The organism is Myxococcus qinghaiensis, assembly GCF_024198215.1.
GTDB lineage: Bacteria > Myxococcota > Myxococcia > Myxococcales > Myxococcaceae > Myxococcus > Myxococcus qinghaiensis.
This window is the reverse complement of sequence record NZ_JAKCFA010000020.1, coordinates 1-57,671: the sequence shown is the minus strand read 5'-3', so window position 1 is coordinate 57,671 and position 57,671 is coordinate 1. Positions and strand designations below refer to the sequence as shown.

45 protein-coding genes, 6 tRNA genes, 1 other RNA gene and 1 pseudogene (1 of these 53 running past the window's edge) are annotated in these 57,671 nt (G+C 69.9%); 35 read left to right on the top strand and 18 right to left on the bottom strand.

From position 1 onward, the window contains the following. On the top strand, window positions 1-1,563 hold the 3' portion of the coding sequence (locus LZ199_RS32145; RefSeq protein ID WP_253997573.1) for a RecQ family ATP-dependent DNA helicase. Its footprint begins 525 nt before the window's first position; 1,563 of the gene's 2,088 nt are visible here — the last part of the coding sequence; its start codon lies off the left edge, out of view; it ends in the stop codon at window positions 1,561-1,563. Window positions 1,564-1,602: 39 nt separating this feature from the next. Here LZ199_RS32145 and LZ199_RS32140 read toward each other — a convergent pair whose 3' ends face one another. After that, the gene (locus LZ199_RS32140; RefSeq protein ID WP_253997706.1) at window positions 1,603-1,932 is read right to left on the bottom strand and encodes a hypothetical protein; all 330 of its coding nucleotides are present in this window, start codon (window positions 1,930-1,932) and stop codon (window positions 1,603-1,605) included. 52 nt (window positions 1,933-1,984) lie between these two features. Then, entirely contained in the window at window positions 1,985-5,830 is a 3,846-nt protein-coding gene (locus LZ199_RS32135) for a tetratricopeptide repeat protein (protein WP_253997572.1), read from the bottom strand. Window positions 5,831-5,921: 91 nt separating this feature from the next. On the opposite strand from LZ199_RS32135, the gene LZ199_RS32130 reads away from it, so the two are divergent. Next, complete coding sequence (locus tag LZ199_RS32130; protein WP_253997571.1) at window positions 5,922-6,350, top strand: hypothetical protein; 429 nt, start codon at window positions 5,922-5,924, stop codon at window positions 6,348-6,350. Between the two features lie 473 nt (window positions 6,351-6,823). Here LZ199_RS32130 and LZ199_RS32125 read toward each other — a convergent pair whose 3' ends face one another. Together LZ199_RS32125 and LZ199_RS32120 are read right to left on the bottom strand one after the other, a co-directional pair. Next, window positions 6,824-7,747, bottom strand: a complete 924-nt coding sequence (locus tag LZ199_RS32125) for an SDR family oxidoreductase (protein ID WP_253997570.1) — start codon at window positions 7,745-7,747, stop codon at window positions 6,824-6,826. A gap of 43 nt (window positions 7,748-7,790) precedes the next feature. After that, window positions 7,791-8,645: a lysophospholipid acyltransferase family protein gene (locus LZ199_RS32120; protein WP_253997569.1), complete on the bottom strand. Its 855-nt coding sequence runs from the start codon at window positions 8,643-8,645 to the stop codon at window positions 7,791-7,793. Window positions 8,646-8,955: 310 nt separating this feature from the next. On the opposite strand from LZ199_RS32120, the gene LZ199_RS32115 reads away from it, so the two are divergent. Continuing rightward, entirely contained in the window at window positions 8,956-9,663 is a 708-nt protein-coding gene (locus LZ199_RS32115; protein ID WP_253997568.1) for an esterase/lipase family protein, read from the top strand. A 3-nt stretch (window positions 9,664-9,666) separates the two neighbouring features. Here LZ199_RS32115 and LZ199_RS32110 read toward each other — a convergent pair whose 3' ends face one another. From LZ199_RS32110 to LZ199_RS32100, 3 genes are all read right to left on the bottom strand, one after another. Continuing rightward, window positions 9,667-10,605, bottom strand: coding sequence for a polysaccharide deacetylase family protein (locus tag LZ199_RS32110; protein ID WP_253997567.1), 939 nt, complete (start codon window positions 10,603-10,605; stop codon window positions 9,667-9,669). 19 nt (window positions 10,606-10,624) lie between these two features. Beyond that, window positions 10,625-11,335 carry a glycosyltransferase family 2 protein gene (locus LZ199_RS32105; protein ID WP_253997566.1) on the bottom strand — a complete coding sequence of 237 codons (711 nt, stop codon included), beginning with the start codon at window positions 11,333-11,335 and terminating at the stop codon, window positions 10,625-10,627. Window positions 11,336-11,426: 91 nt separating this feature from the next. Further along, window positions 11,427-12,743, bottom strand: coding sequence for a protoporphyrinogen/coproporphyrinogen oxidase (locus LZ199_RS32100; protein ID WP_253997565.1), 1,317 nt, complete (start codon window positions 12,741-12,743; stop codon window positions 11,427-11,429). Window positions 12,744-12,940: 197 nt separating this feature from the next. Here LZ199_RS32100 and LZ199_RS32095 point away from each other — a divergent pair, with 197 nt between their 5' ends. The 9 genes from LZ199_RS32095 to ffs all read left to right on the top strand — a co-directional run bounded on the left by LZ199_RS32095 (window position 12,941) and on the right by ffs (window position 20,228). Beyond that, window positions 12,941-17,578 (top strand): tetratricopeptide repeat protein, encoded by a 4,638-nt coding sequence (locus tag LZ199_RS32095; RefSeq protein ID WP_253997564.1) that lies wholly within the window; start codon window positions 12,941-12,943, stop codon window positions 17,576-17,578. A gap of 136 nt (window positions 17,579-17,714) precedes the next feature. Further along, entirely contained in the window at window positions 17,715-18,995 is a 1,281-nt protein-coding gene (gene serS / locus LZ199_RS32090; RefSeq protein ID WP_253997705.1) for a serine--tRNA ligase, read from the top strand. A gap of 100 nt (window positions 18,996-19,095) precedes the next feature. Next, window positions 19,096-19,182 (top strand) — tRNA-Ser (locus LZ199_RS32085). A gap of 42 nt (window positions 19,183-19,224) precedes the next feature. After that, window positions 19,225-19,314 (top strand) — tRNA-Ser (locus LZ199_RS32080). 31 nt (window positions 19,315-19,345) lie between these two features. Continuing rightward, window positions 19,346-19,419 (top strand) — tRNA-Arg (locus LZ199_RS32075). Window positions 19,420-19,444: 25 nt separating this feature from the next. Beyond that, window positions 19,445-19,909: a tRNA adenosine(34) deaminase TadA gene (gene tadA, locus LZ199_RS32070; protein ID WP_163866763.1), complete on the top strand. Its 465-nt coding sequence runs from the start codon at window positions 19,445-19,447 to the stop codon at window positions 19,907-19,909. 6 nt (window positions 19,910-19,915) lie between these two features. After that, window positions 19,916-20,002, top strand: a tRNA-Ser gene (locus LZ199_RS32065). Between the two features lie 13 nt (window positions 20,003-20,015). Then, window positions 20,016-20,102: transfer RNA gene (locus tag LZ199_RS32060), tRNA-Ser, on the top strand. A gap of 33 nt (window positions 20,103-20,135) precedes the next feature. Then, window positions 20,136-20,228: signal recognition particle sRNA small type (ffs, locus tag LZ199_RS32055), an RNA gene on the top strand. 106 nt (window positions 20,229-20,334) lie between these two features. Here ffs and LZ199_RS32050 read toward each other — a convergent pair. Beyond that, window positions 20,335-21,789 (bottom strand): glycosyltransferase family 39 protein, encoded by a 1,455-nt coding sequence (locus tag LZ199_RS32050; RefSeq protein WP_253997562.1) that lies wholly within the window; start codon window positions 21,787-21,789, stop codon window positions 20,335-20,337. Window positions 21,790-21,897: 108 nt separating this feature from the next. On the opposite strand from LZ199_RS32050, the gene LZ199_RS32045 reads away from it, so the two are divergent. The 5 genes from LZ199_RS32045 to recR all read left to right on the top strand — a co-directional run bounded on the left by LZ199_RS32045 (window position 21,898) and on the right by recR (window position 27,283). Next, window positions 21,898-23,436: a phytoene desaturase family protein gene (locus LZ199_RS32045; protein WP_253997561.1), complete on the top strand. Its 1,539-nt coding sequence runs from the start codon at window positions 21,898-21,900 to the stop codon at window positions 23,434-23,436. Window positions 23,437-23,491: 55 nt separating this feature from the next. After that, entirely contained in the window at window positions 23,492-24,706 is a 1,215-nt protein-coding gene (gene dnaX, locus LZ199_RS32040; RefSeq protein WP_253997560.1) for a DNA polymerase III subunit gamma/tau, read from the top strand. Window positions 24,707-24,869: 163 nt separating this feature from the next. Next, window positions 24,870-26,273 carry a DNA polymerase III subunit gamma/tau gene (locus tag LZ199_RS32035; protein ID WP_253997559.1) on the top strand — a complete coding sequence of 468 codons (1,404 nt, stop codon included), beginning with the start codon at window positions 24,870-24,872 and terminating at the stop codon, window positions 26,271-26,273. Window positions 26,274-26,365: 92 nt separating this feature from the next. Then, window positions 26,366-26,683: a YbaB/EbfC family nucleoid-associated protein gene (locus tag LZ199_RS32030; RefSeq protein WP_163866760.1), complete on the top strand. Its 318-nt coding sequence runs from the start codon at window positions 26,366-26,368 to the stop codon at window positions 26,681-26,683. Between the two features lie 6 nt (window positions 26,684-26,689). Continuing rightward, on the top strand, window positions 26,690-27,283 hold the full coding sequence (recR, locus tag LZ199_RS32025) for a recombination mediator RecR (RefSeq protein ID WP_253997558.1): 594 nt from the start codon (window positions 26,690-26,692) through the stop codon (window positions 27,281-27,283). A 45-nt stretch (window positions 27,284-27,328) separates the two neighbouring features. On the opposite strand, the gene LZ199_RS32020 is transcribed toward recR, so the two are convergent. The 3 genes from LZ199_RS32020 to LZ199_RS32010 all read right to left on the bottom strand — a co-directional run bounded on the left by LZ199_RS32020 (window position 27,329) and on the right by LZ199_RS32010 (window position 32,876). Then, window positions 27,329-29,209 carry a protein kinase domain-containing protein gene (locus LZ199_RS32020; RefSeq protein WP_253997557.1) on the bottom strand — a complete coding sequence of 627 codons (1,881 nt, stop codon included), beginning with the start codon at window positions 29,207-29,209 and terminating at the stop codon, window positions 27,329-27,331. Between the two features lie 2 nt (window positions 29,210-29,211). Beyond that, window positions 29,212-31,191 carry a FecR family protein gene (locus LZ199_RS32015; protein ID WP_253997556.1) on the bottom strand — a complete coding sequence of 660 codons (1,980 nt, stop codon included), beginning with the start codon at window positions 31,189-31,191 and terminating at the stop codon, window positions 29,212-29,214. A gap of 173 nt (window positions 31,192-31,364) precedes the next feature. Next, window positions 31,365-32,876 carry an MSCRAMM family protein gene (locus LZ199_RS32010; RefSeq protein ID WP_253997704.1) on the bottom strand — a complete coding sequence of 504 codons (1,512 nt, stop codon included), beginning with the start codon at window positions 32,874-32,876 and terminating at the stop codon, window positions 31,365-31,367. Between the two features lie 341 nt (window positions 32,877-33,217). On the opposite strand from LZ199_RS32010, the gene mglB reads away from it, so the two are divergent. From mglB to LZ199_RS31935, 15 genes are all read left to right on the top strand, one after another. Next, complete coding sequence (gene mglB / locus LZ199_RS32005) at window positions 33,218-33,697, top strand: gliding-motility regulator GTPase-activating protein MglB (RefSeq protein WP_163866756.1); 480 nt, start codon at window positions 33,218-33,220, stop codon at window positions 33,695-33,697. Between the two features lie 11 nt (window positions 33,698-33,708). Next, window positions 33,709-34,296 (top strand): gliding-motility regulator Ras-like GTPase MglA, encoded by a 588-nt coding sequence (mglA, locus tag LZ199_RS32000; RefSeq protein WP_253997555.1) that lies wholly within the window; start codon window positions 33,709-33,711, stop codon window positions 34,294-34,296. 115 nt (window positions 34,297-34,411) lie between these two features. Beyond that, the gene (locus LZ199_RS31995; RefSeq protein WP_253997554.1) at window positions 34,412-35,146 is read left to right on the top strand and encodes a dihydrolipoamide acetyltransferase; all 735 of its coding nucleotides are present in this window, start codon (window positions 34,412-34,414) and stop codon (window positions 35,144-35,146) included. A 16-nt stretch (window positions 35,147-35,162) separates the two neighbouring features. Beyond that, a complete protein-coding gene (locus LZ199_RS31990) occupies window positions 35,163-37,571 on the top strand; it encodes a tetratricopeptide repeat protein (RefSeq protein ID WP_253997553.1) in 2,409 nt (802 codons plus the stop codon). Beyond that, window positions 37,571-40,948, top strand: coding sequence for a tetratricopeptide repeat protein (locus tag LZ199_RS31985; RefSeq protein WP_253997552.1), 3,378 nt, complete (start codon window positions 37,571-37,573; stop codon window positions 40,946-40,948). The genes LZ199_RS31990 and LZ199_RS31985 overlap by 1 nt, the downstream gene beginning before the upstream one ends. Further along, on the top strand, window positions 40,945-42,387 hold the full coding sequence (locus tag LZ199_RS31980; protein WP_253997551.1) for a tetratricopeptide repeat protein: 1,443 nt from the start codon (window positions 40,945-40,947) through the stop codon (window positions 42,385-42,387). Before LZ199_RS31985 ends, LZ199_RS31980 begins: the two co-directional genes overlap by 4 nt. Window positions 42,388-42,393: 6 nt before the next feature. Continuing rightward, window positions 42,394-42,690, top strand: coding sequence for a hypothetical protein (locus tag LZ199_RS31975; protein WP_253997550.1), 297 nt, complete (start codon window positions 42,394-42,396; stop codon window positions 42,688-42,690). Window positions 42,691-42,693: 3 nt separating this feature from the next. Next, a complete protein-coding gene (locus LZ199_RS31970) occupies window positions 42,694-44,040 on the top strand; it encodes an AgmX/PglI C-terminal domain-containing protein (protein ID WP_253997549.1) in 1,347 nt (448 codons plus the stop codon). Window positions 44,041-44,081: 41 nt separating this feature from the next. Next, window positions 44,082-44,528, top strand: coding sequence for a cyclic nucleotide-binding domain-containing protein (locus tag LZ199_RS31965; RefSeq protein WP_253997548.1), 447 nt, complete (start codon window positions 44,082-44,084; stop codon window positions 44,526-44,528). 87 nt (window positions 44,529-44,615) lie between these two features. Further along, entirely contained in the window at window positions 44,616-45,176 is a 561-nt protein-coding gene (locus tag LZ199_RS31960) for a hypothetical protein (protein ID WP_253997547.1), read from the top strand. A gap of 151 nt (window positions 45,177-45,327) precedes the next feature. Next, a complete protein-coding gene (locus LZ199_RS31955) occupies window positions 45,328-46,590 on the top strand; it encodes a hypothetical protein (protein ID WP_253997546.1) in 1,263 nt (420 codons plus the stop codon). Window positions 46,591-46,639: 49 nt separating this feature from the next. Continuing rightward, window positions 46,640-47,254, top strand: a complete 615-nt coding sequence (locus LZ199_RS31950; RefSeq protein ID WP_253997545.1) for a polysaccharide biosynthesis/export family protein — start codon at window positions 46,640-46,642, stop codon at window positions 47,252-47,254. A 36-nt stretch (window positions 47,255-47,290) separates the two neighbouring features. Further along, complete coding sequence (locus LZ199_RS31945) at window positions 47,291-48,157, top strand: hypothetical protein (protein ID WP_253997544.1); 867 nt, start codon at window positions 47,291-47,293, stop codon at window positions 48,155-48,157. After that, window positions 48,154-49,101: an ATP-grasp domain-containing protein gene (locus LZ199_RS31940; protein WP_253997543.1), complete on the top strand. Its 948-nt coding sequence runs from the start codon at window positions 48,154-48,156 to the stop codon at window positions 49,099-49,101. Before LZ199_RS31945 ends, LZ199_RS31940 begins: the two co-directional genes overlap by 4 nt. Window positions 49,102-49,157: 56 nt before the next feature. Continuing rightward, complete coding sequence (locus tag LZ199_RS31935; protein WP_253997542.1) at window positions 49,158-49,547, top strand: hypothetical protein; 390 nt, start codon at window positions 49,158-49,160, stop codon at window positions 49,545-49,547. Between the two features lie 6 nt (window positions 49,548-49,553). Here LZ199_RS31935 and LZ199_RS31930 read toward each other — a convergent pair whose 3' ends face one another. From LZ199_RS31930 to LZ199_RS31905, 6 genes are all read right to left on the bottom strand, one after another. Further along, window positions 49,554-50,381, bottom strand: coding sequence for an inositol monophosphatase family protein (locus LZ199_RS31930; protein WP_253997541.1), 828 nt, complete (start codon window positions 50,379-50,381; stop codon window positions 49,554-49,556). Between the two features lie 17 nt (window positions 50,382-50,398). Then, on the bottom strand, window positions 50,399-50,959 hold the full coding sequence (locus LZ199_RS31925) for a TlpA family protein disulfide reductase (RefSeq protein WP_253997540.1): 561 nt from the start codon (window positions 50,957-50,959) through the stop codon (window positions 50,399-50,401). A 1-nt stretch (window position 50,960) separates the two neighbouring features. Beyond that, entirely contained in the window at window positions 50,961-52,433 is a 1,473-nt protein-coding gene (gene mpl, locus LZ199_RS31920; RefSeq protein WP_253997539.1) for a UDP-N-acetylmuramate:L-alanyl-gamma-D-glutamyl-meso-diaminopimelate ligase, read from the bottom strand. Then, the gene (locus LZ199_RS31915; RefSeq protein WP_253997538.1) at window positions 52,426-53,616 is read right to left on the bottom strand and encodes a serine hydrolase domain-containing protein; all 1,191 of its coding nucleotides are present in this window, start codon (window positions 53,614-53,616) and stop codon (window positions 52,426-52,428) included. The genes mpl and LZ199_RS31915 overlap by 8 nt, the downstream gene beginning before the upstream one ends. After that, on the bottom strand, window positions 53,613-54,512 hold the full coding sequence (locus tag LZ199_RS31910; protein ID WP_253997537.1) for a S66 peptidase family protein: 900 nt from the start codon (window positions 54,510-54,512) through the stop codon (window positions 53,613-53,615). The genes LZ199_RS31915 and LZ199_RS31910 overlap by 4 nt, the downstream gene beginning before the upstream one ends. A gap of 110 nt (window positions 54,513-54,622) precedes the next feature. After that, window positions 54,623-55,765: an RsmB/NOP family class I SAM-dependent RNA methyltransferase gene (locus LZ199_RS31905; protein WP_253997536.1), complete on the bottom strand. Its 1,143-nt coding sequence runs from the start codon at window positions 55,763-55,765 to the stop codon at window positions 54,623-54,625. A 193-nt stretch (window positions 55,766-55,958) separates the two neighbouring features. Here LZ199_RS31905 and LZ199_RS31900 point away from each other — a divergent pair. The 3 genes and pseudogenes from LZ199_RS31900 to LZ199_RS31890 form a co-directional block, all read left to right on the top strand. Further along, window positions 55,959-56,031 (top strand) — tRNA-Asn (locus LZ199_RS31900). A gap of 531 nt (window positions 56,032-56,562) precedes the next feature. Beyond that, a complete protein-coding gene (locus LZ199_RS31895; RefSeq protein WP_253997716.1) occupies window positions 56,563-56,703 on the top strand; it encodes a hypothetical protein in 141 nt (46 codons plus the stop codon). After that, window positions 56,688-57,014 (top strand): annotated as a pseudogene (locus tag LZ199_RS31890) (transposase domain-containing protein); the annotation flags it as partial. The gene LZ199_RS31895 and the pseudogene LZ199_RS31890, both read left to right, overlap by 16 nt. Before the next feature lie 5 nt (window positions 57,015-57,019). On the opposite strand, the gene LZ199_RS31885 reads toward LZ199_RS31890, so the two are convergent. After that, window positions 57,020-57,475: an AlbA family DNA-binding domain-containing protein gene (locus LZ199_RS31885; protein ID WP_253997535.1), complete on the bottom strand. Its 456-nt coding sequence runs from the start codon at window positions 57,473-57,475 to the stop codon at window positions 57,020-57,022. Window positions 57,476-57,671 lie beyond the last annotated feature (196 nt).

Genomic DNA, 57,671 nt, shown 5'->3' with positions numbered 1-57,671 from the left:
CTGCGTCCCCCGCGCACGGTGGCGCTCACCGCGACGGCCACGCCGGAGGTGCGCGCGGACATCGTCCGGGTGCTGCTGATGAAGGAGCCCCGCGAGTTCGCCATGGGGTTCGACCGGCCCAACCTCTTCCTGGGCAAGCAGGAAGTGGGCGGAGACACGGACCGTCACGAGGCCTGCGCGCGGCTGGCGGCGCTGGGCGGCAGCGGCATCATCTACTGCTCCACGCGCCGCGCGGCGGACGGCATCTTCGCGGAGTTGCACGGCCGGGGCCTGAAGGCGGTGCTGTACCACGCGGGCATGGACGACGACGCGCGGAGGCGGGCGCAGGACACCTTCATGTCCACGAAGGACGCGGTGGCGGTGGCCACCAATGCGTTCGGCATGGGCATCGACAAGTCGGACATCCGCTTCGTCGCGCACGCCAACATCCCCCGGGCGGTGGAAGCGTACTACCAGGAGATTGGCCGAGCGGGCCGGGATGGCGGCGACGCGCGCGCGGTGCTGCTGTTCAACCACTCGGACGTGTACACGCAGGAGCGGCTCATCCAGGGCAACCACCCTTCGGAGACGGTGCTCGCGGACACGTGGGGCGTGCTCCAGTCCGTGGAGGAGTTCGAGCGGGGCGTGCACGTGCTGGCGGGCATGGTGAACGCCAGCGAGTTCGAGGTCTCCGCGGCGCTGCGCATCTTCGAGCGGGCCGGGAAGCTGGAGCGCGGCGGACGGGGCGAGGGCGAGCACGGGCTGACGCTGACGGAGAAGGCGCCAGCCGCGCACCCGCATGCGGCGGACGCGCAGCGGCTCCTGAAGTCGCTGCTGGAGACGTTTCCCCTGGGCCGGCAGGTCACCACGGAGCTGACCATCCTCGCGCGGCGCGTGGGCCTGTCGGTGGACGACGCGAGACACGCGCTGGGCCTCCTGGAGAAGTCAGGCGTGGTGAATGTGCGCCGGCCCTTCTCCGGACGCTCCATCCGGGCGCTGGCGCGGCTGCCCTTCCGCGAGCTGGGCATGGACCTGAGCCACGTCCGGGAGCAGGAGCGGCAGAACCTCCAGCTCCTGCGGCGAATGACGGACTACGCCTACGCGGACCGGGAGCAGCGCTGCCGGCGTGGCGTCGTGCTCCACTACTTCGGCCAGCAGGACGTGGAGACCTCCTGCGGCAACTGCGACGTGTGCGCGCCCGCGAAGATGCCGGTGCTCCTCTCGTCGGGAGGACCGTCCGCGTCCCGAGCCCGCACGGCGGCCTCGGCACAGCCGGTGATGAACTACAGCGAGCTGGCCTCCACGGAGCTGCGGCGCTGGCGCAAGGAACTGTCGAAGGACCTGGGCGTCGCGCCGTTCATCATCTTCAACGACGCCACGCTGCTCGGGCTGGCGGCGGCGCTCCCCATCGACCGGGAGACCTTCCTCACGGTGAAGGGCACGGGCGAGAGCCGCTGGGAGCGCTTCGGCCCCAAGGTGGTGGAAATCTGTTTGATGGCGCGCGCCGCAGGCCATGAGCCCCAGGCGGCCCCCATGGCGGCTGCGCGCAAGCCCCGCGTCCGGCGCTCCCTGGGCATCAACTGACGCGGGCCCCGCGGCGTCCGAGGCTCCAGGCCGACGAGGCTACGCGCCTCCGCCTCGGCGCATCCCCCGGGCGATGAGGTAGCGCAGGCCGCCCATGACGGTGCCCACCACGAGGGCGAGCAGGAAGATGACCACCACCGTGGTGAAGCCGAAGATGAGGCGCACCCCGTACTCGGGGATGCGGCCGTTGAAGAAGGCCGTGCGCAGCGGCTCCATGGCGCCGACCAGCTCCAGCGCGCGCGCCGGCAGCGAGTCCAGCGACAGCGACAGGCGCTGGAGGAACTTCGAGGGGAACAGGCGCAGGGCGCCCTCCACCACGATGCCCACCAGGAGGTAGAGCGCCGACAGCAGGAAGGCGTTGCCCCACATGATTCGCAGCAGCGGGGACTCGGGCCCAGGGCCAGAGGGAGGTTGGCGCACGCTAACGAGCCGCTTTCTTCTTGAGGGACGGCAGCGCCTTCTTTACGCGCCCCGCCTCCTCGCTGCCACCCGCCAGCCGGAGAAAAGCTTCGTAGGACTCCACCGCCCGGGACAGCTCCGCCGACTCGCGCACCAGCACGTCCGCCAGCGCCAGGTGCGCGGGGCCGTCCGTGGGCTCCAGCTCCACCGCCTTCAAGAGCGACGCCTTCGCCACGGACTCCTGCCGCTGCTTCAGCGCCACCAGCCCCAGCGCCAGGTGAGAGCGGCCCTGATACGGCGCCAGCCGCACCGCCTCCTCCGCCGCCGCCCGGGCGTCCTTCAGCACGCCAGTGCCCAGCAGCACGCGGGCCATGGCGGCCTGGGCGAAGGCCTTGTCCCAGACCGTCGGCGCACGCGAGGCCAGGTCCTCCAGCGTCCGGGCCGCCCCTCGGCCGCCACTGGGGAGCTGCACGTAGAGCTCGCCCACCCGTCCACAGGTGGCATCGGAGCCCTCACGCCGGGCCGCCGCGAAGGCCGCGTCCGCGTTGTCCACGTTGCCCTGGCGCAGGAAGGCGTGGGCAATCTCGCAGAAGGTGTCCGGGTCCTTCGGGTCCAGCTTGTTGGCGCGCTCCAGCGCGGAGAAGCCGCCCTTGGCATCGCCCGAGGCGAACAGGATGGCGGCGCGCAGCCGGTGCGCCTCCGCGTCGTCGGGAGCGAGCTTCGCCGAGCGACCCGCCGCCCCTTCCGCCTCCTTGCGACGTCCGGCATGGAAGAGCGCCAGCGCGAAGCCCTTGTGCGCGGCGGCGCTGCCCGGGTTGTCGAGCTGCCAGGTCTCGAACTGCTTGAGGGCCTCGGGCGTGCGCCCCATGGCCAGCAGCGTGCGGCCCAACGCGTCGCGCGACTCGCCGTGCGAGCCGTTGCGCTCCACCGCCTGCGTCAGCGGCTTGAGGGCCATGTCCGGCAGGCCACGCGACAGGAGCAGCCGTCCCAGGGAGCACGAAGCCTCGTAGTCGCGAGGGTCCTTCTGCGCCTCCTCGAACTGGGCCTGCGCCTTGTCGAAGGCGCGCTCGCGCCAGTACACCTGCCCCAGCGCCAGTCGCATGTCATTGCGCGGGCGCTTGGACGCGGCCAGCGCCTTCTCGAGCAGCTCGCGGGCCTGCGCCGCGTTGCCCTCGGCGGCATCCGCCAGGGCCAGCAGTGACACGGCCTCCGGAGGGTAGCGCTCGTTCACCCGCGTGCGGGCCAGCTCCGCGCGGGCGCGCTTCCAGTCTCCGAGCCGCGCATAGGCCGCGCCGCGCACCAGCGACACCTTGCGGCCACTGTCGGCCTCCAGGCGCGTCAGCACGTCGCGCTCGCGGTCCCTGTCCAACAGCGTGCGGCCCAGTCCTTCACGGGCCTCGTCGCTCTTGGGTTGCACCTTCAGGGCCGCCTCGTAAGCCGACTGCGCCGCGTCCAGCTTCCCCGCGGCGCGACTGGCGGCACCCAGCGCGAGTTGAAAGTCGAAGGCCAGCGCCCCCTGCGTGCCCTTGCCCAGCAGCGCGCGCGCCTCGTCGTGCTTGCCCACGGCGGACAGCAGTCGCCCGTGCACCAGCTGCTGGCGCGACTTGAGGGCCGCCGGAAGCTCCTTGTCGTCCGCCAGCGGCGCCACGTCCGCGAGCGACACGTCCAGCTCCTGCTCCAACGCGAGCCGGGCCTCCGCCTGGCCGATGCGGGCCACCGGGTGCTTGGGGGACTTGGTGCGCGCCTTCTCGAACATCTCGATGGCGTGCGGGAAGTCCTCCGACGCCAGGTAGTAGCCCCCCAACGCAACGAGGGCGCGCACGTTGGCGGGTGACGTCCGCAGCGCGCGGTCGAACCGCTCCAGCGCCTTCTTCTCGTCCTTCGCCGCCAGCAGCAGGCTCGCGGCGAGCGCCTGCGCCTCGGTGCTCTCGTCCGTCGAAGCCAGCAGTGCGCGGCGCGCGGGCTCCCGTCCCCGGTCATCGGCCACGAGGACGTTGGTGGTGAGCACCAGTCCCGGCGCGGCCTCCTTCACGCCCGGCTTCTCCAGCGCCTCCAGCGCCTTGGTGCGGTCCTCCGGCGACATGCCGTGGTCCGCGAAGAGGAGCGCGTGCGTCCAGGCCGTGAGGGCCCAGGCGCGGCTGCTCGCCTCGTCCATCTCCAGCGCGCGATTGAGCTGCTGCAGCGCCCCATCCAGAGAGGTGCGCGTGTCCTGGGTGATGAGGTCCTCGGCCCGGGCCAGCGCCTCGTTCAGCGTCTGGCCACCGGTGGCCGCGCGAATCCGGAGGAAGCCCACGACGATGGTGATGAGCACCATCGCCAGCGCCGTCACGCCCGCGACCTTCACCCCGTTGCGCTTGAGGAACGACGTCTTCGCGGCCTCGCGCGCCAGCTTCTGCCGGAGCTCCTTCTCGTAGGCGGCGGTGAGCGCTTCCGTGTCCTGCTTGGGCTGTCCCGCCTTCGGCTTCGCGCCGCTCCCAGCGGACTCGGAGGCCTCCGGAAGGTCGTCGAGCAACGAGCGCTTTGAGCCCGAGCCCCGCGTCGCGGGCTGCTGCGCGCGGGCCACCACGGGATTCTGCGCGGTCGGCTCCGGCGGAGGCAGGTCGCCCAGGAGTCCCGGCGAAGCAGCGGGAATCACCGGCTTCGCGGTAGTGAACTCGCTGGAGCGCAGCAGCACCTCCTCGTCGGATTCGGACGAAGCGGCGGGAATCACCGGCTTCGCGGTGGTGAACTCGCTGGAGCGCAGCAGCACCTCTTCATCGGACTCGGACGAAGCGGTCCCCGACTCCCTGTCCTCGGAGGATGGCCCAGAGGCCTCAGCCCCCTCCGACGCCTCGAGAGCGGGCTCACGTCCCGCCCCTGCTTCGGACCCGGGGCCCGAGGGCCCCACACCGTCGTCATCATCCGACAACGACAGGTCCAGGCTCGGAAGCTCGGCCCCCAACGTGGGCTGCAGCACCGGCAAGGGACGATCAATCAACCCCAGCGAATCCGACTTCGTGGACGCGGCCGGATGCTCACCAGAGCGGGTGCGAGCACTCGCGGCCGCCGTCGCGGACGAGGCCGGATGCTCACCGGAGCGGGTTCGAGCACTCGCGGGCTCCGTGCCCGCCACGCCCCCTGACGCCGAGGCGTCCGACTCCGAACCGGTTGCACCGACGCCCTCCGTGGAAGACCCATCCCCCTCGGCGCTCGCTCGACCACCCGCCGCGGCGGCACTCGCCAGGTCCGCGGCGGCCCGAGCCCCCGCGTTGCGCGCGGCACCAGGGCCAGCAGCCGTCGCTGCCTTCGCGGTATCGCCGAGCGCGGCGGCACGGAGCCTCGCGGCGGCCATGGGAGACGCGGCCACGGGCGCGGGATCCGCTTCGTCGCCCTCGGCCTTCGCCTCACCTTCGGCCTCACCGTCCGATGACGGCGCGGTCTTCTCCAGCCCCATCAGGTCCGCGAAGACGGGAGCCGGTCCACCGGCCAGGGCCTGCTGGGCCTGCTCCAGCCACAGCTTCACGCGGCCGTCATTGGGCTGCAGCGCCACCGCCTTGCGCAGAAGCGGCAGCGCCGAGCGGTACAGCCCGCGCTGCAACAACACCTCGCCAATCAGGTTGTAGGCGTAGGGGTTGTCCTTCTCGATGGCGATGGCGCGGTCGAACTGCTCCATCGCCTCGGCGGGACGGCCCAGGTGGATGAGCGCCTTGCCCCAGAGCACGCGTCCCACCGTCGAGGACGGATGGTGGGAGATGCCCTGTTCACACACTTCGATGGCGCGTGCCGCATCCCCCTTTTCCAGCAGGGCCTTGGCCAGTTCGACGAAGACGGAAGATGTGGGGTCCTGCCGGAGGAGCTGCTCGTAACGCTCCACCATCGACTTGGCCATGTGGGCTTGCGACTCCGGTGCTCGGGCGGGGAGCCGGACCATACCACCGCGCCCTCGTCCGGGGCGGCCACCGGATGCTACCGTCCCCCTCGTGAATCGCCTGCCTGCCCTGTTTCTCGCGCTCGCCCTGTCGGGATGCGCAACCGTATCCAAGAAATCCGACCTGGAAGAACTCAAGCCCACCGTGGACAAGTTCCACCAGCTCATCCGGTGGAAGGACTTCCGGAGCGCCTCCCGGCTCCTCGTCCCGGAGCGCCGCGCGGCCTTCTCACGCGCCCGCGTGGAGCTCCACGACGAGCGGGACCTCTCCATCACCGACTACGAAATCGAGGAGGTGCGGCTGTCCGAGGACGGGGCGCACGCCACGGTGCAGAGCCGCATCCAGTGGATGCGCCTGCCGTCCGCCTCGGAGAACACCGCCGTCGTCCTCTCGGAGTTCGTCTTCCGGGACGGCGTGTGGCTCCTGGAGCGGCAGGACGCGGGGCCCTTCGTGGACGAGCTGAAGGACCCACTGCCCTGAAAAGAAACCGCCCACCGACTCGGGGCCGGCCGAGGCGGTGGGCGCCGGGAGCTCCCCAATGGAGCGCCCTACAAGAATCCGCCCATCGGCTCGGGGCCGGCCGAGTCGATGGGCGTCGGGAACTCCCCAATGGAGTGCCCTACAAGAATCCGCCCATCGGCTCGGGGCCGGCCGAGTCGATGGGCGTCGGGAGCTCCCCAATGGAGCGCCCTAAAATGTGAGCGGGGCGACGGTGTTGTTCAGGCCCGCGTCGCCGCGCGGTGACGCCGGAACCTAGAGCAATGGCGATGCCACTCCGCGCACCGGGGCTGGCGCGCGGGGCCCGTCATGGAGATTCAAGGGCTTGCACTGGAGGCCACCGCCCCACGAGGGGGGCAGGCCGTCGGGGTGCTGACACTCCTGTCAGAGGGTCCAGCCTCCGGCGTCGTGCCAGGCACGACAGCCGTGTCAGGGACCCCTCGGACTTTCCTTCCCTACTCGCCCTGCACGGCGCGGATGGTTTCGCGCATGGAGTAGTGGGGCTTCCAGGCCATGTCCTGCACCCAGCGGCTGCCGTCCACGGCGCACAGGAACTGGATGTGGTCCAGCTCCGGGGGCGGGAAGTTGGCGATGCGGTACTTGAAGAGCATGCCCAACAGGGGCCGGGCCACGAGGTGTGGGACGGGGATGGGGGAGTTGCCCAATTCGCGCATGACCGCGGACAGGGGCACCTCGCCGGGGCCGACGATGTTGTAGACGCCCTTGGGCTCGGGCCGGAGGGCCGCCACCATGGCGCGCGCGACGTCCTCCACGTGGATGAGCTGAATCATCGGGTCGAAGCCCGCCATCATCCACGGGTGGCGCAGGCGCAGGTAGTTGGAGGGCGCGTTCTTGATGGTGGGCCCGACGATGTGCACGGGCCGCAGAATCACCGTCTCGATGTGCGGGTGCTTCCAGAAGAAGCCATGCGCGAGCATGTCCACTTCAATCAGGTCCCGCACGCCGGAGAAGCGGCTGGCCGCCATCAGCGGCGCGTCCTCGGTGAGGAAGTTGGAGTTGTCCGGGCTGGGTCCGTAGACGTTGGCCGAGGACAGCACGACGACCTTCTTCACGCCGTACTTCGCGCAGTACTCCAACAGGCGCGTGGTGCCCACGACGTTGAAGGAGTGGTGCTCCTCCTCGCTCATGCGCGGGTCATGCATGATGCCCATGTGGATGACGGCGCGGACCTCGTTCTTGCGGAAGACGTCCTCCGCCTTCTTCTTGCGCAGGTCCAGCTCGTACATCTCCACGTCTTTCGGCCGGCCCACGAAGGGACGCCGGTCGATGCCGATGATGCGCTCGTGCTTGTGGAGGAGCTTGGCGAGGGTGCGGCCGAGGTTGCCGCTGATGCCCGTGACGACGACGGCCGGTCTCATGGTGCGAGCCTCATGACAGCGTCAGCTTGTTGGACGCGGGCGCTCACCAGAACACCCCACGACGCTCCTTGAGCCCCTGGTGGAGCATGGACTGAATCGAGGCCTTGACGGTGCGGACCTTCTTGTCCAGCTCGCTGTCCTCGTCATCCGGGCGCCCCGTGAAGTGCATCGGGTCGCCGTAATAGATGCGGTACTTGGTGGGCAGCGGGAAGGGCAGGCCCGTGGGAGTGACGGGGAAGGACGGGAAGCCGAGCAGCTTCGCCACCGGTTTGAGGTCCATCAGCGCGGGGGCCTGCTCCTCGGCGCCGACGACGGCCACGGGGACAATGGGGGTGCGCGTCTCCAGCGCCAGGCGCATGAAGCCCAGGCCGAACTCCTGGAGCTGGTAGCGCTGGGGCCACAGCTTGTTGATGCCGCGCAGTCCTTCCGGAAACACGAGGATGGCCTCGTCGGACTCCAAGAGCCGCCGGCAGTTCTCCGGCGTGCCGACAATCTGGCCCATGCGCGCCATGAAGGTGGAGACGTACGGCAGCGACGGCACCCACTTCTCCACCATGCTGCGCATGGCGCGGGGCGGGCTGGCCTCCAGCATCAGCGAGACGCCAATCATGGCGCCATCGAGAGGGAGCTGGCCGGAGTGGTTGGACACCAGCAGCACGCGGCCGGCGGGGACCTTCTCGATGCCGAAGGTCTCCACGCGGAAGTAGTTGCGGTAGAGCCACAGGAAGGGCGCCACGGCCGACAGGCTGAAGTCGAGGTTGTAGCCGAACGGGTCCACCCCGTACTCGTTCCCCGGCCGAGCCAGCGCCTGCATCCGCTCCTTCTGCTCGTCATTGGCCAGGCGGTCGGTCCAGTCGCGCAGGCCCTTCTTCACTCGGTCGCCGAGTCGCTCCAGCATATCCCTGGCTCTTTACACCACCGCCCCCCGTACCGGGAGTGGAGAAACCGGGCGATGGCCATCCGGGGTAACGTCAGTGGCCCGGTCCCATGCGAATCCCTCCTGCCCCACGCCTTCCCGTGCACCGCCCTCCAAGGTCGTCGCCCGGGCCCGCGCGGAAGCCCACTTCTCGACACTCAGCGCGCTCACTCGGGACGCGGGAGCAGGAGTGCACTGCGTGACGGCGTTGAAGGCTCGGGCCTCCACCAGTGGACGAATGGCCTCGTGGCCCCGTGCAGGGCGGGGGTGACGTCGCCATGTCTCGCCCCGCATGCGTGAGCTGCTCGTCCTGCTGGGCCTGGCATGGCTCTTCTCGGGGTGCGCCGTGACGGCCGCCTCGGTCGCCGTGTCCGCGCCCCGCCTGGCGCCGGTGGAGCAGCGCGCGCCGGTGCTGCTCGTCCATGGCATTGGCGACGACGCCAGCGCCTTCGACCTGCTGCGCGCCCGGTTGGAGCAGGCGGGCTGGCCCCACGTCCACGCCATCTCCCTGGTCCCCAACAACGGCAGCGAGGGGATTCCCACGCTGGCCCGGCAGGTGGCCCGCGAGGCCGAGGCCCTGCGCGCACGCACCGGCGCCCGCCGCGTGGACGTGGTGGGCTTCAGCATGGGGGCGCTCGTCACGCGCTACTGGGTGCAGTTGCTCGGCGGGCGACTGGTGGTGCGGCGCTTCATCTCCATCTCCGGCCCCCACGCGGGCACGGGGCTGGCGTTCCTGGGACGGGGCAAGGGCGTGTCGCAGATGAGGCCGGGCAGCAGGCTGTTGCGAGCGCTCCAGAAAGACGCTCGGCCCTGGGGCAGCACGGAGGTGCACAGCTTCTGGACGCCGTGGGATTTGACCATCCTCCCCGCCTCCAGCTCACGACTCCCGGGCGCCAGCGAGCGCAGGTTTCCCGTGCTGCTCCACCCGTGGATGCTCACCGACTCACGCGTGCTGGACTCGGTGGTGGAAGTGCTCGGCTCACCGTCGGTGGCCCGGTAGCGCTCACAGCGTGGCGGACAGCCGCCCGGCCGCGTCGCGCAGCGTGACGACGTCGCACTCGGACTTCAGCCAGCCGAAGATTTCGCGCAGTCGCTCCAGCTTCTGACTCGCACTGACGCGCAAGTCCCGCTGCTGGCGGACGAGCACGTCGGGAATCCCGTCCGTCGCGTCGAGCACGTCGACGCCATGCAGCTCGAAGTTGAAGAACGCGTCGCGACGGAAGGCGCGCCACGCCCCGCGCAGGGTGCGCAGCGGCAGCGTGGTGGCGAAGGTGCCGATGAACGGAAAGCGCAGGGCGGGCGTCACCGCCATGGGCAGCTCCAGCACCGGCCCCGAGCCCCGTCGATAGGGCCGCGCCGGGTCCGGGCGGTACGGCGTCCGGGGCGCGAGCAGCACGCCGGGCGTGTCGAGCACCGAGCGGGACGGACGCCCCAGGAGCGACAGCGCGCCCATCACCGCCGCCTTGGCCGCGTAGTAGGGCGCTGCGGGAAAAGCGGACGAGCCATACCGGTAGCCCAGCTCCACCGTGGCCGCGTACAGGTCCGCGTTCAGCGTGTAGCCCGGCGCGCGGAAGCCCTCGGGGCGAGCCCCCGTGGCCGCGAGGATGGCGGCGTCCGCGCGACGCAGGTCCTCCAGGATGGCGGCGGGGCCCCGGCGCGTGAGCGCGTAGTCATGCGCGTGGCTGTGGCTCGCCACCTCGATGCCCGCTTCATGGGCCGCGCGCATGCCCGCGGAGGCGACGGCGTCTGCATCCAGGTCCTCGCCGATGGCGAAGAAGGTGCCCGGCGCACCGAGCGTGTCGAGCAGCTCGCGGAAGCGAGGCACCGCCACCGCATGGACGAGGGAGCGGGCGCGCGCATCCAGCAGCGACTCCGGCAGGCCGTGAATGCGGCAGTAATGTGGCAGCGAGTCGAGGTCGACGGAGATGGACGCCAGCCTCACGGTGCGCGCCCTCCCCTGCTCACGTTCCGCGAACGCGGATGACGTAGAACAGCTTGCCCACGTTCTTGAGCACGTTGGGCACGCGCTTGAAGAGGTGGATGGACGGCTGGCGCTTCTCGTGGAGCTGGATGGGAATCTCCATCACGTTGAGCCCCTCGCGCCAGGCGCGGATGACGAACTCACTGGCGAACACGTCCATGTCCACCACGCACTTGTGGATGACGGGCAGGAGCGCCTCGCGGCGGAACGCCTTGAGTCCGTGCGTGTCCGTGCCCTTGAAGCCCAGCGTCACCTTCAAGAGCTTGTTGTGCACCCGGGTGGCCGCGCGGCGGATGAGGGGCCGCTGGTCGCTGGCGCCCTTGGCCGCCTTGGAGCCGATGACCATGTCCGCATCGCCCCGCTCCAGACGCGGCAGCGCGGCGTCGTAGAAGGTGAGATCGCAGAGGTCGATTTCGTCGCAGACGACGTAGGTGCCCCGGGCCATGAGGATGCCGGCCTTGAGGGCGACGCCGTAGTTCGGGCGCTCCGAGTGGAACCAGCGCAGGCGCGGGTGCTTCGCGCACAGCTCGTCGAGAATCTGCGGCGTGGCGTCCCGCGAGCCGTTCTCCGCGAAGATGATTTCGTAGTCGAGGCCGCGCGCATCCAACCCCTGGCGGAGCTCGTCCGCCGCCGAGGTGATGATGGACTCCTCGTTGTAGACTGGGATGACGACGGACAGGTGCGGTGCCATGGAATCAGGTCCGGACAAGCGACAGTCCGGTCCGCCTAGCACGCCCCGCGCCACCCGTCGACAAGATGCGACGCGGCGCGGCTCGACTTCGTCAGCCGTTGTTCAGCGCCCGGGCACACGCCCGCCCGCCGAGGATGGCGTCCTCCATGGACGAGTACTCCCACTGGCCATACCGCCCCGCCGTGAGGATGCCCGCGTGCTCCAGGAAACGGAGGATTTCCGCCTTCGCGGGCCCGTAGGCGTCGTCATAGAGGACGTAGGCGTGGGGAATCTCCCGGGCCTGGGCGAAGAGGACGTCGTCCGCGGAGTGGATCATCTGCGAGCGCAGCAGGTCCTCCACGGCGTACTTCTCCGCGGCGGCCGGGGACAGCTCGCCGTGGTGGCTGTACTCCACGTAGAACGTCGCGGTGTCCTTGGGCGCCAGCGCGTCGTACACCGCCGAGGGCGAGCCGATGCGGTACGTGTGGAACTCCGGCTCCGGCAGGTAGATCCAATGCCAGGGCTGCCGGTTGGCGCCCTTCGCCGCCACGGCGACGTAGGTGACGGTGGTGGCGCGCAGACGCTTCGCGGCGGCAATGACTTCGTCGGGAACCCCCGAGGCGCCCTGGGCCAAAAGCCGAACCAGCCCCGGTAGCGACACGGTGGACACCAGCCCCGAATAGGACAGCGACCTGCCATCGGACAGCACGACCTTGCGCGCCTTCCAGTCGATGGAGGTGGGCTCGGTGCGGACGCTCAGCTCGCCGCCCTTCAGGTCGCGCAGCATGGCGCGCGCCAGGCTCTCGATGCCACCCTCGCGCGGGTAGACGAAGGACGCGTTGTAGCCCACGGCATCGCTGCCGGCGCCGAGCGCTCCGTCCACCACTTCCTTGAGCGAAGGACGCGGCACGAAACGCCCCACCCAGGCGGCGGACAGCTCTCGCGGGTGCACCGTCCAGAGCTTCTGGTTGTAGGGCACCATGAAGTTCTTGGCGAAGCCCTCGCCCATGTAGCGGAGGATGAACTCCTCGAAGTCGCGAGGCTCCCGCTCACGCAGGGCGCGGCCCTTCTCGCCGTAGATGGCCTCCACGTAGCCGACCAGGTTCTCCGCGACGACGTCCGGCGGCAGCCCGTGGGTGTTCACCTGGTACGGGAAGCGCGTGAAGACTCCGCGCGTGAAGATGCCCGCCTTGCGCTGGATGCGGACCATCTGCCCCGGCAGCCAGCGCGTGTTCACCAGCTCCTGGATTTCGGCGTCTCTCAGGTGGAGCCAGTGGCCGGTGGGGTCGAAATAACACCCATCGATGACCTCGGTCTTGATGAGGCCGCCGACCCGGTCCGACTTTTCGATGAGGCGCCAGGGCTTCTGGAGGAAATGGGCGGTGGACAGACCCGCGAGCCCCGCTCCCAGGATGACGATGGGTTCCATACCGGGTCGGTCCTACCACCTCCGCGCAGTGAGGGGGGAGCCGAACCCGCCGTGCCAGGGCCGCGAATTCTCAGGCCCCCTCGGTTGCCCGCTTGGGAGTAAAGGGGGGGACCGCTTCCACTGCGGGCTGGCGCGTTCTTTCCGGGCTGGAAACGCCTCTGGTAGCCTGCGCGCGCCGGTCCCGTCGAAGGAACCCCATGAAAGTCTCCTGCCCGTCTTGCCAGACGAATTACAACATCGATGACAAGCGGATCCCCCCGGGTGGCGCGAAGCTCAAGTGCGCCCGGTGCCAGACCACCTTCCCCATCCGTCCAGAGGGAGTGAGCGCAGCGGCCCCTGCCGCGCCTGCTCCGTCGGCCGCCGCCATTCCGCTGCCGGGCGCCGTCTCGGCCGCACCGAGCTCCGCCGCGATTCCCCTCCCCGGCGCGGCTCCCTCGGGCGCCATCGCGATTCCTCTCCCCGGCGCGGCTCCCTCGGGCGCCATCTCCCTGGGGCATGACGCCATTCCGCTCCCCGGCGCGGCGCCACAGTCCAGCGACTTCGGCTACGACGCGGGCGCGATTCCGCTCCCCGGCGCGGCGCCACAGTCCAACGACTTCGGCCACGACTCGGGCGCGATTCCGCTCCCGGGCGCGGCACCGCAGGTCGATGACGGCTTTGGCTACGACGCGGGTGCCATTCCCCTTCCTGGTGCCGCGCCACAGGTCGACGACGGCTTCGGCTATGACGCCGGCGCGATTCCCCTTCCCGGCGCGGCGCCGCAGTCCGACGGCTTCGGCTACGACGCGGGCGCGATTCCCCTCCCGGGCGCGGCGCCCCAGTCCGACGACTTCGGCTTCGACCCGAGCGCCGGCGGCGACGCCATTCCACTGCCGGGCGCGGCGATGCCTTTCGACTCCGGAGCCATTCCGCTTCCAGGGGTCGCATCGTCGTCCGGCGCCATTCCGCTTCCCGGCGCGGCGGACCCGTTCAGCGAGGGCTTCGACGACGTGGAGCCTCCCGTCCGGCAGGACCGGGATGTGACGCGCGTCGTGGCCATTCCGCTGCCCAACGCCGCGTTCCGAGAGACCGCCCGGCCCGCGGCGCCTCCCGAGCCCAAGTCCAACCGCGACTTCGACTTCTCCGACGACGACTCGCTGGCGCCGCCGGTGGACCTGGCGCAGGGCCCCGTCGACATGCCCGACGTGACGGGCACCGCGCGCGACTTCGACTTCTCCGACGACTCGCTGCCCGTGCCCGCGCAGCCCCAGGCGGAGGCGGATCCATTCGCCTTCGACGTCGAGACGCCGAGCGGCGAGGCCACCGCCTTCGCGCTGCCGCCCACGCCGAGCCCCGTCCAGGCCACCTATCCGCCGGTGGAGGATGACCCGTTCGCCCTGCCGCCTCCTCCCGAGTACGCGCAACAGCCGTCGATGACGGACGACCCGTTCGCGCTGCCACCGCCTCCGGTGGATGGGGACCCCTTCGCCCTGCCTCCGCCGCCCGCGTACGCGCAGGCGCCGATGGAGGAGAACCCCTTCGCCCTGCCGCCTCCGCCCACGGGGGGACCGTCGTTCGACTTCGCCGAGCTGCCCGTGCCCGCGGGCGAGGACCCGTTCGCGCTGCCGCCTCCGCCCTCGAGCGGAGGGCTGGACTTCTCGGACCTGCCGTCGCCCGCCGCGCAGTCCATGGACTACTCGGACCTGCCGTCGCCGGCCGCGCCGCCCCAGGACCTGTCGTTCGACTTCGCCGCGCCGCCCACGCCCGCGTTCAACGCGGACTTCGGCTCCGCGCCGGTGCCGGACTTCAGCCTCGACTTCGCCGAGCCGCCCCCTCCCGCCGCGCCGCCTCCGCCCGCCTCCTTCAATCCCTCGGTGGACTTCGGCGACGTGGACTTCGGGATGCCCCCGGCCTCCGCGCAGTCCGCTGGCGTCCCGGACTCGCTGGAGTTCGACCCCACCGCGCGGCCCGGTGACGACCTGGAAGCGGACCTCTCCGACCCGCTGCCGCCTCCGCCCAACGCGGGCCCGGCGGACGGCCTGGAGATGCTGTCCTTCATCGACGACGCCGCCAGCCGCGAGACAGGACAGGCCGGCGCGAAGGTGCGCCGCTTCCACGTCCGTCGCCGCTCCGGCAAGGTGTTCGGTCCCTTCGATGAGGGCGTCGTCGTCAAGATGCTCGAGGACGGGCAGCTGCTCGGCAACGAGGACGTCTCGCTCGACTCGGAGCAGTGGTCGGCCATCGGCACCATCCCCACCTTCGCCTCCGCCATCCAGCGGCTGATGGAGGGCCCGTCCAAGGTGGTGGCCACCGCCCCCGTCGCCACCGCGTCGGACACGGAGGCGCCTCGCGCCGACCCGGGCGGGACGCAGGCGAACATGCGTCGCCTGGAGCAGCTCTACGAAGGCCGCATGGCCGCGGTCTCCGTCGTGGACCGCAGCGGCGCCGACGCGAAGATAAAGAAGCGCATCCCCCTGTTCATCGCCGCCGGCGTGGCGGTGCTGCTCCTGGGCATCGGCGTGGGCACGGAGTTCGGCACGCGCTACGGCGCCTTCGGTCGCCGCGCCCTGTTCCCCGCGCGCGTCTCGGACGGCTCGCCCCAGGCGGAGCTGGTGAAGCAGGCGGGGCAGGCACTCCTTTCGGACACCTTCGCCAGCTACAAGCAGGCGCACACCCTCTCCGCGCAGGCGCTCCAGGAGAAGGAGTACCCGGCGGTGCGCTCGCTGTGGTGCCAGTCCGTCTACTACCTGCAGCGCAAGTACGCCGCGGCCGACATGGCGGACATGAGCCGCTGCCGTGACTCGATGGCGGACATCGCCCTGCTGGGCGAGAAGGACGTCGACGTCATCAAGGCCACCGCGTCGCTCGCGCTCACCTCCCGACAGGCGGACGCCGCGCTGGCGCCGCTCCTGGACGCCTACAGTCGCGAGGCGAACCATGCGGACCTGGAGCTGGCCTTCCTCGTGGCCGAGGCCCAGGCGATGAAGCGCGACCCGAACAGCGCCATCGAGACCCTGAAGAAGGTGCTCGCCGCGGACCCCAAGTCCGCCAAGGCCCACCACGCGCTGGGCAACCTGCACCAGGCCGCGGGCCGCGCCGACGATGCCGCCGCTTCGTACGCCGCCGCGCTCGAGGCCGACCGCAAGCACGCCTCCTCCGCCGTGGAGCTCGCCGCCGTGCAGCTCCTGGTGCGCAAGGACGCCGAGAAGGGCACCCAGTCCATCGACGAGGCCCTGGCCGAGGACGTCCAGTCCGCGCTCGGCCCGGCGGAGCTGGCCCGGGCCCGGGGCCTCAAGGGCGTGGCGCTCTTCCACCAGCACAAGCCCAAGGAGGCCGAGGCGGAGCTGAAGTCCGCCATGGAGAAGGACCCCCAGTCGGACTTCCTCAAGGCGCAGCTGGCCCACGTGCTGCGCGCCCAGCGCAACTACGAAGGCGCCCTGCCCCTGTACACGGCGCTGGCGTCCGAGGAGAGCGACAACCTGGAGTACGCCGACGGCCACATCACCTCGCTGGTGATGACCGGGAAGATGCAGGCGGCCCTGGATGCCGTGCAGAAGGCCAGCGGGCAGTTCCCCAACGAGGCCCGCATCGCCTACCTCTACGGCCGCATCGAGGACGCGCTGGACAAGCTCTCCGAGGCGGAGGGCCACTACAAGCGCGCCATCGCCGCGGACGCCGCGCTGGTGGAGGCCAACCTCTACCTGGGCCGCTTCTACCTGCGTCAGCGCCGCAACGCGGAGGCCCGCACCCAGTTGGAGCAGGCCGCCACCAAGGCCCCGGAGCACGCGGGCGTGCGCTCCGGTCTGGGCGAGCTGGCCCTGGCGGAGAACAACGCCCTCTTGGGCCAGCAGGAGTTCGAGCGCGCCGTGCAGCTGGACCCCAACCTCGCCGACGCCCACCTGGGCCTGTCGCGCGTGGCGCTGCTCAATGGGGACTTGGAGAAGGCCCAGACGGAGGCCAACCGCGCCCTGGAGCTGGACCCGCACCTCTTGAAGGACGGCCGGCTGCAGCGCGGCATCGTCCTGTGGCGCCTGGGCAAGCTGGACGAGGCCGTGGCCGAATTGGAGAAGGCCAAGGCCGAGGACCCCCGCTCCACCACGATTCCCATCACCCTGGGCGCCGTGCTGCTGGAGCGCGGAGAGCTGCCCAGCGCGGAGAGCAACCTGGGCCTGGCGCTCAGCAACGAGCCCTCCAACCACGAGGCGCTCTACTACCTGGGGCTCGTGAAGGCGAAGCGGCTGGAGTTCACCCAGGCCATGGACGCCATGCGCAAGGCCGTGGAGCGCGCCCCCAAGCGCCCTGACTACCACTACGCCTACGGCGTCATCCTCCGCGACGCGAAGAACCTGCCGGACGCCATGCGCGAGTGGAACACCGCCGTGGAGCTGGACCCGGCCAACGCGGACGCGCACGAGGCGCTCGGCCACGCCCACCTGGAGAACGGCGAGTTCGACGAGGCCATCGCCTCCTTCGAGGACAGCCTCAAGGCCGACCCGCGCCGCACCCGCGTGCTCGGCTCCATCGGCGACGCGTACTTCAACGCCGCCCGCTGGAACGACGCCATCAAGCGCTACCAGACGGCCCTCAAGGCGGACGCGAAGCTGACCCACGTCTACTACAAGGTCGCCCGCGCCTTCACCGAGCAGGCCCAGCACGCCAAGGCCATCGACTGGTACCGCAAGGCCTCCAGCGTCGAGCCGGAGAACCCGATGACCTACTACTACCTGGGCTTCGCCTATAAGGAGAAGAACAAGCGCCGGGAAGCGGTGCAGGCCTTCAAGGACTACCTCGTGAAGAAGCCGGACGCGACGGACAAGAAGGACATCGAGGAAGAGATCTACGACCTGCAGAACTAGCCGCCAGCCGACAGCCGGCCGTCCTTCCAGGGATGGCCGGCGTCAGGCGGTTCGGGCCCGGGGCGTCCGCCCTTGAGCACCCCGGGCGCGAGGAGTCTTGCTGCCGCCCACCGAGGGTGACTACAAGGCGTCCCCCATGCTGGACCTCCGGAACGTTGCGCAGAACTTCGATGCGGTCGTCGCTCGCCTGAAGACGCGGGGCGGCAACCTCGACCTCGGCCCCTTCCAGGCGCTGTTCTCCGAGCGTGGGGAGCTGAACTCCTCCATGCAGTCGCTGGCCGCGCGCCGCAACGCCGCCAACGAGGAGATGATGAAGAAGGCGAAGGAGGACCCCAAGGCGCTGGACGCGCTGCGCGGCGACCTTCGCGCCGTCTCCCAGGACATCAAGGACAAGCAGAACCGCCTCAATGAGGTGGAGCAGGAGATCAACCGCATCCTCCTGCTCATCCCCAACTTGCCGCACGAGTCCGTGCCCGTGGGCACCAGCGCGGACGAGAACGTCCAGGTGAAGAGCTGGGGTGAGAAGCCGAACCTGCCCTTCACGCCGAAGCAGCACTTCGAGCTGGGGGAGAAGCTGGGCATGCTCGACTTCGAGCGCGCCGCGAAGGTCTCCGGCAGCCGCTTCACCTTCTACAAGGGCGCCCTGGCGCGGCTGGAGCGTGCGCTCGTCACGTTCATGATCGATGTGCACACCCAGAAGGGCTACACGGAGCTCTTGCCGCCCTACCTGGTGCTGCGCGAGACGATGATGGGCACGGGCCAGCTGCCCAAGTTCGAGGACGACGCCTTCAAGACGCTGGGCGACCCCGAGCGCTTCCTCATCCCCACCGCGGAAGTGCCCGTCACCAACTACCACGCGGACGAAATCCTCGAGGGCGAGTCGCTGCCCATCCGCTACTGCGCCTTCAGCCCGTGCTTCCGCGCGGAGGCCGGCGCCGCCGGCAAGGACACCCGCGGCCTCATCCGCCAGCACCAGTTCCACAAGGTGGAGATGGTGAAGTTCGCCCAGCCCGACAAGAGCCTGGAGGAGCTGGAGTCCATGACGGACGACGCGTGCGACATCCTGCGCCGCCTGGGCCTGCACCACCGGGTGATGCTGCTGTGCACCGGCGACATGGGCTTCGCGGCCCGCAAGACGTACGACATCGAGGTCTGGCTGCCGGGGCAGAACGCGTACCGGGAGATTTCGTCCTGCTCGGACTGCGGCGACTTCCAGTCCCGCCGGGCGAAGATTCGCTTCCGGGCCCAGAAGGGGGACAAGCCGCAGCTCGTCCACACCCTGAACGGCAGCGGGCTCGCGGTGGGCCGGACTTCCATCGCCATCCTGGAGAACTACCAGCGGGACGACGGCACCGTCGCCATCCCGGAAGTGCTCTGGCCCTACATGGGCGGCATCAAGGAACTGAAGCCGCTCTAGAACTGTGATCATCCGCTTGCAACGGGCGCGGAATGAGGTAGAAGGGCGGCCCCACGGCCGACGTCGGTCCGAGGGCCGCCACCGGCTGAAGTCGTTGTATGGAGGCGTGGCCGAGCGGTTGAAGGCAGCGGTCTTGAAAACCGCAGAGGGTGCAAGCTCTCCGTAGGTTCGAATCCTACCGCCTCCGAATTTGTGCTTGAATTTTGCGGTTCTTTGACAGAGAAGAGTTGGAGAGATGGCCGAGAGGCTGAAGGCACAGGTTTGCTAAACCTGCATACTCGAAAGGGTATCGAGGGTTCGAATCCCTCTCTCTCCGCCACCTGTTTGTTGTAGCAGCGCGTGAAGATTTTGCTCCCTTAGCTCAGCTGGATAGAGCGTCGGACTACGAATCCGAAGGCCGGAGGTTCGAATCCTCCAGGGAGCGCTCCCTTCTTTTTCACGCCGTCTCCATGAGTGACGAAGCTTTCATGCAGCAGGCCCTCGCGCTCGCGCGGGAAGCCGCGACACTCGGAGAGGTCCCCGTCGGTGCGGTAGCGGTCCATGATGGAAACATCATCGGAACGGGCTTCAACCGCCGCGAAGTGGACCGCAATCCCCTCGCCCATGCGGAAGTCCTCGCGTTGGATGCCGCTCGCAGGCATCTGGGTGTCTGGCGGATGACGGGCGTCACGCTGTACGTGACGTTGGAACCCTGCGCGATGTGCGCTGGTGCGCTGGTGCAGTCCCGGGTGACACGCCTCGTTTTTGGCGCCATGGACCCGAAGGCAGGTGCAGTCGGCTCTCTGTACAATCTGGCCGAAGAGCCTCGTCACAACCACCGGCTCCAGGTCACGAGTGGTATCCTGGCGGAAGACAGCCGGATTCTTCTAAAGTCGTTCTTCGAGCGCTTGCGCGCGAAGCGACGCGACAATTGAATACTTGGAGAGCTGGCCGAGTGGTCGAAGGCACCTGACTCGAAATCAGGCATACCGGGAACGGTATCGTAGGTTCGAATCCTACGCTCTCCGCTCCAGACTTCTTGGAGAGGTGGCCGAGCGGTTGAAGGCGCACGCCTGGAACGCGTGTATATCTGAAAGGGTATCGTGGGTTCGAATCCCACCCTCTCCGTAGTTGTTGTTTCAGCAGTCGATGTCTACATCCTTTGTGGTCGGGACAACGTGGGGGCGCGAACCCCGCCAGGTCCGGAAGGAAGCAACGGTAGCGATCTACCGCGTGTGTCCCGGCCGTTCTGAAGAGCCAGTCTCCCGTCTCGGGGGCTGGCTCTTCGCCTTTGCGGGCTAGAGCACGGAAGGGAACGACGGGCACCCTGCTCGCGCCCTCCCCCGCCGGCCTGCTCCCCTCAGTCCCGGACGAGCAGCGTCTCGCGGCCGATGCGCTGGGCGATGCGGAAGCCCGCGGCCTGGATTTCGGGCAGGGCCCGGTCCTCGAAGGTGACGACGCGGTTGAAGCGCCGCTCGCGCATGCCCTGCTGGAAGGCACCGTCCCGGGGCCAGTCGCAGGTGAGCCAGGGAATCTGCTGGCCCAGGTAGAAGAAGCCGCCGGAGCCCCACAGCCCCTCGTTGACGATGACCAGCCCTGTCGCGCCGCCCATGCGCGTCGCCGCGACGATGGCTCGGAACTGGTCCGCGCGGAGATCATTGGGCGGGAAGAAGTACGCGGAGGCGAGCCCCGAGGCCACGGCCACCGAAGCCAGCCCCCAGCGCAGGACTCCCTGGGCCCGCGAGGTGATGAAGCCCGCGACGACGGGGGCCGCGGCGAGGAGCCCCAGCACGAGGGCCGGGTAGAGGAAGCGCTCCTCCTTGTGCGCGGTGGCCAGGAGCACGGCCAGGTAGATGACGGCGCACGTGAGCGGCAGGGAGACACTGGCCTTGCGCTTCAGGGCCCAGAGGCCGAGCGGAATGGCGGCCCAGCCCCAGAGGGGCACCGCCGACAGCAAGGGGAGCGCATAGAAGCGCGGAGCCGCCGAGCCGAAGCGGGCCGCCGCCTCTCCGGACAGGACGTTGAAGCGGACGTACTTGAAGAACGAGTGGAAGGGACTGCCCCAGGTGAGGTGGTCCAGCAGGCCCAGCCCCGCGGCGACCGCGATTCCCCCCAGGCAGGTGAAGGCCAGCAGTTTCCAGCGTCGAGCGACCATCAACCACAGGAGCGCCGCGACGACGCAGATGGCGGACGGGTAGCGCGTGACGACAGCCAGGCCCAGGGCCGCGCCACCGACGAGGCCTGCCCTGCCCTCGCGCTCGCGCCGGTCCAACGCCTCCATGGCCACGATGAGGAAGGACGTGGAGAAGGACTCCGCCAGCGTGCGTCCGGCGAAGACGAGCACCGGCCCATAGAGGCCCAGCAGCAGGACGGCCAGCCAGCCGCCCATGGGGCCAGCTCGACGGGCGGCGAAGCGCCAGGCGGCCCACAGGCTCCACGCATGCAGCGCGAGCTGAGGAAGGGCCACCACCGCGCGATAGCCCTGCGGGTCGGTGATGCCGAGCACCCCCGCCAGCCTGAGGAAGGCCGCCAGCACCCCAGGCACAGCCCAGTTGCGGATGCCATCGCGCCACTCCCACGCCAGCACGCCGTAGCCATGGACGCGCCAGTAGGCGGGCTCCAGGGCTTGATACACCTCATCGGGATGGATGCGGCCCAGCTGCGTCACCGCGACGATGGCCGGCAGGAGCGCTACGCCCGCGAGGGACAGCCACAGAAGGAGTGCATGCTTCCGAGACTCGGGACGAGGTGCGTCAACCGGCGGGTTCTCGAGCGACACGGGGGCGGTGGGTGCTTCGGGCAGGGGTGCGGACACGGGCGTCGGGGACTCTCCCCGGCCCCGCGCCCGGGTGCAAGCCAGGTGACGTTTGTCCGGCAGGCCCTCGCTCGGGTAGGAACTCGGGTTCCCTGAGGAGGAAGACACATGCCGGACGTCATCGTGGTGGGAGCGGGACACAACGGGCTCGTGACAGCGGCGATGCTCGCGCGCCGGGGCCTGTCAGTCACGGTCCTGGAGGACAAGGACGTCATCGGCGGAGCGTGCCGCACGGAGTATCCGTTCAAGAGCGCGCCGGGGCTCGGCGTGTCCACGGGCGCGTACCTCCTGGGCCTGATGCCGCCGGAGCTGCTGCGCGAACTGGAGCTGGACCTGCCCCTCAAGCGGAGGGACCCGCACTACTTCCTGCCCACCACGGGCAAGCGATATCTCCTGTTCGGCTCGGATGAGCGCGAGCTGAAGCGCCAGTTCCTGGAGTTCTTCTCCCAGGAGGACTGGGAGGCCAACCAGGCGATGAACGCGGAGCTGGGCGCGCTGCGCGATGACCTGGCCCCGTCGTGGCTCTTGCCCCCGCTCTCCATCGAGGAGACCGCCGAGCGCTACATCCGGCCCGCGCTGCGGCGGAACTTCATCCAGCTGTGTCAGGGCTCGGCGCGCCAGTACCTGGAGCGCTTCCGCTTCAAGTCAGACTTCGTGAAGGCGATGTACGCGGTGACGGACGCGTTCTCCGGACTGGACGGTGGCTATGACACGCCAGGGACGGGCATGAACCTGCTCGTCCACAACATGTGCCGGCTGCCCGGCAGCGGCGGCACGTGGATGATTGTCGCCGGCGGCATGGGCACTGTCACCCAGTCCATCGCCAACGTCGCGCGCAAGTACGGCGCCACCATCCGCACGGGCGCGAAGGTGACGTCGGTCCGCGTGGATGCGGGCGTGGTGAAGGGCGTGGTGCTGGAGAACGGCGAGGAGCTGAGCGCCAACGTCGTCATCTCCAACGGCGACCCGTTCCGCACGCTGAAGCTGGTGGACTCGGCGGCGCTGCCGGCGGACTACCGCGCGAAGGTGAACGCGATGGCGGTGCCGGGCACCACGATGAAGGTGAACCTGTGCCTGAAGGAGCTGCCCACCTTCACCTGCCTGCCCGAGGACCGGGGCCAGTTCGGTCCCACCATCCACCTGCTGCCCCAGGAGGACGACGTGCTCGGCGCGCTGGAGCGCTCGTACCGCGAGACGCAGGCGGGCAAGCTGTCGGAGTTCCCCTCCATCGAGTGGTACATCCACACCACGGTGGACCCCACGCTGCGCGACGCCGAGGGGCACCACAACTCCGCCCTCTTCGTGGAGTGGGTGCCCTACAAGCTGGAGGGCACCACGTGGGAGAAGGAGGAGTCGAAGTACGTGCAGCACCTCTTGTCCATCTGCGACCGCTTCGCCCCGGGTACCAGTGACAAGGTGCAGGAGTACTTCGCCCTCACACCCCCGAAAATCGAGAGCCACTTCGGAATCACGGGCGGTCACATCCACCATGTGGACAACAAGCGGGGCTTCACCGACCGGCTGCCCTACGAGACGCCGGTGCAGGGGCTCTATTTCTGCAGCGCGGGCTGCCACCCCGCCGGCAGCGTCATCGGCGCGGCCGGGCACAACGCGGCGGGCGTGGTGCTCAAGGCCCTGGGACGCTGAGTCCGAGCGCCTGGAGATGGATCCTCCGCGCCGTCGTGTTTAGATGAAGGCCCCCATGAGCTACCTCGTCCTCGCGCGTAAATGGCGCCCGCAGAAGTTCGATGACATGACCGGACAGGAGCACGTCGTCCGGACCATCGCGAACGCCATCAAGATGGACCGGGTCGCTCATGCGTACCTGTTCTGTGGCCCTCGTGGTGTTGGCAAGACGACGGCCGCTCGACTGCTCGCCAAGGCCCTCAACTGTGACAAGGGCCCCACGGCGACCCCGTGCGGCGAGTGCCGGGCGTGCATCGAAATCGCCAACGGCACCAGCGTGGACGTGGCGGAGATCGACGGTGCGTCCAACAACGGCGTGGAGAACGTCCGCGAGATTCGCGAGAACGCGAAGTACCTGCCGCAGCGGGACAGGCACAAGATCTACATCATCGACGAGGTCCACATGCTGTCGGGAGCGGCGTTCAACGCGCTGCTCAAGACGCTGGAGGAGCCGCCCGGTCACGTGAAGTTCATCTTCGCGACGACGGAGGCGCACAAGCTCCCGGACACGATTCTCTCGCGCTGCCAGCGCCACAACTTCCGCCGCATCTCCGCGGCGCGGATGCTCCAGCGGCTCCAGGAGATCTCCAAGGCGGAGGGCGCGGGAATCTCGGACCGCTCGCTGTCGCTCGTGGTGCGCCAGTCCGAGGGCGGCATGCGCGACGCGCTGAGCCTCCTGGACCAGATTCTCGCCTCGTGCGGTGCCAGTCCGACGGATGAAGAAGTCGCCGAGGCCCTGGGCGCCATCGACCGGACGATGGTGCAGGACTTCGCCGAGGCGCTGGTGCGCAAGGACGCCAGGCGCATCCTCGAGCGCGTGGAGGAGGTCTTCAACCGCGGGCTCGACTTGAAGCGGCTCGCGGAGGAGCTGGCGCTCCAGTTGCGCCACCTCTTCGTCACGAAGACGCTGGGCGAGGCGCCCGCCGAGCTGGCCGAGTCCGAGCAGAAGGCGCTCATCGCGCTGGCGAAGGAAGCGGAGAGCGCGCAGCTCACCCGCCTGTTCGACATCGTGCATGGCAGCGTCTGGGATGTGTCGCGTGCGGCGCAGCCGAGGCTCGCGTTGGAGATGGCGCTCTTGAAGGCCATCCAGTTGTCGCCGGGTGGTTCCATTCCGGAGCTGCTGGCGCGGGTGGATCGGCTCGCGGCCGGACTGCCCCAGGGTGAGGGAGCCAACAAGACCAATGCTGGAGCGCCAGGAGGTCGCTCCAGCTCCACGAACTTTCGCGCCTGAGCCTCGACCGGCTCCTCGTCCGGAAGTCCCCGCCCCGACGCCTCCCGCCCGGGAGGCGCACGGTGCGACCCCTGATTCCGCTGCTTCGATAGCGCGGGCGCCCTCGGCGACACCCGCGCCCGCTGCAAGTGCGTCCGGCCATCGCCCCACCGACGATGCTCGGATGGATGCGACACCGCGATTCGCGGAGCCCGCGCAGGGAGCACCTCGCGACTTCGGAGCCGCGCGCGATGCCGAGTCAGCACAGGGCTCGCCTCGCGATGCCAACACCGCTCGCGACGCTGAGTCCGCACAAGGCTCACGGGCGCCCTTCGCCCAGAGCGCTTCGCTCGATGCCAACACCGCTCGCTATGCCGAGTCCGCACAAGGCCCGCAGGGCCCTGGCGTTCAAGCGGCGCCACGTGACTTTGGAACCTCGCGCTACGACGAGTCGGACTACGTGGCCGAGCCTCCGGATGACATCGAGCTGCCTCAGCACTCTGGCGGCGCATCGGACTCAGGACCCTCGGGTGCCTGGAGCCCGCCTCCGACCCCTACCGTCGCGCCCCCCGTCGCCGCCACCGGACCGGTGATGGCCGGCCTGCCGCCCTCCGCCGCGCGCCCCTTGTCCTTCCTGCGCAACGCCCCCAGCGGACAGGCCAGCACGGAAGCCCCTCCTCGCTCCGGGGGCTTCGCGGTCGAGTCTCCCCTGCCTTCGGGCCCCGTCCTGGATGGCCTGCCGCCCACCGCCGCCCGTCCCCTGTCCTTCCTGCGCCAGGGCTCCTCCGCCCCACCGGCTCCCTCCGCGCCCGTGGCCTCGCCTGGACCTCACGCCGGAGCCACTCCACTCTCCCGCACCACCGAGGCCGCGCCCAACGTCCGCGTCATCAACGTCCGAAAGCCGGAGGCCCCACCCGCTCCTCCTGAGTCCGTGCCCGTCGATGACGAGGACTCGCGCTTCTACCCGGAGGAAGCCTCCCCGGGCGGCTGTGCCTCTGGCGAGTGCATCCCCGAGCCGGAACTCCAAGCCCCCGCCGCCGAACCCGAGCCCGAACCGGCTCCCATGATGGCCGCCGCGCCCGCACCGGCGGCCGCCCGAAGCCGCGACAACCCGAACCTCCCGCTGATTGAGCGATGGCGCGCCGCGGTGGAGAGCGTGAAGGCGTCCTCCCTTCGCCATGGCACCGCGCTCGCCAACGGACGACTCGTTTCGATGAAGGCCGGGGAGATCATCCTCGGCTTCCTGCCCTCCGCCGGCCTGCACCGCATGACGGTCACCGCCGCGGCGGGCAAGGCCGTCATCGACAAGCTCCTCGCCGAGCACTTCGGCCGGGCGGTGAAGCTGTCCTTCCAGGACGTGTCCGCCGACGACACGCGGGCCTCGTTCAGCATCGCCGAGCGGGACGCGCAGAGCCGGGCCACCCACGAGAAGAACACCGAGAGCAAGGTGCGCAACCACGCCGCGGTCCGCGCCGTGCTCCTCCGGCTGGGTGGAGAAATCGAGCACATCCAGATCTACGAGCCCGAGCGCCCCTCCGCCGCCTCGCCCGCCGACGCTCCAATCGAAGCTCCCGACGAGAGCGCCTGACTTTGTCCCCGCGCAACGGTAGGGTGCGCGCCACACTCCACGCCCGAGCGGACCCATGAAGGGTGCCGCTCCCCCGAGTACCGAGGAAGCACATGCCTGGCGTCGACCTGAACTACTTCATCCGGCAGGCGAACAAGCTGACGGAGAAGATTGAAGAGCGGAAGCAGAAGCTGGCCGATGAGACCGTCGAGGCCAAGGCCGGCGATGGCCGCGTCACCGTGGTGGCCAACGGCATCCAGGAGATCCGCAGCATCAAGATCGACAAGGAAGCCATCGACCCGAACGACACGTCGATGCTCGAGGACCTCATCACCGCCGCGGTGAATGCCGCCCTGGCGAGCAGCCGCCAGCACATGCAGAGCGAGCTGGCCAAAATCTCCGGCGGCATCAAGATCCCCGGCGTTACCTGATACCGGATGACGCCCGATCCGCTGAACCGCCTCGTCGCCCAGCTCGCGAAGCTGCCGGGCATTGGCGAGAAGACAGCCCAGCGCCTCGCGTTCCACATCCTGCGCGCTCCCGGTGAGTACGCCGCGGAGCTGTCGCAGGCCATCCGCGAGGTGAAGGAGAAGGTGCACCTGTGCGTGCGCTGCTTCTCCCTCACCGACACGGAGACCTGCGGCTTCTGCCGCGACCACCGCCGCGACGAGCGCGTGCTGTGCGTCGTGGAGACCTTCGCGGACCTGATGGCGCTGGAGCGCACCCGGGAGTTCAAGGGTCGCTACCACGTCCTGCACGGTGTGCTGTCTCCGCTGGAGGGCATCGGCCCCGAGCAGCTCCGCATCAAGGAGTTGCTGGGGCGCCTCAACGACAGCCAGGTGGAGGAGCTCATCCTCGCCACCAACCCTGACGTCGAGGGCGAGGCCACCGCGCTGTACCTGACGCGCCTGCTCAAGCCCATGGGCCTGCGCGTCACCCGCATCGCCCAGGGGCTGCCCATGGGAGGCGACTTGGAGTTCGCCGACCAGGCCACGCTGGCGAAGGCGCTCTCCGCCCGCCGCGACCTCTGAGGCACGACGCGGCGCCCTGCTCCGGCGCCGCGCTTCTTCCCACCGCTACCGCGTCAGCCGCCAGGCGAACGGCACCAGCACGTTCACCTCTTCGTCGCGATGCGCGGGGAAGCGCAGCCGCTGCGCCTGGGACTGGAGGCAGCGGCCCACCGCCGTCTCGGCCAGCGGCCCTCGCACGCCCGCGCGCACGGCGCCCGACGAGGCGATGGAGAACTCCACCTGCACCTGCCCCTCGGTTGACGGCAGGTCCGCGCGGTTCTTCTCGAAACACGCGGTGATGCGCGTGCGTCCCTTCTCCACCACGCGGGTGATGTCCCCCACGCCCAGCGTCACGCGCTTCTTGGCCGGCGGCGCCTTCAGCACCTTCTCGGCCACCTCCTCGTCGTCCTGTCCCACGGTGCTGGGAAGCGCAGCCTGCGCCCCCACCGCCTCGGGTTTGTCGCCCTCGGGAGCGGCCTCGGCCCCCTGCGCCACTGAACCCACTCCCGTCGGGGCGGCCACCGGCTCGGAAGGCGGCGTGGGGACGGGGTCGGGCTTCTGGACCTTCTGGCTCACGTCATTCGCCAAGGGAGCCACGGGAGCAGGCGCCACCACCTCGCCTCCCGAGGCGGGCGCGACGAGCTGCCGGTAACCCACGAGCCCCACGCTCGCGAGCAGCAGGCCTCCCGCGAGGCCGACGACGAGCGGACGCCACCCTCGGGAGCGCGGCGCCTCGACGGGCGGAACGGAGTTCTCGGTGGCCGGCGTCTTCGTCGCGGCGGGCACCAGGCCCGAGGACGACGCGGGAGAGCGTGCCCCCCAGCCGCGCGCGGTGGCGACATCGGTGCTTCCGCCCACGGAGGCCGGAGCGCCCACCACGTTCGTCCCCGTCTCCATCAACCCCGTCGCCTGGGTGACGACCCCGAGGGCCGCGGAGAGCGAGGCCAGCGTGGGGATGCGGGTGCGCTCGGTGAAGCGCTCGTCGCCGAAGTGCGAGCGAAGGAATGCGCCAAGCTGCGGCGTGCCCGCGGAGCTCAGGTGCGCGCCGAGGAAGGCCTCCAGCTCCTCGGCGAAGGCCTCCGCCGTGGGGTGACGGTCCTCCGGGAACGGGGACATCGCCTTGAGGACGATGGCCTCCAGCTCCAGGGGCAGGTCGGGTCGCAGCTCGCGCGGGCGCTTGAACTCGTTGTGCAGGAGCGCGTTGAGCACCGCGAGGTCGTTCTCCCGCGAGAAGGGCCGCACGTGCGTGAGCGCCTCGAAGAGGCTGACGCCGAGCGCGAAGATGTCCGCGCGGCGGTCCACCTCCCCGCCCTTCGCCTGCTCCGGCGCCATGTACATGTACTTGCCCTTCACGACGCCGGTGCGCGTGTTGGCGAGCCTCGACTCGGCCTTGGCGATGCCGAAGTCCAGCACCTTCACCTGCCCCTGGTACGTCAGGTACAGGTTCGACGGAGAGACGTCGCGGTGCACCACGTTCTGCGGCTGCCCCATCTCATTGGCGAACTCGTGCGCGTAGTGCAGCCCGCGCGCCGAATCGATGAGCACCCGCAGCACAATCGGGAACGGCAGGTACTGCCGCCGACGCCCCGCCAGCCGCAGCGTCGTGGAGAAGTCCTCGCCCGCGAGGTACTCCATGCAGATGTAGTAGCAGCCCTCCGTGAAGCCCAGCTCCTGAATCTGGACGATGTTGGGGTGCGCCAGCTTCGCCGCCAGCCGCGCCTCGTCCCGGAACATCTCCACGAAGTCGGGGATGCTCGACAGGTGCGGCAGCATCCGCTTGATGACGACGTTGCGCTCGAAGCCGTCCGCGCCCAGCAGCTTGGCGAGGAAGATCTCCGCCATGCCGCCCTCGGCCAGCTTCCGCACCAGCACGTACGGCCCATACGGGCGCAACAACGGCGGCGGGACTTCCTCGGAGCCGGGATGTGTCGTCTGGGTGGGTGACATCCTCAGGGCCCTCGCTGTCGAAGGGTGCGGACCGTATGGACATCCGGGGCACCAGGACGGGTCATCTTAAACACCAGCACCGGGGGCGCGCCCACTGGCTCCACCCAGGTATCGAAGCGGTGCTTGCCGTCCAGGGAGACAGGACGTCCATTGATGGACACGCGCGCATTCACGGGCGCCACGCCCGAGGCCCGGACCTTCTCCGCGGCCTTCTGGCCATTGCGCGGCTGCGACACCAGCAGCATCGGTACTGAGTTGTCGTACACCAGCTCAAGCTTGTTCATGCGTCCCCCCTTCAGTTGCTCGCCCGTCGCCGACAGCGGCGTGACGGACCAGAGGTAGCTGCCCTCTCCCAGCGCGCCCGCGTCCAGCGCCGCGCGGGCCTCCGTCACCGTGCGCTCGGCCACTGGCTTCTCCAGCGCGCCCGCCCGGTACACCGCCACTTTGTACTTCGCCGCCGAGGCCTCCTCCGCATAGGTGAACGTCACGGACGGCGGCTTGTCCTGGTAGAAGATGGTCGTCTTCTCCAGGCCCTCGGGCACCACGTTGCGCACGCGGTCCAGGTCTCCGCCGAGCCGCTCCGGACCGAACGTCGCGCTGCCCTTCACGAGCTCCTCGCCGTCCTTGCCGCGCACCCGCCAGTACAGCGTGCCGCGCGCGGGGGCGGGCACGTTGACGAAGGACTGGAACACCGTGCCGGACAGCAGGGGCCGCGTGAAGGCCGTGTCCGAGGCCACCTCCACCGTCACCTCGCCCTCCTTGTCCCAGCCGAAGGCCACTTCGGGCAGCCCCTGGTGGTAGACCTCCACGCCGTCGCCCGCGCCGAGCAGCAGCGGCGCCGGCCCGAGCGCCTCGATGCGCGCCTGGCCCGAGTCGCTCGTCACCGTCGCCCGCTCACCCGCCCGCAGCGGCTGGCGCACGTCCCCGCGCACCAACGTCACGCGCCCCGTGTGCGCATCGACCAGATAGCCCGACGAGGTGCGCCGCACCGCGAGGCGCGACGCGCCGTCACCCTCCAGCGTGAGGCCGGGCAGCACCACGCGGCTCTCGCGTCCCTGCGCGAGCTGGACGCCGAGGCCACCCTGGCGCAGGTCCATTCGGGCCTCGTCCCGAGTGCCCCCCTGCCCCGCGCCCTCCAGCACCATCTCCGCCGACGGACCGAGCGACAACTGAGACGTCGACCCCTTCAGCATCAACTCCGCGGTGCCATTTCCGCGCGTGCGCACGCCGTCTCCCGGCGCCAGCACGTCACCCTCGGCGCGCAGCGGACGCCAGCGCTTGGAGTCCTTGCCGCGCAGCTCCGCTCGGCCCGAGCCCACTCGCACCGTCACCTCGATGGGCGCGAGTTCCACCAATCGCGAGCCGCGAAGCAGCAGCTCCGCCCGCCCCGCCGTCACCTCGACCGAGTCGCCCTCCGACGCGCGCAGCTGCTGGCCATCCTTGGACACGAACTCGATGGCGCCCAGCTTCACCTCCACGCGGCCAGCGTCCTTCGTCACCTGCACGCTCACCTCGCTGGGCTCGGAGCCCACGCGCGTGAGACCGAAAGGTGTGAGCAGCGTCAGCGCCACCTTCTTGCTGCTGGGAGGAGTCCCGGCGGGCCGGGCGGGGACACGCGACAGCACGATGCCTCGCTCCACCGTCAGCACCAGGCTCCCCCCCTCTTCACCCACGCCGACGCGCGCATCGGCGCCCACTTCCACCGAGCGCCCGTCCGCGAAGCGCATCGTCGCCGCGCCCGTCGCGCCCGTCTCCAGCGCATCGCCCGAGTACAGCGGTCCTTCCCGCGCGGGGACCTTCTTGCCGGCGCGCTCCACCACCACTTCGCCGGACAGGCCCTCCAGGCGCGCCAGCTCCACGGCGGGCCCCGCGTCGACCACCGCCGGAGTCTCCGCGACGGGGACGGACGGAGCCGCCGCCTCCTCGTCACAGGCCGCGACGACGAGCAGGAGGGCCAGGAGCCAGGGACGCGCGTTACTCACCGTGGGTGCCTCGGAACGAAACGACATTGAACAGGGCTCGCGCGCCGTCCTTCAGGAGGACCACGGGCGAGGGACGCAGGAGACTCACGGGTGCGTCCTCGGAGAGAAATCGACGTTGAGGTAGGGCCGCTCGCATTCCTTCAGCGAGGCCACGAGCCGAGGAGGCATGTCGCTCACCGCCGCTGCCTCGGGAAGAGGTCGACGTTGAAGATGACCTGCTCGCCATCCTTCAAGGTGACGAGCTTGGACTGCGACAGGTAGCCGCGCGCGGAGATGGTGATGCGGTAGGTGCCACCCTTCACCTTGAAGGTGAACGCGCCCTTGGCGTCCGTGCGCGCCTTCACCTTCGCCTGGGGAATGAGCAGCGTGGCCGCGACGGGCTTTCCGCCCCGGGCACTGCGCACCTGCCCCGTGAGCGTCGCCGGCTCACCCTTGCGCTCCGACGCGAGCGGCACGGACAGCTTCGTCTCCTGCCCCGCGACGATGACGGCCGCTTCTTCCGCCACACGATAGCCCTGCGACTTCGCCACCACGGACACCGGCCCCGGCGGCAGCGCCTTCACCCACGCCTCGCCCTTCAGGTCCGTGCGCACCTCCACGGTCCCCACCGTCAGGCGCACACCCGGCAACGGCACCCCGTTGCCCGCGCTCACCACCGTAATCTTCAGGCCCCCCGTGGCCGGAGGCAGCTTGCGCGCGCGCACCGCCAGCGCCACGCGCCCACCATCCTCCACGGTGACTCGACCCTCGGCGGGCTCGTAGCCCTCCACGCTCACCCGCGCCACGACGTCACCGGGGGGCAGCTCCACATCCTCCAGCGTGCCCTGCGCATCCGCCTCGCGAGGCGCGCCCTCCACGCCTCCCGACACCAGCACCACCCGCGCTCCCGACAGCGGCGCTCCCGACTCCAAGTCCAGCACCTGGAGCGACAGCCCGCCCGCTGGCGCCCGCGCGGGAAGTGGTGCCGGCTCCGGAGCCCGAGCCTCGGGCGCATCATTCCAGGCCAGCTCCAGCGCGGCGCCCACCCGGCGCATGCGCTGCTCGGACCGGGTCCCATCCGCGAGCGTCACCGTGTCCTGCACGTGCTGGAAGTCCACGAGCAACGTGCCGGACCACCGCTGCGTCCCCGTCAGCGGGAACAGCAGCGCGCCCCCCGCCGCGAAGCCCTTCGCCTCCGCCTTCGTCCCCGCCGAGTCGCGCACCGCCAGCGACACCGGCACCTCGCCCCGCGCCTCCACCTCCAACCGGGTGAACAGCGGCAGCCGCAGGCTCCCCGTCACCAGCGCCGCATGCCGCACCCCGCGCGACAGCACCGGCTCCGAGGACGCACCGAAGTGCGGAAGCTGCGCGAAGCCGTAGCCCGCGCCGACCTCCGCCCGCAGCGGCCCCAGCCAGGTGCGCACCTTGGGGCCCACCGACGCCCGCAGCAGGCTGCCGCCGGTGATCCGCAGCGAGCCCTCCTTGAGATCAAACCCCTCCCGCTGCACGGCCGCCCACCCGCCAAGCCAGGAGCCCGCCCAGACCGAGCCCACCGCCGCCAGATCATTCGGCGTGAAGCCGTCATACGTAAGTCCAGGCCCTACATCCGCCTGGGCTCCGTTCCGGAGGGCCACGCCGTAGCGCAGGCGCAGCGAGGCACGCTCGCGCACCTCCTCCGCCCGAGCGGACGGGGAGCCGACCAGCACCAACAGCAAGGGCGCCAGACGCGCCAGGATGGGGGCAAGGGGGCGTGGGGGCGTCAAAGCCCGGCGGAGTATAGAGAAAGCCGCGAGCACTCCCAAACCGGCCCCGTCCGGGCTTTCAGAAAGCCCTCCAAGGCGCTTGACGGCAACCCCCTGGGTGGCGGGGGCTGGATGCCGGGCGTGTTCTCACCCCGACGCGCGGATGGCTTCTTGCTGGAGTGGAGGGGCTTTGCTAAGCATCCTCACCGTCGGTAGCGCCTCGTCTAACCTCCGGGATTCACTCCAGAAACAATCGGGGTGTTGCCGTGAGACGGGCGAGCGAACGCTGAGGAGCGCATACGCCCATGGGCACGCAACTGGTGATGTACGAAGAGGAGTTCACCAAGATCAACGCCGTTTGCGACCGGCTCACCAAGGACGCGAACGCGAAGGTGGTGTTCCTCGTCGACAAGAACGGGCAACTCATCTCCTCGGCCGGGCAGACGCAGAACATCGACACCACGTCCCTGGCCTCGCTGACGGCCGGCAACGTGGCGGCGATGGGCGGACTCGCCAAGCTGATCGGTGAGAACGAGTTCCCCAACCAGTTCCATGAGGGGGCGAAGGACTCGCTCTACATGACCATCGTCGGCAGCCGGGTCGTGCTGGTCGTCATCTTCGACAACCGCACCAGCCTCGGCCTCGTCCGCCTTCGCATCAAGAAGGCCAGCGACGAGCTCACGAAGATCTTCGAGAGTCTGGTGAAGAAGACGGACGCCCCGGGTGCCGGGTCGCCGTTCGCCGAGATCTCCGACGACGATATCGACAACCTCTTCAGCGAGTAACCCGGGAAGCCATGTCCTTCATCAACTACTCATCCCGCGAAATCAACTGCAAGATTGTCTATTACGGGCCGGGTCTCTGCGGGAAGACGACCAACCTCCAGTACATCTACAACAAGACGGCGGCCGAGACGAAGGGCAAGCTCATCTCCCTCTCCACCGAGACGGACCGCACGCTCTTCTTCGACTTCCTGCCGCTGTCGCTCGGTGAGATTCGCGGCTTCAAGACGCGCTTCCACCTCTACACGGTGCCCGGCCAGGTGTTCTACGACGCCAGCCGCAAGCTCATCCTCAAGGGCGTGGACGGCGTCGTGTTCGTGGCCGACAGTCAGATTGAGCGCATGGAAGCGAACATGGAGTCGCTCGAGAACCTGCGCATCAACCTGGCCGAGCAGGGCTACGACCTGAACAAGATTCCCTACGTCCTCCAGTACAACAAGCGGGACCTGCCCAACGCGGTGTCCATGGAGGAGATGCGCAAGGCCATCAACCCGCGCAACATCCCCGAGTACCAGGCCGTGGCGCCCACGGGCGTGGGCGTGTTCGACACGCTCAAGGCCGTGGCGAAGCTGGTGCTCACGGAGCTGAAGAAGGGCGGCTGAGCTGGGAGCAGCCGGGCAGTCAACTCCCGTACCGCGGGTGAGAAGACGCCCCGCGGTCAAGGGTGTTACAACCTGCTGCCGACGGGCCGGGCCGTCCGCCTCCTGAGGTCGCACAGTGCGTGTCGCAGCCGCCACCCTTCGCCTCCTCGCGCTCGTGAGCGCCACCCTCTGTGGGGCGGTGCTCGCGCAGGAGTCGCGCCCCTCGGCGCCCGCGGCCGTTTCGGCGGACCCCGCGGCCTCCCCTGAAGCGGACAGCACCGCGGACGAGGCCTTCAACGCGCGGGTGAAGACGCTGGAGGAGCAGGTCGTCGACCTGAAGGAGAAGATCTACCGCTCCAAGGCGCGGCTCCTGTTGCTCCAGGAGACGGTGCTGGGCGGAGACGTCACCACCGGTGCTCGCGCGCTCATCGTCCACAAGAACGAGATGGGCAGCTCCTTCATCCTGGAGTCGGTGACGTACGCGCTGGACGGCGCGCCCATCTTCACGCAGGTGGATATCCAGGGCGAAGAGCTGAGCAAGCGCGAGCAGTTCGAGGTCTTCAACGGGCGCATCGTCCCGGGACAGCACCAGCTCGCGGTGCGGCTCGTCTATCGCGGCGGCGGCTTCGGCGTCTTCAGCTACCTGGAGGGCTACAAGTTCAAGGTGCAATCCAGCTACACCTTCAACGCGGAGCCGGGAAAGGTGTCCTCGGTGCGCGTGGTGGGCTTCGAGCAGGGCGGCCTCACGCTGGACATGAAGGACCGGCCCGCGGTGCGCTACGACATCGAGCTGTCGCGCGACTCGGCGCCCCGTATCGACGGCGAAGCGGGCGCAAGCCCCCCTGCCGCCACCTCCACTGAAGCGCGGTAGGGGCCCGCCGGTGAACGTGTCGCTTCGCGCTCTCGCCCTCGCGCTCGGCCTGATGGGCGCATCCTCCGCCTGGGCCGCCGAGCCCCCTCCCCCACCGCCGACTCCTCAGCAGTTGGAGCAGCGGCTGAGCTCCGTGGAGCAGCAGCTCCAGCTGGCCGAGGAGAGCCTGCGCTTCGTGGAGACGCAGTACAGCCAGCGCGCGGAGCCCGACGAGGAACAGGCCCGCTCGCGGCGCTACTCCGACGCGGAGATTCAGTACCTGCTCGGCGACTGGAACGCCGCCTCCGTCCTCTTCTATGACCTGGTGAGCGACCCGGGCTTTCGCGGCCACCCGCGCTACGCGGACGCGCTCTACTTCCTCGCGGACGCGCTGTACCAGCAGAAGAACGACATCGGCGCCAGGCTCTACCTGCGCGAGCTGTTGTCGCAGCCCACGCCGTCGGCGCGCCACCGCGACGCCCTCACGCGCTTCCTGGCCATCTCCGGGAGGCTGAACCTCTTCGACGGCGTCGAGGCGTACGTCGAGCAGGCGCGCACGCTGTTCGGCGGTCAGCTTCCGGCCGACGTGCAGTACGTCCAGGCGAAGTGGCTCTTCCGTCGCACGGACCTGCCCGCCTCGGAGCGAATCACCCGGGCGCGCTCGGCCTTCGCGCCGCTGGCCCAAAGCCCCGGTGGCCCGTACCAGCTCCAGGCCGGCTACCACATGGCGGTGCTGTCGATGCAGTCCGGCGAGCTGCCCCTCGCCATCCTCCAGTTCCAGCAGCTCCTCACGCCCTTGTCGACCGAGCAGACCGCCGCGCCCGTCGCGACGCCGGGCAAGCCCGTCACCCGCTCGACGACGGACACGGACACGAAGCGCATCCGAGAGCTGTCGCTGATGTCGCTGGGGCGGCTGTTGTACGAGGCGGGCCGCTTCGACGAGGCGCTGGACCGCTACGGCCAGGTGCCGCAGGACAGCGAGTCCTTCCCGGAGTCGCTCTACGAAATCGCGTGGACGCAGGTGCGCAAGGGCAACCACCAGGAGGCGAAGAACGCCATCGACATCCTGTTGCTGGTCGCCCCCGACGCGCGGCTCGCGCCCGAGGCGAAGCTCCTCCAGGGACACCTGCTCCAGAAGCTCAAGCGGTACGACGAGGCCATCGCCGCGTACGACGAGCTCATCGGCACCTTCCGCCCCGTGCGCGAGAAGGTGGACCTGCTCCTGAATGCGAATCGGGACCCCGTCGCGTACTTCGAGCGGCTCCTGGCGCGCACGGACACCGTCCCCGATGTGCGCACGCTGTTGCCGCCCCTGGCGCTGAAGTACGCCTCCACCGAGCGCGAGGTGAGCAGCGCGGTGAAGATGGTGGGCGACATCGACACCGGGAAGAAGGGCGCGGTCGACGCACGGGAGCTGGCGGCCCGCATCCTCCGCGCGCTGGACGCACGCAAGCTGGAGACCTTCCCGGAGCTGCAAGCGGGCTTCACGCGCGCGGACGCGGTGGAGACGGCCGTCACGCACGCGGAAGCCGCGCTGGTGGAGGTGGAGGGACTGGCGCTGGAGCCGTCGCTCACCTCGCAGGAGAGAGACAGACTCCAGCTGCTGCGCCGCGAGCGCGATGCGCTGGCCGCCCGCTTCGGCAAGCTCCCCACCACGCAGAAGGAGATGGAGGAGCGGCTGCGCCGCATGCAGTACCGCGTGGACGCGGTGGACCGCGAGGCCTTCCGGCTGGGCACGGAGATTCAGGGCCTGCACGCCATCGCCTCCTCGGTGCGCAAGTGGGTGGATGACACGCGGCTGCTCCGCCAGACGCCGCCGGACGAGGAGCGCGAGTTCCTGGTGCAGCTCCAGGGCGAGGTCCAGACGCTGAACGACCTCCAGGCGGAGCTGGACCGGACGCGAGGCCGGCTCACCGACGAGCGCAACAACGCGGCGGCCTCCCTCTCCGGAGAGCAGGCCATCCGGGTCCGCTACGCGGCGGCCCTGCGTGACGAACACGAGGTGCTCGGCGAGGTGGAGCGGCGGCAGTCCCCCACGGCCGTGCTGACCCACGCGCATCAGGTGCGGGAGCGGGGCCTGGCGCTGAAGAAGCGAGTGGCGGAGGCGCAGGCCGCGCTGAGGGCCAAGGTGGACCAGAAGGGACAGCGCATCCGCGGCAAGGTGCTGGCCGAACAGCAGTTGCTGGAGCGCTACGAGGCCGAGGTCGCCGCGGTGTCCGGCAACGCGAAGCAGTTGGTGGGCCGCATCGCCTACGACAGCATCCGCCGTGTGCGCCGGCAGTTCTACGACCTGGTGCTCAAGGCGGACGTGGGCGTGGTGGACGTGGCCTTCACCGAGAAGCAGGACAAGACGACGAACATCCAGAAGGTGTCCGCGCAGAAGGCCGAGGCGCTGCGCGCGCTGGACGCCGACTTCCGGGACGTGCTGTCGGAGGAGGGACGGTGATGCGGCGCGTGCTCGCGGTGCTGCTCTCCATGGCCTCGCTGCCCGCCGCCGCCCAGGCGCAGGCCCCCGCCGCGCAAGCAGCCTCCCCCGCCCAGGTGGAGAGTCCGTCTGGGACACCGGACGCGAGATATCTGACGGGCCTGGGCCGCACGCCCGAGGAAGAGACGCTGCTCCAGGACGTCAGCCGCGCCCTGCGCACGTACGACGAGGAGTCTCGCGAGTTCAGCCGCGAGGTGCAGCTCCTGATGGAGCGCAAGTACGAGCAGAAGCGCGACTCGCTCGCGTCCTCGTACGAGAAGGTCATCCGGGACTTCGAGGCCCAGGAGCGCAAGGAGCGGATGGAGGCCATCGTCCGCTTCGAGGAGTTCCTCCGCCGCTACCCACAAGAGCCGCGCTACACGCCGGACGTGATGTTCCGGCTGGCGGAGCTGTACTACGAGCGCTCGCAGGACGAGCACCAGCTCGCGATGAAGGAGTACCGGGACAGGCTGGAGGCGCACGACAAGAACCCCGACTCGGCCTTCCCCGTGGAGCCGAAGAAGGACTACGGGGACTCCATCGCGCTGTACCGCCGGCTGCTGAAGGACTATCCGACGTACCGCCTCAACGACGGCGCCTGGTACCTGCTGGGCTACTGCCTGGAGGAGCAGGAGGAGGTCGACCAGAGCTTCCGCACCTACCAGCAGCTCATCACCCGCTACCCGCGAAGCCGCTTCGCCACCGAGGCGTGGGTCCGCATCGGCGAGTACTGGTTCGACAACTACAAGGACCCGCAGGCGCTGCCCCGCTCCGCGCAGGCCTTCGAGGCCGCCGCCCGCGACACGCTGCATCCGCTCTACGACAAGGCCCTCTACAAGCTGGGCTGGACGTACTACCGGATGGACCGCTTCGACGAAGCGGTGGAGTCCTTCCTCACGCTGGTGGACTTCTACGAGGCCCAGCGCGTCGCCAAGGGCGAAGCAGAGGCCGGCGGAGACCTGCGCGACGAGGCCCTCCAGTACGTGGCCATCTCCCTGGCGGACGAGACGTGGGGCGGACTGCCTCGCGCCCAGGCCCTCTTCGCGAAGCGCGGCCCCAAGCCCTACGAGGCGGACGTGTACCGCCGCCTGGGCAACGTCTACTTCGACCAGACGAACCACCCGGCCGCCATCGCCGCGTATCAGCGCGTGCTCCAGAAGGAGCCCCTGGCGCCGGACGCGCCGGAGCTCCAGCAGCGCATCGCCCTGGCCTACGAGCGGGACAGGCTGCTCGCGGAGTCCTTCACGGAGTCGGAGCGGCTCGCCAGCCTCTACCAGCCCGGCACCGCCTGGTACGCGAAGAACCAGGGCGACCCGGACGCGCTCTCACGGGCCAACACGCTCGTCGAGAAGAGCCTGTACACGAGCGCCACCTTCCACCACCAGCAGGCGCTGGTGTTCAAGAAGGAGGGCAAGTTCGACCAGGCCAGCGCGGGCTTCGCCACCGCCGCGCGCGCGTACGGCAACTACCTGGAGCGCTTCCCGCGCAGCAAGAGCGCGGGCGAGATGCGCTTCTATTACGCGGAGTGCCTCTACTTCTCCTTCCAGTTCGCCGAGGCCGCGAAGAGCTACGAGCTGGTGCGCGACACCGGCGTGAGCGAGAAGCACCGCGACGAGGCGGCGCACAGCGCGGTGCTCGCGTGGCAGCAGCTGCTCGCGCAGGACCTCCAGGCCGGCAGGGCGCAGGACCTCAAGCCGCTGCGCTCCACCGAGCGGCCCGAGGGCTCGGCGGTGAAGCCCGTGCCGCTGGCGCCCACCGAGCAGAAGCTGGTGTCCGCCTCCGACAAGTACGTGGCGCTCTTGCCGCGCGACGCGAAGGCCGCGGGCATCGCCTACAAGGCCGCGGAGCTGTACTACGCGCACGACGACTTCCCCGAGGCGCGCAAGCGCTTCGAGCGCATCATCCAGACGTGGCCAAGGAGCGAGGTGGCCCGCTACGCCACCAACCTCACCGTGGAGACGTTCCTCATCGACAAGGACTGGCGCAGCGTGGAGGAGGTCAGCGCCAGGCTGGCCAGCAACACGCAGGTCATCGACCCGTCCAGCGACCTCCACAAGCAGCTGGTGAAGTTCAAGCTCGCCGGCCGCTTCAAGCTGGCCGACCAGCTCCTCGCCGAGGGCAAGCACGAGGAGGCCGCGCGCAAGTACATCCAGCTCGTCGACGAGGAGCCCCGGCACGAGTTCGCCGACAAGGCCCTCAACAACGCGGCCGTCGCGCACGAGAACACCCGGCGCTTCGACTCCGCGATGAAGCTCTACGAGCGCATCTATCGCGAGTACCCCTCCTCTCCGCTCGCGGACGCGGCGCTGTTCCGCGTGGCGGTGAACGCGGAGAAGTCCTACGACTTCGACAAGGCCGTGGTCAGCTACCAGAAGCTGGTGAAGGACTACCCCGCGTCGAAGGACCGGGAGGCGGCGCTCTTCAACACCGCGCGCCTGCTCGAAGGCCAGCAGCGCTACGCGGAGTCCGCGGCGACGTTCCTGCGCTACGCGGAGCTGTTCCCCGCCGCCGAGGACGCGCCGAAGAACCAGTACCGCGCGGCAATCCTGCTGGAGAAGCAGGGCGACCCTCGCGGCGAGGTCCGCGCGCTCCAGGAGTTCGTGCGCAAGTTCGCCAACAAGCCCGGCCAGGTGGAGCTGGTGGTGGACGCGCACCGGCGCATGGGTGATGCGCACCAGAAGCTCGGCGACGAGAAGGAAGCCCAGCGCGCCTATACGCAGGCCGCGAGCGAGTTCGACCGACGCAAGCTCAAGCCGGACACCCATCCCCTCGCGGCGAACGCGGCGGCGTATGGACGCTTCCAGCTGGCGGAAGCGGAGCTGCGCACGTTCGACAAGCTGAAGATTGGCGGCTGGGGCAAGGCCCTGGTGCGCAGCTTCGCGGTGAAGCGCGCGGCGGTGAAGACGGTGAAGGACGCGTACTCGCGCGTCTATCCGTACAAGCAGCTCGAGTGGTCTCTCGCGGCGGCCTACCGCTCCGGCTACGCGCTGGAGCGCTTCGCCAACACCATCATCGAGACGCCCGTGCCGCCCGACGTGAAGCGGCTGGGTGAGGAAGCGGTGGTGACGTACCAGGACCTGCTCGCGCAGAACACGGCGGAGCTGGAGGACGCGGCCGTGGAGAGCTATGCCGTCGCCCTGGCGGAGGCTCGGAAGAATCGCGTCTCCAACGAGTGGACGCGGCGCACGCTGGAGTCGCTCAACCGCTTCCGCCCCAAGGAGTACCCGGTGCTCAAGGAGCCCAAGCAGGCGCTCGCGGCCGACGCCGCCTACCCGGACGGGCTCATCGGCAGCGTGAGCGGCCCCACCCGCCCCGCGTCGACGGACGAGAGCCGCATCACCGGGGGAGCCAAGCCGTGAGCTCCGCGCCACGCCGCACGCAGGGGGCCTCCGCCCTCACCGCGCTGTTCCTGTCCTCGGGGCTGTGGCTGTCCGCGTGTGCCTCCGCCCCGGAGACGCGCCCCACTTCCGAAGCAGCAGCGCAGGCCCCCGTCGACGAGAACGCGAAGCCCGCGCCCACCGTCGTCGAGCCTCCGCCGCGCAGCGCCACACAGGACTTCGACCAGGCCGTGGCGATTGCACGGGCCGGAGAGCTGACGGCGGCGGAGACGGCGCTGCGCGCGCTGGTGACGCAGAACCCGAAGCTCGACTACGCGTGGACGAACCTGGGCATCGTCCAGGAGCGGCTCGGGCGGCACGAGGACGCGGAGCGCTCGTATCGCCAGGCGATGGCGGTGGCTCCCGAGCAGGAGTCCGCGTGGGACTGCCTGGCGCGCCTGTATGGACGCACGGGGCGCTCGGCGGCGCTGGAGACGGAGCTGCGCGGGCTGGTGGAGGCGAAGCAGGACTCGGTGCCGCTGCGCACGGTGCTCGCCATCACCCTGCTCCAGCAGAAGAAGCTGGGACCCGCGGCCGCCGAGGCGAAGCAGGCCCTGCGGCTCGACGAGCGGCACACGCGCGCCATGCAGGTGCTCGCGCAGGTGTACTACCGCGAGGGCAAGCACGAGCTGGCGCGCATGGTGCTTGAGAACGCGCGGGACATCTCGCCCGGGGATGCGGCCACGCGCAACGCGCTGGGGCTGGTGTACCTGGCGCTGAAGGTCGGCCCGCAGGCGCTGGAGGAGTTCAAGGAGGCCGCGAAGCTCCGGCCCGACTTCGCCGAGGCACGCAACAACTTCGGCGCGCTGCTCAACGAGGCCCAGGACTACCCGGCCGCCGTCGCCGAGCTCGAGGCCGCGGTGCGCGCCGCTCCCGACTTCGCCGCCGCGCGCCTCAACCTGGGCAATGCGTACCGGGGCCAGGGTGAGTTCGAGCGCGCCAAGGCCGAGTACGAGCAGGTGCTCGCGCTGCGCCCCGGTCAGCCGGACCCGTTCTTCAACCTGGCCATCCTGTTCCTCGACGTGGAGCCGCCAGGGGTGGACCCCGTCCAGCGGTACAAGACGGCCATCACCTACTTCGAGCGCTACGAGGCCCAGGGCGGTCGCGACGAGCGCATCCCCCAGTACACGAAGGACGCGCGCAAGAGCATCGAGCGCGAGGAGCGGCGGCTGGAGCGCGAGCGCAAGGACCAGCTTCGCAAGGCCGCGGAGCAGGAGAAGGCCGAGCGCGAACAGGCGAAGCAGGCCGCTGAGAGTCCCGCTCCGGCCGCGCAACCCGCCCCCACCCCAGCACCTTCCGCGCACGTCGGAGCACCCTCGGAGGGAACTCCGCCCCCCGCGCCGGTGTCCCAGCCCGAGCCCGCTTCCAGCACCGCGCCCTCGAAGAGCGGCTCGGGTAAGCTGGCCACCGACAAGAACTAGGACCGCATGCGCGCCCCCTTCGCCCTCTTCGTGCTCCTCACCACAGCGCCCGTGCTCGCGCAGGACTCAGGCAAGTCCGCCGCGCCCGGCACCGGCGGAGCCACGTCGAGCAGCGACAATGCGCCCGCGAAGAAGGCGCCTCGCAAGGTCATCCGCCTGGACGCGCTCACCGTCGAGGGCCGCATCCAGAAGCCCCAGGCGTTCTACATCCTCCCCCGCTCCAACCTGAGCTTCGACGACCTCAACCGCACGGAGAGCTTCGTGCCCAAGGTCGAGAAGAGCGTCGAGCAGGAGCCCTTCTAGGCCATGGCCGCCCCGTCACCTTCCAAGCTGCTCCGCGTCGGCCTCATCCAGAACGGCCAGATTGTCGAAGAGCACCACGTCCGGCGCGAGAGCGTCACCATCGGCCATGACGCGCGCAACACCATCGTCCTGCCCGCCTCGGACGACCGGCCCGCGCGCTTCAGCGTGTTCGAGCACCAGGGCCACCAGTTCCTGCTCGTCATCAACGAGTCCATGAAGGGCCGCGTCAACCTCGGCTCCTCCGACGTGGACTTCGACGCCCTGCGCTCCCAGGGGCTCGCCTCGCGCCGCGGCGACCTCTACGTCCTGCCCCTCCAGGAGACCGCGCGCGGCAAGGTGGAGCTGGGCGACGCTACCCTCTTCTTCCAGTTCGTCACGCCCCTGGCCGAGGAAGCGCGTCCGCTGATGCCCTCGGACATCCGCGTCAGCCGCTGGAAGACGATGGACCGCGTCTTCTTCGGCATCCTCGCGGCCTCGCTGCTCGTCCACTTCTCCGGCGCCGCCATCATCCTCTCCGCTGAAGCGCCCAAGGAGCAGGAGCTCGCGTTGGATCAGCTCGATGACCGCTTCGTGCGCGCCATCATCCCCCAGCGCCCCATCGAAGCCGTGAAGCCCGCCACGCCGGGCCCCGCCGAGACACCGAAGGAAGACCCCAAGCCGACCGAGCCGAAGGACGGCGCGGACAAGCCCGCGTCGGAGAAGCCCGCGTCGGCCGCCGCCGCCGAGCGCCACGCGGAGATGGTGAAGAAGGTCTCCGACAAGGGCCTCTTGAAGATGCTCGGCTCCAAGGGCTCGGGCACCGGCGCGTTCCAGGACGTGCTGGGCAACGCCAGCGGTGGCAACGACATCGTCGCGGCGCTCCAGGGCGCGGGCGGCGTGGGCGTGGCCACCGAGGCCGCCGTCGGCAAGGGCAACACCCCGCGCGGCGGTGGCACCGGCACCGTGACGGGCATCGGCGAGCTGGGCACCCAGGGCGGCGGAAAGGTGGACCTGGGCACCAAGAAGGAAGTCGAAGTGAAGGGCCGCGTGCAGGACTCGACGCCGGAGGTCGACAGCTCCGACGTGGACCGCGACGCGCTCGCCCGCTACGTCCGCGCGCGCAAGGGCGCCATCCAGAGCTGCTACGAGAAGGAACTCAAGCGAAACCCCAACCTCAAGGGCAAGGTGGTGGTGCGCTTCTCCATCACCCCGTCCGGTCGGGTGGGTGACTTCGACATCGACGAGAACACGCTCGGCAGCGAGGCGGTGGCCAGCTGCATCCGCGCCGCCATCCGCGGCTGGGTGTTCCCGTTCAAGCCCGAGTCCGCCGCCACCGTGTCCTACCCCTTCGTCTTCTCGCCAACGGGGTAGTCTCCAGCGTCGGTGCACCTGGCGCGGGCTCCGAGGGGACCATGGAGAAGCTGGCAGTCATCGCCGCCTCACCGCTGTTCGAGATGCTCTCCCCCGTGGAGCTGGACCGCCTGGCGGAGCTCGCCCGGACGCGGCAGTGCGCCCCCGGCGAGGTCATCTTCGCGGAAGGAGATTTGGGCGACAGCCTCTTCGTCGTCGTCGAGGGCCAGGTGGAGGTCGTCCGCGAAGGCGCCGATGGCGCGCCCCAGGCCCTGGCCGTGCTGTCCCATCCCGAGTTCTTCGGGGAGATGGGCCTCATCGACAAGGACTACCGCTCCGCCACCGTCCGCGCGCGCACGCAGGCCCACCTGCTCCAGCTCACCTCCAGCGACCTGCGCGTCTTCCGCCAGCACCACGCCGAGGGCTTCACCTTCGTCGTCGTCAACATCGCGCGAAGCCTGGCTGCTCGACTGCGTGAGGCCAATGCCCGCCTCTCCGGTAACCACTGAATAACTGGAGGGTTGTCGCGTTGACACCCCTCCCCCCGCCTTCTACGCTTTGACGCAATGGGATGGGCCGGGAGAGCCGAGAGGCGTATGCGCACTGTCGGAATGGTCGCTGCAATCGTCGCCACGGGCGTGGCCGTCGCGCAGGGACCGGTGCCCTCGCCCCGGGCGCCCCCCGCTGCCGTGGCCCTGGAGAAGGCCAGCGAGGTGCCTGACTCGCAGAAGCTGGAGCGCAGCACCCAGGCGCTGAGCGTGATGCGAGACGTGCTCCGCCAGGTGATCGGCAAGGTGGAGGAGGCGCGCCGCACCAAGGACGTGGTGAAGCTCAACTGCGCCAACGAGAAGCTCACGCAAATCAAGGGCCTCTTGCGCATCTCCGAGCAGGCGGACGTGTCGCTCCAGGAGTCCCTCACCCGGCGCGAGGTCTCCACCAGCGAGCACGAATACACCAAGGTCATGATCGCCCGGCAGAAGGTCGGTCAGCTCCGCTCGGAGGCCGAGGAGTGCATCGGCCAGCTCGCCTTCCGCACCGACGAGAACCTCTTCGTCGAGGTGGAGGAGCCCGAGAACCTGCCTGGCGGTGACCCCACTCGCCCGCCCCCTCCCGACGACATCTTCGTCAGGCCGCCGCCCGCGAGCCCCATCAACTGAGTCCCGTGCGCCCTCCGGCCCTCCGGGCGAGTCCAAGTCCCGTGTCGAACAATTCTTCGGCCTCTGAAATCGCGCGTGCTATGACGCCCGAGGCCATCCGCATGAAAGGTGGGAGTGGGTACGCCCTCTCACTGGGAAGCCACTGCGAGCCATGACGCTGAGAGGGACATTCTGGGGCACGGTCTGCGGGCTGGCGCTGATGGCGCTCGGCTCCGTGGCCATGGCTCAGGACCTGGCGTCCCCGCCGCCCACGGGTGGCAACGGCTTCAAGGTGGGCAACGGCCGGCTGCATCCGTACTTCGATTTGGAGACGCGCCTGGACAGCGGCGTGGGCTACTTCGGCCGCGAGGGCCAGGAGTTCCCTGGAGGCGTGTCGCCGGACCTGTCGGGAGAGTTCGTGATGCACTTCCGGCCGGGCTTCCGGCTGGACATCCCTTCGCCCCGGCTGGCGTTCAACCTCAACGCCAACCTGGACTACGTGCTCTTCACGGGCCTGATGACGCAGGGCTCGAACGCGGCCTCGCACATGGAGGGCGCGGCGGACCTGCTGGCGCGCATCAACCCGGAGGCGCCGCTGTCGTTGGAGCTGTCGGACCAGTTCGTGCGCTCGGACCGGACGCGCACGGCGGCCATCGGCGCGGGCATCTTGAGCCTCTACAACGAGGCCAAGGTGAGGGCTCCGTGGCGGCCGGGTGGAGGCGCGGTGGAGGTGACTCCAGGCGTGGCCTACGCGATGGAGTTCTTCGAGCCGCTGGCGGCTTCGGCGCCCGCGGACTGTGGCGACAGCGTGTGCGACCCCGTCGGCGCGGACCGCTTCAACTACGGCAACCTGCACCTGGGCGTGGAGAGCCGCTGGCGCTTCCTGCCGAAGACGGCGCTGGTGCTCGACACCGGCGTGGACGTGCGCCGCTACTTCAACGACGGCGGCCCCAGCGCCACGCTGCTGCGCGCGATGATCGGCGTGGCGGGCCTGGTGTCGCCCAAGGTCGCGGTGACGGCCAAGGCGGGCTGGGGACAGAACTTCGGGGCGACGGGCGGCGGGACGGTGATTGGCCAGCTCGAGGGCACCTACCTGTTCAGCCCCACGCTGACGTTCAAGGGGGGCTACCTGCGCAGGCTGGAGCCGGTGGCGGCCTACGGCACGTTCCGCGACGACAGGTTCTCCGCGGAGGCCCGTGCGCTGATGGGTGGCAAGCTGACCTTGCACGCGGTGGGCATGGTGGACTTCCTGAGCTTCGCCGGCAGCCGTGGCGACACGGTGGTGACGGTGGACGTGGGGCCCGAGTACCAGTTCCGTCCGTGGCTCACCGGCGCCGCGGGCTACATGCTGAGCAACCGCTCCTCCTCGGTGGATGGCGGCGGCCTGAACTACACGCGTCACGAGGGGTACGCTCGCCTCTCGGTGACGTACTGAGCCCCCGCAGCGCCGGGGAAGCTTCCCCGCCCACGAGGTCTCCTCTCGGATGAGAACCCTCCGCCTCTGCATCGCCCTGCTCCTGTCGGGAGCGCTGTCCGCGTGCTTCGGCTCGGCGCCGCGTCCTCCGCCCCCCACGCCCACGCCGGCGGCCGAGGCGGGAGAGGCCCGCTCGGGAGGCGGCACGCTGGGGCCCGGCGACGTGGTGGAGGTGCGCGTCTTCCAGGAGCCCGAGCACTCCGGGACGTGGCGCCTGTCGCCCGAGGGCACCATCGACTACCCGCTGTGCGGCAAGGTGCCGCTGCGCGGGACGACGCCCAGCACCGCGGCGGACACGCTGCGCGAGTGCCTGTCGCGCTACGTGCGCCGGCCACAGGTGTCGGTGCTCATTCGCGAGTACAACTCGCACAAGGTGTTTGTCTTCGGTGAAGTGCAGAAGCCCGGCACCTTCCCGGTGGATGGAGAGATGTCCATCGTCCAGGCGATTACCCTCGCGGGCGGCTTCACCAAGCTGGCGGCGAAGAACAACACGCTGGTGACGCGCGTGGTGGACGGCCAGGAGCGCAAGATTCGCGTGCCCGTCGAGGACATCGGCGTGGGGCGCGAGAAGAACTTCATGCTCCAGCCCGGCGACATCGTCTTCGTGCCGGAGAGCTTCTTCTAGGTCGCGCGGCACCCAGCGCGCGGAGCACCTCGCACGGTGCAGAATCCCGTGCGCATGCCCCACCTGGTGCTCGTCGGCCCTGAGTCCTTTCCCTTCGTGCGCGACGTGCTGCGCGCCGAGGCCCACCGCGCGGGCCTGCGCGTCGTCGAAGTCTCCATGCGCGAGTGGGGCTCCAGCGTCACCCCCTGGGTGGAAGTCGTCGGAGGACGCTTCCGCGCGGGCCTCCTGGGGCCCTGGGGTGACCTGGAGCTGCGGCCCGAGGACGTCTTCTGGTGTATCGCCGAAGGTCCCCTGCCCCCGGCGGAGAGCGACTACCTGGACTCGGAGCACGAGGCTCTGCGTGAGGCCTTCCACACGTGCTGCCCCGCGCGCGTCATCAACCGCCGCGGCCTGCTCCAGCCGCTCTGGACGACGGCGATGTGGCGGATGCTCGCCCAGAAGCTGCCCTCACCGGAGGCCGACAGCGTCCTCGCGCCGCCGCACTTCCACCTGGGCGCGCCGCCCGAGGACGGGCAGCGCTGGACTCGCTGGCCCGAGGAGGCGGAGACGAGCATGGGGCAGGTGTGGTGGACGGTGCCCGAGCCCGGTCCGCTGCGACAGGCCCTGGTGGTGGGCTCGCATGTCTCGCTCTGGCCCCTGGAGTTCGAGGAGGAACCTCCCATGCTCCCGCCGGCGCTGGAGAGGGACCTCACGCGCCTGGCCACTGCCTGCGGCGCCGACGTCCTGGAAGTCCTGCTGGTGCCCTCGGGCACACCGGACGCCGTTGCGCGGTGGACAGCCCTCCAGTTGGGCACGTCGATTGAGGGGCTGGAGCGCCTGCTGGCCCAGGAGGACGCCGTGGCGCTCGCGCAGGTGGAGCGCTTCCTTCGTGAGCGACTGGCGAGCCGGGAGGACGCGCGATGATTCTCGTCATGGGCCCCGTGGATGAGCTGCTGACGGCGTTCTTCCTCAAGCACCTCACCGACACGAAGCGCGAGTACCTCTTCGTGGACGAGCGCCACCTGGGCAGCCAGGTGCGCCTGGAGCTGGACCTGCCGCAGGGCCCCTCGGGGCCGGGCCGTCTGCGGGGCGCGGTGCGCTTCCCCACGTGGCGCGTCGGGCTGGAGGAAATCTCCGGCATCTACTCGCGGCTGGGGACGGGCAACGTGGAGCAACAGCGGACGCCGGAGGTCCGCGCCGAGCAGGCCCATGCGGCGGCGCTGCTCGACCTCTTCCCCGGCCCGGTGGCCAACCGCGCCACGGCGATGCTCTCCAATGGCAGCAAGCCCTGTCAGTACGCCGCCATCCTCGCCGCTGGCCTGCGCGTGCCGGACACCCTGGTGGGAGGCACCTGGGAGCGCTGGGAGCCCTTCGCGAAGGCGCTCGACGGCGACCCCGTCATCAAGTCCGTCAGCGACGAGCGCTCCCTGGTGAAGCAGGTGTCGTGGGAGGCCACCCGCGCCTCCGCACGGCCCGGCCAGCCGCTGGCGCCCCACCAGTTCCAGCAGCGAATCCAGGGCACCAACATCCGGGCCCACGTCGTGGGCGCGCGCCACGTGCTGGCCTGTCGCGCGGAGACGCAGGCCCTGGACTACCGCCACCCCGACATGACGGGCCACACGGTGGACCTCCGCGCCACCGAGCTCCCCGAGCCCGTCGCCGAGGCCTGCCGCCGGCTGTCACGGGCGCTCGGCGTCGACCTGGCCGGCATCGACCTCATCGAGCCCCCAGGAGGCTCCTCCAGGCCCGAGGACTGGGTCTGCCTGGAGGTGAATACCTGCCCGGGCTTCATGTGGTTCGAGCAGCACGCTGGACTCCCTATCGCCCGGGTACTTGCGGATTTCCTCCGCACTTCGATAAGCTCATGACGCTGTAATTTTCCGAGGACCTGGGAATCTCGGAAATCACCAGGGGGAAGTACACCATGTCGAACAAGACGACTGAAGCGGGGCTCATCTCGTCGCAGGACCTGCCGGAGCTGGCGGAGGCGGGGCACGTCGCGGCGCCGACGGTGGGCAACAGTGCGCAGGAGCTGTGTGAGGCCGTGCAGGCGGCGCTCGCCGAGCAGTGGTCGCTGATGGGCGTCATCAACACGGGCAAGAAGGCCTCCGACGGCGGCAAGAAGCTGGCGGACGCCATCACCGACAAGGGCAAGGACATCGAGGACAAGGCCACGCACGCGGAGAAGGACGCCCGCGACGAGGCGCACCGGAAGATGAACGCCGACAAGTCCAAGAAGCACGGGCGGGAAGTCGGGGCGCAGGGCGCCACCGCGAACGCCTTCGCCCGGGCGCTGTCGGAGCTGCGCGGCTGATTCAGCTCAGGGCTTGGGTGTCCAGCCCAGCTCGTCGATGAAGTGCCTGGCCTCGGCGAGCAGCACCGGGGCCAGCGTGGGCGCGGAGGCGATGACGTCTCCGCGCATCACGCTGAAGGGAGCGCCCGTGACATGGCGGATGACGCCTCCGGCCTCCTCCACGAGCAGCGAGCCCGCGGCGATATCCCAGGGCTTGAGGCCGAACTCGAAGAAGCCATCGAAGCGGCCCGCGGCCACATAGGCCAGGTCCATGGCGGCGCTGCCGGTGCGGCGCATCCCCTGAGCGCGCAGGACGAAGCGGGTGAAGAGGCCCACCGGCCCCTCCGGCTTCTCGCGGACGTCGTAGGGAAAGCCCGTGCACAACAGCGCCCTGTCCAGCCGGTCCACGGTGCTGGCGCGCAGCGGGCGGCCATTGAGCGTGGCGCCCTCCCCTCGCGCGGCGGAGAACAGCTCGTCCAGCATCGGGTCATACACGGCGCCGGCCAGCACGCAGTCAGGACCCTCCACCGCCACGCTGACGCAGAAGTGCGGCACGCGGTGGGCGTAGTTGGTGGTGCCGTCGAGCGGGTCCACCAGCCAGCGCAGGCCATCCGTGCCCGCCGTCGCGCCGCTCTCCTCCGCGAGGATGGCGTGGGTGGGGTGGCGCTCGCGCAGGAAGGCGAGCAACGCCTCTTCTGAAGCGCGGTCCGCGTCCGTCACCAGGTCGATGCCGCCCTTGAGTTCGATGGTGCGCTCCCCCAGGAAGCGGTCGGCGAGGATGCGGCCCGCGAGCCGAGCCCCCTCCTCCGCGGTGCGGCGCAGCTCGGCGGGAGTCTCCGGGGCCGTATCAGCCATGACGTCTCCTGAGCGGGCTACGGCGCGGGCTCGGCCAGCAGCGCTTCGATTTCCGTCTGGTACTTGGTGAGGAACTCCTCGTTGAAGCCCTCGTGGACGTGGCGCACGACGCCGCGCTTGTCGACGACGTACGTCGTGGGCATGCCGCGCACCTTCAGCGTGCTCTCGGCCACGCGAGCGTTCTCGTCGACGAGGATGGGCAGGCCCACCTTCACTTCCTTCAGGAACGGCGCAATCGCGCGCGCGTCCTCGTCCACGTTGAGCGCGTAGACCTTGAGGCCCTTGGCGCCGTACTCGCGCACGAGGTTCTCGTAGAAGGGCAGCGCGTCCCGACACGGCTCGCACCACGTGGCCCACACATCGATGAGCACCACGCTGCCCCTGTCGCTCACCAGGTCATACGGCTCGCCACCGGGGTAGCGCTTCACCTGGAAGACGAGCGGCTGGGTGCTGGAGACCTGCGTGCCCTGCTCCTCCGCGCCACCGGGCACGGGGGGCGTGAGGGACGGCATCGTGCTGCTGCGAGCACAACCCGTGAGGGACAGGACACCCAGGAGGACGGTGAGCGGGAGGCGCATGTCAGGCAGTCTCGCCCGTGCGGGCCTTCAAGGCCACGAGCAGCTTCTCGATGAACCCACCGAAGGCGCCGTTGCTCATCACGAGCAGCACGTCACCGGGGCGGGATTCGCGAGCCACCAGGTCCACCATGGCCTGCACGTCGGTGGAGCCCTCGGCGGCGATGCCCTGCGCCTGGAGGTCGGACACCAGCTTGCGCACGTCGAGCTCCTCGCCGACGGGCACCTTGTCATGGCGCTCGGGCACCTTGAGGCTGGCTCGGGCCGCGCCGGTGAAGGCGTGGGCGTAGTCCTCCTGGTGGATGTTGCGGCGGCTGGTGTTGGAGCGGGGCTCGAAGATGGCCCACAGCCGGCGCTCCGGGTAGCGGTGGTGGATGGCGTCGATGGTCTCTCGCACGGCCGTCGGGTGGTGCGCGAAGTCGTCCACCACGAGGATGCCATTCGGCTCGCCGCGAGGCTCCTGCCGGCGCTTCACGCCCTGGAACGTGGACAGGCCCTTGGCGATTTCGTCGAAGGACAGGCCCAGGCCGCGCGCGGCGGCGATGACACTCAGCGCATTCTCCACGTTGTGCAGGCCGCCCATGGGCAGCTCCACCGTGCCGAGCACCGTGCCCCGCTCCACCACCTGGAAGCGCGCGCCGTTGGCACCGAAGGAGACCTCGCGAGGGACGTAGTCCGCGTCCGCGCCCTCCTTCGCGACGTACGTGACGACGCGGCCCTGGCAGCCCTCGCGCGCGAGCTTCACGGCGTTGGGGTACGCGGCGCAGACGACGAGCTGCCCGTCCTGGGGGATGAGCCGGACGAACTTCTCGAACGTCGCCTCGTAGTGGGGCAGGTCGCGGAAGATGTCCGCGTGGTCGAACTCCACGCTGGTGAGGATGGCGGTGCGCGGACGGTAGTGGAGGAACTTGGAGCCCTTGTCCCAGTAGGCGGTGTCGTACTCGTCGCCCTCGACGACGAAGTGCGGCCCTTTGCCGACGCGGTAGTTGCCCGAGTAGTTCTGGGTGACGCCGCCCACGAGGAAGGACGGGTCCTTGCCGGCCTCGACGAGGACGTGGGCCATCATGGAGGACGTCGTCGTCTTGCCGTGGGTGCCAGCGACGACGACGGAGTGGGAGCGGGCGAGGAAGAGCGAGCCCAGGGCGGCGGGGAAGCTCATCTGCTTGAGGCCGCGCTCGCGGACGGCGGTGGCCTCGGGATTCACGCGGCGGATGACGTTGCCGATGATGACGAGGTCCGGCTTCGCGTCGTCCAGGTTCTCCGGACGGTAGGGCGAGGCGGCGGGGATGCCCCACGCCTTGAGCATGTCGCTCATGGGTGGGTAGACATTCTCGTCGCTGCCGGTGACTTCGTAGCCGGCGGCCTTGAGCATTCCAGCGAAGGAGCCCATGCCGGTGCCCGCCACGCCCACCAGGTGGACGCGGCGGACGCTGCCGGGCTCGAGGGTGTCGAGGACGTTACCGTTGTCGTCAGCCATGCGTTCCCTGCGAGATGCTGGTGAGGCCGAGCGCCTCCACGACGAAGTCATGGAAGACGGGTCGGAAGTCGCGGATGCGAAGCTCCTGGCGACCGAGCGCCACGCGGTTGGTGACGAGCGCCACCACCAGCGAGCGACGCAGGTCCACCCAGAGACTCGTTCCGGTGAAGCCCAGGTGCCCGACGGCGCCCGGAGGTGAGTCGCCCACGAAGCGGCCCGCGCTGGAGCCGACCTGGGACGGTGAGTCGAAGCCCATGGAGCGCGTGCTGCCGTGCACGAGCGCATCCGTAGCGAGCGCGCGGTGCCAGAGCGGGCCCGGCGCAATCACGGGACTCGTTCCCGCGCAGCCGTCGAGCACGGCCTGACCGAAGCGGGCCACGTCCACGGCGGTGCCGAAGAGACCCGCGTGTCCGGCGACGCCGTCCATCACCCAGGCGTTGTCGTCGTCCACTTCACCCGGCCGCGTGGGCTGGGTGGGCACGTCCTTCCACAGCGTCTCCTGGCCGGGCGCGGGCTCGCGAGGGCGCGTGGCGCCGGTGGGCGCGGGCATGGCGTCGGCGGGGAAGTCGGTGAGGCGGTGGAAGCGGGCGGAGAGGCCGAGCGGCTCGGCGACGTGGCGGGAGAAGAGCGTGTCGAGCGGGGCGTTGGCGGCGCGGGAGAGAATCTCGCCGAGGAGGATGAAGCCCACGTCGCTGTACGCGGTGCGGGTGCGAGGCGCGGCGGCGAGCGGCGTGGAGGCGGCAGCCTGGAGGACCTCGTCGCGGACGCGGGAGCGCGTGGCGGAGGGACAGGTGGCGTCGAGCAGCTCGGGGTGCGCGGTGAGGGCCTGGGCGAAGAACGGGACGAAGGGAGGCAGGCCGGAGCGGTGGTAGAGCAGGTCCGCGACGGTGGCGCCCGCGTCACCCACGGGCGAGCCGGGGAAGTAGCGGGACACGAGGGTCTCCGGCCCCACCTTCCCTTCCGTCCACAGGCGGAGGAACAGGGCGGTGGTGCTGAGGGCCTTCGTGAGCGAGGCGAGGTCGAAGCGCGTGTCGCCGGTGACCTTGCCCGCGACGCCGCCGAAGACCTGGACGCCCCGGTGGAGGACGACGGCCTGGGCGGCGGGGAAGACGCCGATGCCCACGGCCTCGTCGAGCAGCGTCTGGAGGACGGCGATGGGGTGCTGTTCAGGAGGGGCGCTCATGCACGCACGGCTCCTTCGAGGAACGTGAGCCGGGCCGAGTCCGCGTCCAGGCGGACCTGCGTGCCGAGGGCCACGGGGTAGTTGAGGGTGCCGTGGCCGATGGGGAAGCCCGCCGCGCAGGGGACGCCCGACTCGCGTGCGAGGTCTCTGAGGACGTCGCCGCTGGTGTAGTCGGTGCCCCGCTCCTCGCAGGCGGTGAAGTCGCCGAGGACGATGCCGCGCACGCGGGAGAAGACGCCGGCGAGGCGAAGCTGGGTCCACATGCGGTCGAGGCGGTAGGGGCGCTCGGTGACGTCCTCGAGGAGGAGCACGGCGCCGTCGAGCGGCGGCAGGTACGGGGTGCCCAGGAGGGTGGCGAAGACGGACAGGTTGCCGCCGACGAGGTGGCCCTCGGCGGTCCCGGGGACGTAGGTGGCGGTGCCGGTGAGCGGAGGCGGGGCCTCGGGGGACTCGAGGAGGCGGAAGAAGTAGTCGCGGACCTCGGGAGGCTGCTTGCCGAGCTGGGTGAGGACGGGCCCGTGGATGGAGACGCGGCCGAGGACCTGGAGGGCGGCGTGGACGGAGGTGAGGTCGGAGAAGCCAGTGAAGAGGCTCGGCGCGGCGGCGGCGAGGGGAAGGCGCGGGAGGAGACGGGCGCTGCCGTAGCCACCGCGGGCGCAGAAGATGGCGCGGGCGGAGGAGTCGAGGAGGGCGTGGGAGAGCTCATCGCCGCGGCGCGAGTCGTCACCTGCGAGGTAGCGGTAAGCGGAGCCGAGGTCTGGGCGGAGGACCGGGGAGTAGCGCTCGGCGATGACGGCGAGGCCGACGTCGAAGAGGGGGCGGTCGAAGGGTCCGGAGGGAGCGACGACGTGGACGGTGTCGCGGGGGCGGAGCGGGAGGGGCTTGAGCCAACGCACGGGCGCTTCATAGCACCGGGGGGACGGCGGGCATCCGGATTCGAGCCGGGAGCGTTGAGTACTCCCGGACGTCGGAACGCGGACACTGCGGTCGCTCGAAGCCCCCTCCCCTACCCGGCCGAGCGCTCCAGGACGGCCGCGAAGAACGCGTCGGTGCCGTGGCTATGGGGGGCGACGAAGAGGAAGCCGTCGCGAAGACAGGCCTCGGAGAGCCACCCCGCGCCGGGACGGAGGAGGCGGTAGTCGGGCCGAGCCGCGAGGAAGGCGGAGACGACGTCCTCGTTCTCGGCGCGATTCACCGTGCAGGTGGCGTAGACGAGCCGTCCGCCCGGGCGCACCAGGTCCGCGCCGCGCTGGAGGATGTCGAGCTGGAGCGGAGGGAAGCGGGCAAGGACGTCGGGAGTGATGCGGAAGCGCTGGTCGGGGCCGCGGCGGAGGGAGCCCAGCTCCGAGCAGGGAGCGTCCACGAGGACGCGGTCGGCGCCGAGGCCCGGAGTGGGAGGGGTGCGGAGGACCTGGACGCGGGTGAGGCCGGCGCGGGAGGAGCGCTGGAGGAGTCGGTCGAGCCGCTCCGGGTCGGGGTCATGGGCGAACAGGCGGCCGGAGTCGCGCATGGCGGCGCCGAGCTGGAGCGTCTTGCCCCCGGCGCCCGCGCACAGGTCGACCACGGTTTCGCCGGGGAGGGCCTCCAGGAGGAGGCCGAGGAGCTGGCTGCCCTCGTCCTGGACCTCGAAGCGACCTTCCTGGAGGGAGGGCAGCGCGTAGAGGTTGGGGCGGGGCCCTTCGATGTGGAGGGCGAGCGGGCTCCAGGGGCCCGGGAGGGTGGAGACGCCCTCGGAGCGGAGGCGCTCGGCGAGTTCCTCACGGGAGGAGCGGAGTGGATTGACTCGGAGGGTGATGGGGCCGGGGACGTTGAGGTGGGCGCAGAAGGCGTCGGCGTCGGGGCCGAGCTCGCGGGAGAAGTGGTCGGCGAGCCAGTCCGGGAGGGAGTAGCGGAGGGCGAGCGAGGGGGGCGGCGAGGGGTTCAGGATGGGGATGCCCTCCCCTACCCCGGCGAGCGAGGCGGCCTCAGGGGCGGGGACGCGGGCGAGGCCGTGGAGGAAGGCGAAGAGGAGGAGCGGGGGTGGAGCGTCGTCCTGGTCGAGGAGGAAGGCGAGGCGGCGGCGCCAGAGGCCGACGTTGAAGATGGCCTCCTTGAGGGCCTGGCGCTGGTCGCGGGAGAGGGAGCGATGAGCACGGAGGGTGCGATCCACGACGCGCTCGGCGAGGGAGCCGGCGAGCACGAGGGAGATGGCCTCGGAGGAAACGGGGGCGAGCCCGGCGAGGGCGGACCAGGGTGGACGCTGGAGCCGGGAGAGCGGATCAAACGGGACAGTTGACAGAGGGGGCTCCGTTCTCTAGAAAGCGCGTCATCGCTGCGGCGCCGTTACCACAGCGAGGACATATTCCCCGATAGCTCAGCCGGTAGAGCGGGTGACTGTTAATCACTAGGTCCGTGGTTCGAGTCCACGTCGGGGAGCTTCTTGAAAGGCCCTGCCAACTGGCAGGGCCTTTTTGTTTAACACGGGCCTCGCGATGAATATCGCGGGGCCTTTGTGCTTAAGCCGCTGAATCCCAAGGGATTTCGGCTCGCGGTGCTGAAGAGGGCGCTCTCGGCTCTCAACTCCGCAGAGCGAGATGCCCCTCTCCTTCGCCGCTGATTGGGCTCTCTGGACCGCTCTTTCACCCGTTCTGGGGAGAGAGAGGCCGAGAGTGGTTAACAAGTGCTGTTAACTTTTGGGGCGGTGGTTAACAATATTCCCCCGGAGACCCGCTCTTTCCGCTCTGAAGTTTCTGGGAAGGCATCTCTCTCTGCTTTCTGGTTGCGTCTCTTACGTGCTTTGCTGGTCCCAAAGGGGGCGGCGCAAGATCGGGGAACCCTCCCAATCAACACTCAAAGTGAAGGCACTTTCGGAAGCCTCGGATCAGCCGCCTCCACTGCCGTTTCACGGGGGTGTGGTGTAGCCCCCTGAAGAGTCGGACAGGCTCGTTCGGCTAGAAAGCGGGCCTGATGATGGAGAAGAAGACGACAGAGGTCGCCCCGGAGGCGGATGGTGCCGAGCCAGGAGGACGGCGGCGCCATTACTCGGCAGAGGCGAAGCTGTGGATGCTCTCCGAGGCAGAGTCGCACGGCAGCAGTGGGACGCCTTGACGCGTTTCGCCTCCGACGCGCGCCTGCCCCTGGACAACAACCGCTCCGAGGCCGCGCTGCACAAGGCAGCGCTGGGCCGAAAGAATTTCCTCTTCGTCGGCCACGCGGCCGCAGGCGAAAACCTCGCGGGCCTCCACGCCCTCGTCGCCACCTGCGAGGCCACCGGCGTCAATCCCGAGGCGTACCTGGCCGACGTCCTGCTGCGCGTGCAGACGCATCCCCACTCGCGAATCTTTGAGCTGCTCCCCCACGAGTGGACGCGGCGACGCACCGCCGACCCGCCCGAGTCGCCCCTCCAGCCCAGTCCCTGAACCGCTCACGCTCTTCGCGGCGCTCGCCGAGCACGGTCGTGGTCCGTCTTCAATCCGTCCGACACGTCGTTGGCCGGACGGTTACGGCTCAGCAATTCCTCAAGGTCCGCGCCCGTCGCCTTCACGGTGCTGGAGTTCCGGCGGATGAACCACGCGGTCTCGGTGCTGTCCTTCGCGAGCGACGCCTTCGCGCGGTACGCGCGCGTGCGCCCGCCCGCCGCCCAGAGCACCAGCACCAACTTGCCGTCGACGACGTAGGGCACGGCGAGCGGGTGGTACGCCGGGAAGATGGCCGAGTGTCCGAGGTTGTGGAGCTCCTTCTGGATGCGGTCGGCCTCCTCCGGCGTGACGCCGACCGGTGGCAGGACGGGGCGTCCGTTCTTCTCCGCGACGCCGATGACGACGTAGCCTCCCCCGAGGTTGCGGAAGTCGTTGGCGAAGGCGCAGAGCGTGTGCAGCACCTTGAGCGTAACCGTTCAGGGGTGGTGTTGAGGCCGTCGTCGCGGTGTGCAACCCGTGGCGGATGCAACCGAAACCCACTGCGACGCTGGAATCGAAGATTGAACGACTGGTCCACGAGCACCTGGTGGAGCAGCAACGGCTGGTGAAGGCGGCGGTGGAGCGCGCGTTCTCGGTGTTGGCTCCCGCGCCCTCCGT

Bases quoted from the DNA above. Each gene is read 5' to 3' on its own strand.
- LZ199_RS31940 (WP_253997543.1), top strand. From the start codon at position 48,154: ATGATTCTCGTCATGGGCCCCGTGGATGAGCTGCTGACGGCGTTCTTC.
- LZ199_RS31895 (WP_253997716.1), top strand. From the start codon at position 56,563: ATGATGGAGAAGAAGACGACAGAGGTCGCCCCGGAGGCGGATGGTGCC.
- LZ199_RS32140 (WP_253997706.1), bottom strand. From the start codon at position 1,932: ATGTGGGGCAACGCCTTCCTGCTGTCGGCGCTCTACCTCCTGGTGGGC.
- mglA (WP_253997555.1), top strand. From the start codon at position 33,709: ATGTCCTTCATCAACTACTCATCCCGCGAAATCAACTGCAAGATTGTC.
- LZ199_RS31975 (WP_253997550.1), top strand. From the start codon at position 42,394: ATGCGCGCCCCCTTCGCCCTCTTCGTGCTCCTCACCACAGCGCCCGTG.
- LZ199_RS31970 (WP_253997549.1), top strand. From the start codon at position 42,694: ATGGCCGCCCCGTCACCTTCCAAGCTGCTCCGCGTCGGCCTCATCCAG.
- LZ199_RS31950 (WP_253997545.1), top strand. From the start codon at position 46,640: ATGAGAACCCTCCGCCTCTGCATCGCCCTGCTCCTGTCGGGAGCGCTG.
- LZ199_RS31965 (WP_253997548.1), top strand. From the start codon at position 44,082: ATGGAGAAGCTGGCAGTCATCGCCGCCTCACCGCTGTTCGAGATGCTC.
- recR (WP_253997558.1), top strand. From the start codon at position 26,690: ATGACGCCCGATCCGCTGAACCGCCTCGTCGCCCAGCTCGCGAAGCTG.
- LZ199_RS32135 (WP_253997572.1), bottom strand. From the start codon at position 5,830: ATGGCCAAGTCGATGGTGGAGCGTTACGAGCAGCTCCTCCGGCAGGAC.
- mpl (WP_253997539.1), bottom strand. From the start codon at position 52,433: ATGGCTGACGACAACGGTAACGTCCTCGACACCCTCGAGCCCGGCAGC.
- LZ199_RS31915 (WP_253997538.1), bottom strand. From the start codon at position 53,616: ATGAGCGCCCCTCCTGAACAGCACCCCATCGCCGTCCTCCAGACGCTG.
- LZ199_RS32100 (WP_253997565.1), bottom strand. From the start codon at position 12,743: ATGGAACCCATCGTCATCCTGGGAGCGGGGCTCGCGGGTCTGTCCACC.
- serS (WP_253997705.1), top strand. From the start codon at position 17,715: ATGCTGGACCTCCGGAACGTTGCGCAGAACTTCGATGCGGTCGTCGCT.
- LZ199_RS32045 (WP_253997561.1), top strand. From the start codon at position 21,898: ATGCCGGACGTCATCGTGGTGGGAGCGGGACACAACGGGCTCGTGACA.
- LZ199_RS32125 (WP_253997570.1), bottom strand. From the start codon at position 7,747: ATGAGACCGGCCGTCGTCGTCACGGGCATCAGCGGCAACCTCGGCCGC.
- LZ199_RS31930 (WP_253997541.1), bottom strand. From the start codon at position 50,381: ATGGCTGATACGGCCCCGGAGACTCCCGCCGAGCTGCGCCGCACCGCG.
- LZ199_RS32030 (WP_163866760.1), top strand. From the start codon at position 26,366: ATGCCTGGCGTCGACCTGAACTACTTCATCCGGCAGGCGAACAAGCTG.
- LZ199_RS32035 (WP_253997559.1), top strand. From the start codon at position 24,870: ATGGATGCGACACCGCGATTCGCGGAGCCCGCGCAGGGAGCACCTCGC.
- LZ199_RS31985 (WP_253997552.1), top strand. From the start codon at position 37,571: ATGCGGCGCGTGCTCGCGGTGCTGCTCTCCATGGCCTCGCTGCCCGCC.
- LZ199_RS32120 (WP_253997569.1), bottom strand. From the start codon at position 8,645: ATGCTGGAGCGACTCGGCGACCGAGTGAAGAAGGGCCTGCGCGACTGG.
- LZ199_RS32020 (WP_253997557.1), bottom strand. From the start codon at position 29,209: ATGTCACCCACCCAGACGACACATCCCGGCTCCGAGGAAGTCCCGCCG.
- LZ199_RS31935 (WP_253997542.1), top strand. From the start codon at position 49,158: ATGTCGAACAAGACGACTGAAGCGGGGCTCATCTCGTCGCAGGACCTG.
- LZ199_RS31960 (WP_253997547.1), top strand. From the start codon at position 44,616: ATGCGCACTGTCGGAATGGTCGCTGCAATCGTCGCCACGGGCGTGGCC.
- dnaX (WP_253997560.1), top strand. From the start codon at position 23,492: ATGAGCTACCTCGTCCTCGCGCGTAAATGGCGCCCGCAGAAGTTCGAT.
- LZ199_RS32105 (WP_253997566.1), bottom strand. From the start codon at position 11,335: ATGGCACCGCACCTGTCCGTCGTCATCCCAGTCTACAACGAGGAGTCC.
- LZ199_RS31955 (WP_253997546.1), top strand. From the start codon at position 45,328: ATGACGCTGAGAGGGACATTCTGGGGCACGGTCTGCGGGCTGGCGCTG.
- LZ199_RS31925 (WP_253997540.1), bottom strand. From the start codon at position 50,959: ATGCGCCTCCCGCTCACCGTCCTCCTGGGTGTCCTGTCCCTCACGGGT.
- mglB (WP_163866756.1), top strand. From the start codon at position 33,218: ATGGGCACGCAACTGGTGATGTACGAAGAGGAGTTCACCAAGATCAAC.
- LZ199_RS32115 (WP_253997568.1), top strand. From the start codon at position 8,956: ATGCGTGAGCTGCTCGTCCTGCTGGGCCTGGCATGGCTCTTCTCGGGG.
- tadA (WP_163866763.1), top strand. From the start codon at position 19,445: ATGAGTGACGAAGCTTTCATGCAGCAGGCCCTCGCGCTCGCGCGGGAA.
- LZ199_RS32095 (WP_253997564.1), top strand. From the start codon at position 12,941: ATGAAAGTCTCCTGCCCGTCTTGCCAGACGAATTACAACATCGATGAC.